General features: G+C 38.9%; 54 protein-coding genes, 7 tRNA genes, 4 pseudogenes and 1 riboswitch (1 of these 66 cut by a window edge). Of the genes and pseudogenes, 28 read left to right on the forward strand and 37 right to left on the reverse strand.

The window, feature by feature from the left end; translation table 11 throughout:
* From ACT3S9_RS09205 to ACT3S9_RS09215, 3 genes are all read left to right on the forward strand, one after another.
* Nucleotides 1-1,006, forward strand: partial view of a TonB-dependent receptor gene (locus tag ACT3S9_RS09205; protein WP_441836237.1) — the 3' end only. It extends 1,964 nt beyond the left edge of the window; the window shows 1,006 of its 2,970 coding nt (coding positions 1,965-2,970); its start codon lies off the left edge, out of view; it ends in the stop codon at nt 1,004-1,006.
* A 93-nt stretch (nt 1,007-1,099) separates the two neighbouring features.
* Nucleotides 1,100-2,635, forward strand: coding sequence for a tryptophan halogenase family protein (locus tag ACT3S9_RS09210; protein WP_441836238.1), 1,536 nt, complete (start codon nt 1,100-1,102; stop codon nt 2,633-2,635).
* A 7-nt stretch (nt 2,636-2,642) separates the two neighbouring features.
* Nucleotides 2,643-4,136: a tryptophan halogenase family protein gene (locus ACT3S9_RS09215; RefSeq protein WP_441836239.1), complete on the forward strand. Its 1,494-nt coding sequence runs from the start codon at nt 2,643-2,645 to the stop codon at nt 4,134-4,136.
* A 198-nt stretch (nt 4,137-4,334) separates the two neighbouring features.
* Here ACT3S9_RS09215 and ACT3S9_RS09220 read toward each other — a convergent pair whose 3' ends face one another.
* Nucleotides 4,335-4,466, reverse strand: a complete 132-nt coding sequence (locus ACT3S9_RS09220; protein WP_441836240.1) for a putative glycoside hydrolase — start codon at nt 4,464-4,466, stop codon at nt 4,335-4,337.
* Nucleotides 4,414-4,632 (reverse strand): hypothetical protein, encoded by a 219-nt coding sequence (locus ACT3S9_RS09225; protein ID WP_441836242.1) that lies wholly within the window; start codon nt 4,630-4,632, stop codon nt 4,414-4,416. The genes ACT3S9_RS09220 and ACT3S9_RS09225 overlap by 53 nt, the downstream gene beginning before the upstream one ends.
* 310 nt (nt 4,633-4,942) lie before the next feature.
* Here ACT3S9_RS09225 and ACT3S9_RS09230 point away from each other — a divergent pair, with 310 nt between their 5' ends.
* From ACT3S9_RS09230 to ACT3S9_RS09240, 3 genes are all read left to right on the forward strand, one after another.
* A complete protein-coding gene (locus tag ACT3S9_RS09230; protein ID WP_441992941.1) occupies nt 4,943-6,271 on the forward strand; it encodes a GH1 family beta-glucosidase in 1,329 nt (442 codons plus the stop codon).
* Between the two features lie 69 nt (nt 6,272-6,340).
* Nucleotides 6,341-7,867, forward strand: coding sequence for an MFS transporter (locus ACT3S9_RS09235; RefSeq protein ID WP_441834899.1), 1,527 nt, complete (start codon nt 6,341-6,343; stop codon nt 7,865-7,867).
* A gap of 39 nt (nt 7,868-7,906) precedes the next feature.
* The gene (locus ACT3S9_RS09240) at nt 7,907-8,908 is read left to right on the forward strand and encodes a LacI family DNA-binding transcriptional regulator (RefSeq protein ID WP_441834900.1); all 1,002 of its coding nucleotides are present in this window, start codon (nt 7,907-7,909) and stop codon (nt 8,906-8,908) included.
* A gap of 164 nt (nt 8,909-9,072) precedes the next feature.
* Here ACT3S9_RS09240 and ACT3S9_RS09245 read toward each other — a convergent pair whose 3' ends face one another.
* Nucleotides 9,073-11,301: a TonB-dependent receptor domain-containing protein gene (locus tag ACT3S9_RS09245; protein WP_441834901.1), complete on the reverse strand. Its 2,229-nt coding sequence runs from the start codon at nt 11,299-11,301 to the stop codon at nt 9,073-9,075.
* Nucleotides 11,302-11,470: 169 nt separating this feature from the next.
* On the opposite strand from ACT3S9_RS09245, the gene ACT3S9_RS09250 reads away from it, so the two are divergent.
* The 4 genes and pseudogenes from ACT3S9_RS09250 to ACT3S9_RS09265 all read left to right on the forward strand — a co-directional run.
* The gene (locus tag ACT3S9_RS09250) at nt 11,471-11,932 is read left to right on the forward strand and encodes a DUF4920 domain-containing protein (protein ID WP_441834902.1); all 462 of its coding nucleotides are present in this window, start codon (nt 11,471-11,473) and stop codon (nt 11,930-11,932) included.
* Nucleotides 11,925-12,497: a PepSY-associated TM helix domain-containing protein gene (locus tag ACT3S9_RS09255; RefSeq protein ID WP_441834903.1), complete on the forward strand. Its 573-nt coding sequence runs from the start codon at nt 11,925-11,927 to the stop codon at nt 12,495-12,497. The genes ACT3S9_RS09250 and ACT3S9_RS09255 overlap by 8 nt, the downstream gene beginning before the upstream one ends.
* Nucleotides 12,498-12,745: 248 nt before the next feature.
* A pseudogene (locus tag ACT3S9_RS09260) lies at nt 12,746-13,091 on the forward strand (IS3 family transposase); the annotation flags it as partial.
* A 41-nt stretch (nt 13,092-13,132) separates the two neighbouring features.
* Nucleotides 13,133-13,246 (forward strand): annotated as a pseudogene (locus tag ACT3S9_RS09265) (IS3 family transposase); the annotation flags it as partial.
* Between the two features lie 168 nt (nt 13,247-13,414).
* Here the strand turns inward: ACT3S9_RS09265 and ACT3S9_RS09270 are convergent.
* On the reverse strand, nt 13,415-13,822 hold the full coding sequence (locus ACT3S9_RS09270) for a hypothetical protein (RefSeq protein WP_441834904.1): 408 nt from the start codon (nt 13,820-13,822) through the stop codon (nt 13,415-13,417).
* 528 nt (nt 13,823-14,350) lie between these two features.
* Here ACT3S9_RS09270 and ACT3S9_RS09275 point away from each other — a divergent pair.
* Nucleotides 14,351-15,220, forward strand: coding sequence for a hypothetical protein (locus ACT3S9_RS09275; protein ID WP_444750897.1), 870 nt, complete (start codon nt 14,351-14,353; stop codon nt 15,218-15,220).
* A 150-nt stretch (nt 15,221-15,370) separates the two neighbouring features.
* Here the strand turns inward: ACT3S9_RS09275 and ACT3S9_RS09280 are convergent, their stop codons facing one another.
* From ACT3S9_RS09280 to ACT3S9_RS09295, 4 genes are all read right to left on the reverse strand, one after another.
* Nucleotides 15,371-16,153: a hypothetical protein gene (locus ACT3S9_RS09280; protein ID WP_444750898.1), complete on the reverse strand. Its 783-nt coding sequence runs from the start codon at nt 16,151-16,153 to the stop codon at nt 15,371-15,373.
* Nucleotides 16,154-16,157: 4 nt separating this feature from the next.
* A protein-coding gene (locus ACT3S9_RS09285; RefSeq protein WP_086957897.1) for an IS3 family transposase occupies nt 16,158-17,308 on the reverse strand; the annotation gives its coding sequence in 2 pieces (ribosomal slippage) (nt 16,158-17,053 and nt 17,053-17,308; 1,152 coding nt in all).
* A 47-nt stretch (nt 17,309-17,355) separates the two neighbouring features.
* Nucleotides 17,356-17,604, reverse strand: a complete 249-nt coding sequence (locus tag ACT3S9_RS09290; RefSeq protein ID WP_444750899.1) for a hypothetical protein — start codon at nt 17,602-17,604, stop codon at nt 17,356-17,358.
* 38 nt (nt 17,605-17,642) lie between these two features.
* Nucleotides 17,643-18,050: a hypothetical protein gene (locus tag ACT3S9_RS09295; protein WP_444750900.1), complete on the reverse strand. Its 408-nt coding sequence runs from the start codon at nt 18,048-18,050 to the stop codon at nt 17,643-17,645.
* Nucleotides 18,051-18,621: 571 nt separating this feature from the next.
* Here ACT3S9_RS09295 and ACT3S9_RS09300 point away from each other — a divergent pair.
* Entirely contained in the window at nt 18,622-19,095 is a 474-nt protein-coding gene (locus tag ACT3S9_RS09300) for a hypothetical protein (protein WP_444750901.1), read from the forward strand.
* Nucleotides 19,096-19,158: 63 nt separating this feature from the next.
* Here the strand turns inward: ACT3S9_RS09300 and ACT3S9_RS09305 are convergent, their stop codons facing one another.
* Nucleotides 19,159-19,788 (reverse strand): recombinase family protein, encoded by a 630-nt coding sequence (locus tag ACT3S9_RS09305; RefSeq protein ID WP_444750902.1) that lies wholly within the window; start codon nt 19,786-19,788, stop codon nt 19,159-19,161.
* A 322-nt stretch (nt 19,789-20,110) separates the two neighbouring features.
* Here ACT3S9_RS09305 and ACT3S9_RS09310 point away from each other — a divergent pair, with 322 nt between their 5' ends.
* Nucleotides 20,111-20,296, forward strand: coding sequence for a helix-turn-helix transcriptional regulator (locus ACT3S9_RS09310; RefSeq protein WP_444750903.1), 186 nt, complete (start codon nt 20,111-20,113; stop codon nt 20,294-20,296).
* An 85-nt stretch (nt 20,297-20,381) separates the two neighbouring features.
* Here the strand turns inward: ACT3S9_RS09310 and ACT3S9_RS09315 are convergent, their stop codons facing one another.
* Nucleotides 20,382-21,407, reverse strand: coding sequence for a hypothetical protein (locus ACT3S9_RS09315; protein WP_444750904.1), 1,026 nt, complete (start codon nt 21,405-21,407; stop codon nt 20,382-20,384).
* A gap of 54 nt (nt 21,408-21,461) precedes the next feature.
* Nucleotides 21,462-22,628: a tyrosine-type recombinase/integrase gene (locus tag ACT3S9_RS09320; protein WP_444750905.1), complete on the reverse strand. Its 1,167-nt coding sequence runs from the start codon at nt 22,626-22,628 to the stop codon at nt 21,462-21,464.
* Between the two features lie 151 nt (nt 22,629-22,779).
* Between ACT3S9_RS09320 and sbcB the strand changes: the two genes are divergently transcribed.
* Nucleotides 22,780-24,219 carry an exodeoxyribonuclease I gene (gene sbcB, locus ACT3S9_RS09325; RefSeq protein WP_444750906.1) on the forward strand — a complete coding sequence of 480 codons (1,440 nt, stop codon included), beginning with the start codon at nt 22,780-22,782 and terminating at the stop codon, nt 24,217-24,219.
* A 75-nt stretch (nt 24,220-24,294) separates the two neighbouring features.
* On the opposite strand, the gene ACT3S9_RS09330 is transcribed toward sbcB, so the two are convergent.
* Nucleotides 24,295-25,176, reverse strand: coding sequence for an NAD(P)-dependent oxidoreductase (locus tag ACT3S9_RS09330; protein ID WP_441834906.1), 882 nt, complete (start codon nt 25,174-25,176; stop codon nt 24,295-24,297).
* A gap of 122 nt (nt 25,177-25,298) precedes the next feature.
* On the opposite strand from ACT3S9_RS09330, the gene ACT3S9_RS09335 reads away from it, so the two are divergent.
* On the forward strand, nt 25,299-25,820 hold the full coding sequence (locus ACT3S9_RS09335; RefSeq protein WP_441834907.1) for a glutathione peroxidase: 522 nt from the start codon (nt 25,299-25,301) through the stop codon (nt 25,818-25,820).
* The gene (locus ACT3S9_RS09340; RefSeq protein ID WP_441834908.1) at nt 25,777-26,766 is read left to right on the forward strand and encodes a 2-hydroxyacid dehydrogenase; all 990 of its coding nucleotides are present in this window, start codon (nt 25,777-25,779) and stop codon (nt 26,764-26,766) included. The genes ACT3S9_RS09335 and ACT3S9_RS09340 overlap by 44 nt, the downstream gene beginning before the upstream one ends.
* A gap of 228 nt (nt 26,767-26,994) precedes the next feature.
* On the opposite strand, the gene ACT3S9_RS09345 is transcribed toward ACT3S9_RS09340, so the two are convergent.
* The 5 genes from ACT3S9_RS09345 to ACT3S9_RS09365 form a co-directional block, all read right to left on the reverse strand.
* On the reverse strand, nt 26,995-27,963 hold the full coding sequence (locus tag ACT3S9_RS09345; RefSeq protein WP_086959932.1) for an IS30 family transposase: 969 nt from the start codon (nt 27,961-27,963) through the stop codon (nt 26,995-26,997).
* A 352-nt stretch (nt 27,964-28,315) separates the two neighbouring features.
* Entirely contained in the window at nt 28,316-29,290 is a 975-nt protein-coding gene (locus ACT3S9_RS09350; protein WP_441834909.1) for a transposase, read from the reverse strand.
* Between the two features lie 187 nt (nt 29,291-29,477).
* The gene (locus tag ACT3S9_RS09355) at nt 29,478-29,858 is read right to left on the reverse strand and encodes a SpoIIAA family protein (RefSeq protein ID WP_024032784.1); all 381 of its coding nucleotides are present in this window, start codon (nt 29,856-29,858) and stop codon (nt 29,478-29,480) included.
* A gap of 206 nt (nt 29,859-30,064) precedes the next feature.
* Complete coding sequence (locus ACT3S9_RS09360; protein ID WP_441834910.1) at nt 30,065-30,757, reverse strand: cupin domain-containing protein; 693 nt, start codon at nt 30,755-30,757, stop codon at nt 30,065-30,067.
* Nucleotides 30,758-30,782: 25 nt separating this feature from the next.
* Nucleotides 30,783-31,403 carry a glutathione S-transferase family protein gene (locus tag ACT3S9_RS09365; protein WP_441834911.1) on the reverse strand — a complete coding sequence of 207 codons (621 nt, stop codon included), beginning with the start codon at nt 31,401-31,403 and terminating at the stop codon, nt 30,783-30,785.
* A gap of 227 nt (nt 31,404-31,630) precedes the next feature.
* On the opposite strand from ACT3S9_RS09365, the gene ACT3S9_RS09370 reads away from it, so the two are divergent.
* The gene (locus ACT3S9_RS09370; protein ID WP_441834912.1) at nt 31,631-32,155 is read left to right on the forward strand and encodes a TetR/AcrR family transcriptional regulator; all 525 of its coding nucleotides are present in this window, start codon (nt 31,631-31,633) and stop codon (nt 32,153-32,155) included.
* A gap of 281 nt (nt 32,156-32,436) precedes the next feature.
* Here ACT3S9_RS09370 and ACT3S9_RS09375 read toward each other — a convergent pair whose 3' ends face one another.
* The gene (locus tag ACT3S9_RS09375; protein ID WP_441834913.1) at nt 32,437-33,759 is read right to left on the reverse strand and encodes a sodium-dependent transporter; all 1,323 of its coding nucleotides are present in this window, start codon (nt 33,757-33,759) and stop codon (nt 32,437-32,439) included.
* 130 nt (nt 33,760-33,889) lie between these two features.
* Here ACT3S9_RS09375 and ACT3S9_RS09380 point away from each other — a divergent pair, with 130 nt between their 5' ends.
* Nucleotides 33,890-34,624, forward strand: coding sequence for a 4'-phosphopantetheinyl transferase family protein (locus ACT3S9_RS09380; RefSeq protein ID WP_441834914.1), 735 nt, complete (start codon nt 33,890-33,892; stop codon nt 34,622-34,624).
* Between the two features lie 113 nt (nt 34,625-34,737).
* On the opposite strand, the gene lysC is transcribed toward ACT3S9_RS09380, so the two are convergent.
* A complete protein-coding gene (lysC, locus tag ACT3S9_RS09385) occupies nt 34,738-36,141 on the reverse strand; it encodes a lysine-sensitive aspartokinase 3 (protein WP_441834915.1) in 1,404 nt (467 codons plus the stop codon).
* 77 nt (nt 36,142-36,218) lie between these two features.
* A riboswitch (Lysine riboswitch) is annotated at nt 36,219-36,391 on the reverse strand.
* Nucleotides 36,392-36,680: 289 nt separating this feature from the next.
* A pseudogene (locus ACT3S9_RS09390) lies at nt 36,681-37,054 on the reverse strand (sodium:proton antiporter); the annotation flags it as partial.
* A gap of 186 nt (nt 37,055-37,240) precedes the next feature.
* Between ACT3S9_RS09390 and ACT3S9_RS09395 the strand changes: the two are divergent.
* The 4 genes from ACT3S9_RS09395 to ACT3S9_RS09410 all read left to right on the forward strand — a co-directional run bounded on the left by ACT3S9_RS09395 (nt 37,241) and on the right by ACT3S9_RS09410 (nt 42,606).
* Complete coding sequence (locus ACT3S9_RS09395; protein ID WP_441834916.1) at nt 37,241-38,536, forward strand: hypothetical protein; 1,296 nt, start codon at nt 37,241-37,243, stop codon at nt 38,534-38,536.
* 5 nt (nt 38,537-38,541) lie between these two features.
* A complete protein-coding gene (locus tag ACT3S9_RS09400; protein WP_441834917.1) occupies nt 38,542-39,087 on the forward strand; it encodes a condensin complex protein MksE in 546 nt (181 codons plus the stop codon).
* A complete protein-coding gene (locus tag ACT3S9_RS09405; protein WP_441834918.1) occupies nt 39,087-41,882 on the forward strand; it encodes an ATPase in 2,796 nt (931 codons plus the stop codon). Before ACT3S9_RS09400 ends, ACT3S9_RS09405 begins: the two co-directional genes overlap by 1 nt.
* Nucleotides 41,883-42,060: 178 nt before the next feature.
* Nucleotides 42,061-42,606, forward strand: coding sequence for a DUF4136 domain-containing protein (locus tag ACT3S9_RS09410; protein WP_441834919.1), 546 nt, complete (start codon nt 42,061-42,063; stop codon nt 42,604-42,606).
* Between the two features lie 144 nt (nt 42,607-42,750).
* On the opposite strand, the gene ACT3S9_RS09415 is transcribed toward ACT3S9_RS09410, so the two are convergent.
* Nucleotides 42,751-43,260 carry a peptide-methionine (S)-S-oxide reductase gene (locus ACT3S9_RS09415; protein ID WP_441834920.1) on the reverse strand — a complete coding sequence of 170 codons (510 nt, stop codon included), beginning with the start codon at nt 43,258-43,260 and terminating at the stop codon, nt 42,751-42,753.
* A gap of 344 nt (nt 43,261-43,604) precedes the next feature.
* On the opposite strand from ACT3S9_RS09415, the gene ACT3S9_RS09420 reads away from it, so the two are divergent.
* Nucleotides 43,605-45,473 (forward strand): TonB-dependent receptor plug domain-containing protein, encoded by a 1,869-nt coding sequence (locus ACT3S9_RS09420; protein WP_441836636.1) that lies wholly within the window; start codon nt 43,605-43,607, stop codon nt 45,471-45,473.
* A 59-nt stretch (nt 45,474-45,532) separates the two neighbouring features.
* Here the strand turns inward: ACT3S9_RS09420 and ACT3S9_RS09425 are convergent, their stop codons facing one another.
* The 11 genes from ACT3S9_RS09425 to dnaQ all read right to left on the reverse strand — a co-directional run bounded on the left by ACT3S9_RS09425 (nt 45,533) and on the right by dnaQ (nt 48,462).
* Nucleotides 45,533-45,796, reverse strand: coding sequence for a YkgJ family cysteine cluster protein (locus tag ACT3S9_RS09425; RefSeq protein WP_441836637.1), 264 nt, complete (start codon nt 45,794-45,796; stop codon nt 45,533-45,535).
* 509 nt (nt 45,797-46,305) lie between these two features.
* Nucleotides 46,306-46,382 (reverse strand) — tRNA-Asp (locus tag ACT3S9_RS09430).
* A gap of 53 nt (nt 46,383-46,435) precedes the next feature.
* Nucleotides 46,436-46,512 (reverse strand) — tRNA-Asp (locus ACT3S9_RS09435).
* Between the two features lie 37 nt (nt 46,513-46,549).
* A tRNA-Asp gene (locus tag ACT3S9_RS09440) sits at nt 46,550-46,626 on the reverse strand.
* 38 nt (nt 46,627-46,664) lie between these two features.
* Nucleotides 46,665-46,741: transfer RNA gene (locus ACT3S9_RS09445), tRNA-Asp, on the reverse strand.
* Nucleotides 46,742-46,770: 29 nt separating this feature from the next.
* A tRNA-Asp gene (locus ACT3S9_RS09450) sits at nt 46,771-46,847 on the reverse strand.
* A gap of 41 nt (nt 46,848-46,888) precedes the next feature.
* A tRNA-Asp gene (locus ACT3S9_RS09455) sits at nt 46,889-46,965 on the reverse strand.
* Between the two features lie 27 nt (nt 46,966-46,992).
* A tRNA-Asp gene (locus ACT3S9_RS09460) sits at nt 46,993-47,069 on the reverse strand.
* 97 nt (nt 47,070-47,166) lie between these two features.
* The gene (locus ACT3S9_RS09465; protein WP_441996390.1) at nt 47,167-47,289 is read right to left on the reverse strand and encodes a hypothetical protein; all 123 of its coding nucleotides are present in this window, start codon (nt 47,287-47,289) and stop codon (nt 47,167-47,169) included.
* 26 nt (nt 47,290-47,315) lie between these two features.
* Nucleotides 47,316-47,489: a hypothetical protein gene (locus ACT3S9_RS09470; protein WP_441836609.1), complete on the reverse strand. Its 174-nt coding sequence runs from the start codon at nt 47,487-47,489 to the stop codon at nt 47,316-47,318.
* Nucleotides 47,490-47,751: 262 nt separating this feature from the next.
* A complete protein-coding gene (gene dnaQ, locus ACT3S9_RS09475) occupies nt 47,752-48,462 on the reverse strand; it encodes a DNA polymerase III subunit epsilon (RefSeq protein WP_441836610.1) in 711 nt (236 codons plus the stop codon).
* 68 nt (nt 48,463-48,530) lie between these two features.
* Between dnaQ and rnhA the strand changes: the two genes are divergently transcribed.
* Nucleotides 48,531-48,998 carry a ribonuclease HI gene (gene rnhA / locus ACT3S9_RS09480; RefSeq protein ID WP_441836611.1) on the forward strand — a complete coding sequence of 156 codons (468 nt, stop codon included), beginning with the start codon at nt 48,531-48,533 and terminating at the stop codon, nt 48,996-48,998.
* Between the two features lie 141 nt (nt 48,999-49,139).
* On the opposite strand, the gene ACT3S9_RS09485 is transcribed toward rnhA, so the two are convergent.
* Entirely contained in the window at nt 49,140-49,898 is a 759-nt protein-coding gene (locus ACT3S9_RS09485; RefSeq protein ID WP_441836612.1) for a class I SAM-dependent methyltransferase, read from the reverse strand.
* 53 nt (nt 49,899-49,951) lie between these two features.
* Here ACT3S9_RS09485 and gloB point away from each other — a divergent pair, with 53 nt between their 5' ends.
* Together gloB and ACT3S9_RS09495 are read left to right on the forward strand one after the other, a co-directional pair.
* Entirely contained in the window at nt 49,952-50,737 is a 786-nt protein-coding gene (gene gloB, locus ACT3S9_RS09490) for a hydroxyacylglutathione hydrolase (RefSeq protein ID WP_441836613.1), read from the forward strand.
* Nucleotides 50,738-50,870: 133 nt separating this feature from the next.
* Nucleotides 50,871-52,454, forward strand: a pseudogene (locus ACT3S9_RS09495) (LysM peptidoglycan-binding domain-containing protein).
* Between the two features lie 72 nt (nt 52,455-52,526).
* Here ACT3S9_RS09495 and ACT3S9_RS09500 read toward each other — a convergent pair.
* From ACT3S9_RS09500 to ACT3S9_RS09510, 3 genes are read right to left on the reverse strand one after another with little or no spacing between them, the layout of a single operon-like run.
* Nucleotides 52,527-52,976, reverse strand: coding sequence for a flavodoxin (locus ACT3S9_RS09500; protein ID WP_441836274.1), 450 nt, complete (start codon nt 52,974-52,976; stop codon nt 52,527-52,529).
* Nucleotides 52,976-53,740: a tRNA pseudouridine(65) synthase TruC gene (gene truC, locus ACT3S9_RS09505; protein ID WP_441836273.1), complete on the reverse strand. Its 765-nt coding sequence runs from the start codon at nt 53,738-53,740 to the stop codon at nt 52,976-52,978. The genes ACT3S9_RS09500 and truC overlap by 1 nt, the downstream gene beginning before the upstream one ends.
* A complete protein-coding gene (locus ACT3S9_RS09510) occupies nt 53,733-54,053 on the reverse strand; it encodes a YqcC family protein (protein WP_444750907.1) in 321 nt (106 codons plus the stop codon). Before ACT3S9_RS09510 ends, truC begins: the two co-directional genes overlap by 8 nt.
* Before the next feature lie 368 nt (nt 54,054-54,421).
* Here ACT3S9_RS09510 and ACT3S9_RS09515 point away from each other — a divergent pair, with 368 nt between their 5' ends.
* Together ACT3S9_RS09515 and ACT3S9_RS09520 are read left to right on the forward strand one after the other, a co-directional pair.
* A complete protein-coding gene (locus ACT3S9_RS09515; RefSeq protein WP_444750908.1) occupies nt 54,422-55,450 on the forward strand; it encodes a DUF3549 family protein in 1,029 nt (342 codons plus the stop codon).
* A complete protein-coding gene (locus ACT3S9_RS09520) occupies nt 55,451-55,750 on the forward strand; it encodes a DUF3301 domain-containing protein (protein ID WP_444750909.1) in 300 nt (99 codons plus the stop codon). It abuts the gene before it with no gap.
* Nucleotides 55,751-56,387: 637 nt separating this feature from the next.
* Here ACT3S9_RS09520 and ACT3S9_RS09525 read toward each other — a convergent pair.
* A complete protein-coding gene (locus tag ACT3S9_RS09525; RefSeq protein WP_444750910.1) occupies nt 56,388-57,044 on the reverse strand; it encodes a GNAT family N-acetyltransferase in 657 nt (218 codons plus the stop codon).
* Nucleotides 57,045-57,083: the final 39 nt, after the last annotated feature.

Genomic DNA, 57,083 nt, shown 5'->3' on the forward strand with positions numbered 1-57,083 from the left:
AAGTATCGACTTTGATATTAATGTAATTGACGAGGTAACTTTACGTGCTTCATATAGTACGACGATTGCTCGCCCGACTTACGATAATTTAAGCTCAGCGGCCACAGTAGGTGTACCAACAGGTCCAGCCCTAATACCTGGAACTACCAATGCACCGGCATCGACAGGTAACCCTAGTTTAGTCCCCCTAGAATCAGATAATATTGATTTATCTGCTGAGTGGTATTATTCAGATGTAAGTTATGTTTCAGTAGGTTACTACAATAAAACGGTCGATAACTTTATTGGTTTATCACCAATGACCGAAAATTATTATGATCTGCGTGATGCATCTGCAGGCCCTCGCGCTGAAGCTGCTCGTGCTGAGCTTGCGGCACAAGGTCTTGCATTAACAGTTGCAAACTTATTCCAAATGGTTGCTGCAACAGAAAATAATGTTGCCTTTGATTCAATGTCTTATGAAGAGTTTGAAGCCGCATACGATATACTACCAAATAGTGATGATCCACTAATGGAGTTCACAGCTCAAGTACCGACTAACAATAAAGATGCCGTTATAGATGGTTACGAGATTGCACTGCAACACTTCTTTGGTGACTCAGGCTTTGGTATTCAAGCTAACTACACAATTGTAAATGGTGATATTGATTTTGATGTAGCCGCGGACCCAACTACAACCCAGTTTGCCTTGGTAGGTCTAAGTGATACGGCTAACTTTATTGCAATGTACGAAAATGATAAATTCCAAGCACGTATTGCCTACAACTGGCGTGATAAATTCTTAAATAGTGCCGCTCGTTATGTCAACGAACCAAGCTTTACTGAGGAATATTACCAAATTGATTTTAACGTTGCATATAACTACAGTGAGCAAATGTCATTTTTTGTTGAGGGGATAAATATTACCGAACAAAACCTAAGACAGCATGGCCGTTATGAAGCACAATTATGGAATCTTGAACAAAACGGTGCGCGCTATAATATTGGTATGCGCTATAACTTTTAACTCATGGTGACTGCCAACTCAGTCAGACTGTGAGTATTATTAAGCCGCTACCTGTTAGCGGCTTTTTACGTTATAAAAATGAAAGAGCATACAATGAGCAATGAAATGCAACATATTATAGTATTAGGAGGTGGCGCCGCAGGATGGCTAAGCGCAGGTTTATTAGCTGCTGAGCATCCAAGTAAACACATCACCTTAATTGAGTCTTCAAATATTGCCATATCAGGCGTAGGAGAAGGCACTTGGCCGTCAATGCGTAACACCCTCAAACGTATTGGGATTAAAGAGCGTGATTTTTTACGCTATTGTGACGCTTCATTTAAACAAGGTTCTAAGTTTATTAACTGGCGTAATTTAGACAGCGGCGAAAACTACTACCACCCATTTATGACCCCTGATGGCTACCTAGAAACAAATTTACATGCTTACTGGCAAAAAAATGCATCAGCACAAAAGTACGCCGATGCAGTTAATATGCAAAGCTTTGTTTGCCAAGCGGCTCTTGCGCCTAAACAGTTACACACACCAGAATACGCCGCTGTTACTAATTATGGCTATCACCTTGATGCAGGAAAGTTCGCTACATTTTTAAAAGAGCACTGCGTAGAAAAACTGGGCGTTAAGCATATTATTGATGATGTACTTGATGTAAAAAATGACAGTGATGATTATATTCAGTCACTCAGTACTACCACTCACGGTGAAATACACGGTGACTTATTTATTGATTGCTCTGGAGCGAGAGCACGTCTAATAGGCGAGCATTATAAGGCTGAGTTTCTTACTCAAGATCACATCCTATTTAATAACAGCGCAATTGCCGCACATGTCCCCTACGCGAACGATCAACAAGAAATTGCATCGGCCACGTTATCAACCGCGCAAACTAACGGTTGGATTTGGGATATTGGTCTACCGAGCCGTCGCGGTATTGGTTATACCTATTGCGATAAATACTGTGACGAGCAAACAGCTATAAACGTCTTAAAACGTTATGCTGTGCAATCTATTGGAAAACAAACCGCCAAGCAACTACAAACTCGTAAGCTTAGCTTTAACCCCGGTTACCGAAAACAATTTTGGCTTAAAAACTGCCTTGCCGTCGGAATGTCACAAGGTTTTATAGAGCCACTCGAAGCATCAGCTCTTGCTATGGTCGAACTGTCAATCAGTATGTTGAGCGAGCAACTGCCACAAAACCGTATTCATATGGACATGTTAGCGACTCGATTTAATAAACGCTTTCGTTATCGTTGGCAACGCGTAATCGACTTTTTAAAGTTACATTATATTTTAAGTGAACGTGATGATAGCCAATACTGGCGCGATATAAAAAGCCCCGCAAGTATCCCAAGTAACTTAGCAGAGCTAATGACTATTTGGCAGTATCAGCCACCTAGCAGATTTGATCTCGTTCAAAATGAAGAAATATTTCCCTCAGCAAGTTATCAATACGTGCTATATGGTATGGGCTTTAATACACAAAATACGGAAGTAGAAAGCACTTTTAACAACCCAAAGGCCGGGCATTATTTTTACCAACAAAATCGTGAAAAAATTGCCAAGTACCTAAAAGGACTACCAAGCAATCGCACGTTATTAAATCAACTCTTAAACAATAAGGTTTAACCAGACAATGGCACACACTAAACAAATAAAAAATGTGGTGATCGCTGGCGGCGGAACAGCAGGCTGGATGGCAGCAGCAGCGTTGACTAAGCTCGTTGGTAATAATATCAACATAACCTTGATTGAGTCTGACGAAATAGCAACGGTTGGTGTAGGTGAAGCCACTATCCCACCTATTCGCACTTTTCATAAATTACTTGGCATAAACGAACAAGCCTTTATGAAGGCCACGCAAGCAAGCTTTAAGCTAGGAATTAGCTTCGAAAATTGGGGTCAAAAAAACACCGACTATATTCACTCATTTGGCATGACAGGGAAAGAGTGCTGGGCTGGCGAGTTTCACCACTTTTGGCTACAGAGTTTATCCTTAGGATTAGAATCTGAGTTTGGCGAATACTGTTATGAGCTACAAGCCGCTAAGCAAGGTAAATTTGCCTTTAATCAACAAAACCCTATCAACTATGCGTTTCATATGGATGCAAGCCGCTATGCGTTATTCTTACGTGAATTTTCAGAAAACTTAGGGGTGAAACGCCTTGAAGGAAAAATCACCCGCGTAAACAAATGTACCGAGTCAGGTTATATACAAAGCCTAACTCTTGGCGATAACAGCACTATTGACGGGGATTTTTTTATTGATTGTACTGGTTTTCGAGGCCTACTTATTGAGCAAGCCTTACATACAGGTTACGAAGATTGGTCACACTTACTACCGTGCGATAGCGCAATTGCAGTACAAACTAAAGCTGTAAATGACAACATCACACCCTATACCCGTGCAATTGCGCATGAAGCCGGTTGGCAATGGCAAATTCCGCTGCAGCAACGTGTAGGCAACGGCTTAGTGTATTGTAGCCGCTATTTAGCTGACGAAGACGCTAAGCAATTACTTCTTGAGAACATTCAAGGTAAAACCTTAACTGAGCCTAAAGTCATAAAATTTAAAACAGGTCGGCGCCGTAAAGGCTGGAATAAAAACTGTTTAGCACTGGGCCTTGCCAGTGGCTTTGTAGAGCCGCTTGAATCGACTAGTATCCACTTAATTATGTCCGGGGTCATTCGTTTTATGCGACTATTTCCGTTTAATGGCATTACTGAGCAAGCGATCAGTGAATACAATAAGCAACTAAAAAGTGAGATCGAAAATATCCGTGACTTTATCGTGCTGCATTACAAAGTCACTGAACGCTCTGACAGCGAATTTTGGCGTCACTGTAAAAGCATGGAAGTACCAGAGACGCTAGCCCATAAAATTAGCTTGTTTAAAGAAACCGGCCGGGTATTTTTAGATGACGGCGATATATTTCGAGTCGACTCATGGGTGCAAGTAATGCTAGGCCAAGGTATCAAACCTAAGCAACACCATTTAATTGCCAGCCTAATGAGTGATGATGAACTAAGCCGCTTTTTAAGCAGTATTAAACAACAAATTACTCAGCGTGTGGCACAACTACCAATGCATAAAACCTTCTTACAACAATATTGCCCTGCAAACGAGTGATCATAAAAAAAGCCCTTTAAACACTTAAAGGGCTTTGAAAAACCCAACAAAAAACTACACACATCACTGTGTTTACTTAACTACTGAACAAATCAATCATCTGGACAGATAATCGTTGATTGTTTCTTCCCCTCTGAAACAAAATTGATATTCGTCACTAACACAGAAATTTTAGCAGCGTTTTATATAAAAAATAGGCTAACAACTCTGGCAAAGCAAGTCTATGTTTAGAGCTTGCCATGTATTAAACGCAACTCTTTTAAGTTCAGCGCTAATATCAACACGCCCACCACAATCTTGCATACAAGTCGTTGCAACATATTGCAACATTAAGTACTGAGCTTGGCATGCCATTTACTTTATAATCAAAACTTAGGGCCGAGTTTGCTTCAATGTAAGCCACTTTATCTTCACTTCGATACTCAATACCTGCAAACTCCACACGATTACTGGCTACTTGTAACTGTTGATCGCTTAACTTTAAAACCGTCACCATGGGTTAGTCAGTACACCATTAAATTTACGCAGCTCTTCAACGGTTATATCGCGGATTTCTGGCTGAATCATTTGCGCCACGTTTTTATTTTTGATATTCAAAGCAAGTATTTATTCTAATCTTAATTTAACTATTGACCTGCTAAGAAATAGCCACTAACCTGAATATGGAAGCGCTTCCTTAAAAGCATTAAATACCATAGCTGAGCATTAATAAAATCAAACATGGAAGCGCTTCCAAAAGCATGCACTTTTAAAGCTAGAATTAATACCAAATTTACTGACAATAAAAAAGCAGAGGCTTTCTATTAATGAAAAAATTATCATTACCCGCTAACTCGCCACTTCTTAGCAAAGACTTCACTTTTGGTGTTGCCACAGCATCTTTTCAAATTGAAGGTGGCGCAAATGATCGCCTACCCTGTATATGGGACACCTTTTGCTCAACGCCTGGCAAAATAGCCGATAACTCAGATGGATTAGTTGCCTGCGACCATTACACACGGTGGCCACAAGATATTGAATTAATAGACTCCTTAGGTGTTGATGCGTACCGCTTATCGATTTCTTGGCCTCGAGTAATGAAGCAAGATGGTACTTTAAATCCGATAGGTGTTAAGTTTTATACCGATATTTTAGATGAGTTAAAACGTCGAAACATCAAAGCCTTTGTCACGCTTTATCACTGGGATTTACCACAATACTTAGAAGATGAAGGTGGCTGGCTTAATCGAAACACAGCCTATGAATATGCAAAGTATGCGGACTTAATTAGCCAAGCATTTGGTGAGCGAGTTCACTCTTACGCAACATTAAACGAACCATTTTGCAGCGCTTATTTAGGTTACGAAATTGGTGTGCATGCCCCTGGTATTGTTGGTCGTGAATTTGGTCGAAAAGCGGCTCATCACTTATTACTAGGCCATGGCCTCGCGATGCAAGCACTCGCTAAAAATAGCCCAGATACATTAAACGGTATTGTACTTAACTTTACACCTTGCTACCCAGTAACCCAAAGTGAAGCAGACTTAAAAGCCACAGCTTTTGCTGATGATTATATTAACCAGTGGTATATGCGCCCAGTAATGGAAGGTAAATACCCTGATATAATCGACCAGTTACCACCTGAGCAACGCCCTGATATTCACCCTGGGGATATGGAAATTATTGCTCAACCTTTAGATTACTTAGGCGTTAATTTTTATACGCGCTTGCATTATCAAGCAAGCGATGATGACTTTTACGATGAACGTCCTCACCAAGGTCCATTAACAGATATTGGCTGGGAAATTTACCCACAAGCCTTAACTGATTTATTAGTATCGTTAAATAAAAAATATACTTTACCACCTGTTTATATCACTGAAAATGGTGCGGCCATAGCCGATACGATTAATAACGGCGAAGTAAACGATTTAGACCGTATTAGCTATTATCAACAACATTTAAACGCAGTTCACAATGCCACCGAGCAAGGTGTAATCGTACATGGTTATTTTGCTTGGAGCTTAATGGATAATTTTGAATGGGCTGAAGGCTATTTAAAACGTTTTGGCATTGTATATGTTGATTATCAAACTCAACAACGTACAGTTAAAGCCAGTGGCCATGCGTATAGCAATTTAATTACTAATCGGTAATTATTAAACGATAATTACTAGTCGACAACCTCGACTAGTAAACTTTAAAACAACAATAAGAAACACACAGTGAATAAAATTCCTTTATACGAAAAAATAGGCTATGCCATGGGCGATGCCGGTGCCAACCTAGTTTGGCGCGGCGCACTTGCCTACTTAGCTGTATTTTATACCGATACTTTTGGTATCTCAGCAGCGGCCGCTGCCATGTTATTTCTAGTAGTGAGATTATCTGACGGTGTAACCGATATAATAATGGGTATGATTGCAGATAGAACCAACACCCGCTTTGGTAAGTTTAGACCTTGGATACTTTGGTCTGCGCCATTTTTAGGGTTGTTCATGGTGCTGTGTTTTACCACTCCTAACTTTAGTGAAACCAATAAGTTAATATACGCCTATGTCACTTATATTGGTTTAACCTTAGCATACACCGTAAGTAATGTGCCCTACTCTGCCTTAATGGGCGTAATGACCCCTGATGACACTGAACGGACTAAACTCTCTAGCTTTCGTTTTGCCGGCGCATTTGCAGGTGGCCTCCTAGTAATGGGGTTTTTACCTGAGTTAGTTGCCTACTTTGGCGGTGGTGACAATGCTAAAGGCTATCAATTAACTATGTATTTATTTGCCGCATTACTGATTGCGCTTATGGCCATTACTTTTATAACAACCAAAGAACGTGTAGCACCACAAGTAACCAATGAAGGCTGCCTAAAATCGGAGCTAAAAGACTTAACTAAAAACTTACCTTTCATTATTTTACCCCTGCTTGCTACCACTCTATTTTTTTACTATCGCGATATATACAGTGGATTGTTCTTTGCGCTAATTATGGTAGCCATGACCTTTGTTATAAAAAAATTACTCAATAAAGATCACCAAAAGCTAACTGGTTCGCAGCGTGATATGGTTGACTTGCTAACCAATAAGCCTTGGTTAATTTTACTCGGCATTGGCTTTTTAACCATGATGTTTAATGGCATAAAATATGGCGTAATTGCTTATTACTTTAAATATCATGTTGCTAACGAACTCATGGCCGGACAATATTTTGTCGCGTTATTAATTGTGTCAATTTTTGGCGCACTGGCCACAGGCAAGCTTGCAGAAATTATGGGGAAACGTAATTTATTTATTGTATCCCTAGTATTGAGCGGTTTACTAACAACTGCCTTTTACTGGGTACCGAGCGATAATATTATTGCTGTATTTACCTTTGGCTGCGCCGCGGAATTTTTTGCAGCCATGATGCCAACATTATTTTTTAGTATGCTAGGTGATTCTGCAGATTACTCTGAATGGAAAAATAAACGCCGCGCTACGGGCTTAATTTACTCAGCTGGCACTTTTGTACAAAAAACAGGTGGCGGATTTGCTGGGGCATTAGTGTTGGTTGTATTAGCAGGCTATGGCTATAACGGTATGGATGAAACGACTATATCGCAATCATTACCTGGTATGCAGCTATTAATGAGTTGGATCCCGGCTGCATTTGCATTTTTAGGTGCAGCTTTAATGCTAATTTACCCACTTACGCCAAAAATGTTGCACAAAATTACAGAAGACTTGGCAATTAGACGCAGTAATGTGTAAATTACAATAGTTAAAACAATAAGCTAGTGCAGGAAATTAATGGCGACTATATATCAAGTATCAGAACTTGCAGGCGTTTCTTTATCAACCGTTTCACGGGTAATGAACGACAACGACTACGTAAGTAAAAAGACCAAAAAAAAGGTACTTGATGCAATGGCAGAGCTTGGCTATCAACCAAGCTCTATTGCCCGCTCTTTAGCATCTAACTGTACTAACAGTGTCGGGATTTTAGTGTCTGAGCTTGACGGGCCATTTTTTGGCCAAATGATGTCAGCTATTGAAGAACAACTTCGTGCAGCGGGAAAGCATGTAATAATTACGCCCGGCCACAGTGATGAAAACAAAGAAAGAAACGGTTTTGAGTTTTTAATTAGCCGCAATTGCGATGCAATTATCGCCCACGTTGAAGCTGTATCAAACGACTATTTAATAGAGCTTAGTAAAGGTAAAGTGCCTATTTACTTAATGAGCCGTTATGTAGAAGAAATTAAAGATAACTGCATAAGCTTAGATAATATTATGGGCGGTTACTTAGCAACTAAGCATATGATCAACAAAGGTCATAAAAATATTGCCTACATAGCAGGCCCGCAATTTAAAGTCGATGCTTCAGACCGACTCACTGGGCATAAAAAAGCCTTAGCTGAGTTTAATATTCCATTTAACGAGCAACTATTTTTTATAGGTGATTTTAAAGAAACAGGAGGCCAAGATGGGCTAAAGCACTTTATGAATGCTAAAACAAAGTTTTCAGCGCTAGTATGTGCAAATGACGAAATGGCATCAGGCGCTATGAAATGTGCTCGTGAACATGGTTATAATATTCCCAAAGATCTCGCCGTAATGGGCTACGATAACGTTATATTTGCCAACTATTTATATCCTACACTAACAACTATCGATAACCCGGTGCCAGAGATGGGTAAAATGGCTGCTAATCTAGTTTTAAAAGACATTTATAAACACGCTAGTATTACAATCAACCGCATTTTCCAGCCAACACTCATCGCTAGGGACTCAACTCCTGATATTAATTAACTAGCTTTTACCATATACAAACAATTATTGACCTCCATAACTTCTGGATAATCTGCGAATTTAAACCCTAACTTTTTATAAGCTTGGATTGCCTGTTGGTTGTCAGCCATGACAAAAATAACAGACTCATATTTTATGAACCTGTTATGTCAATACTATAAAAATTAAAACTGATAACTTAACGAGACTTTATAATTGCGGCCAAGCTCCGCTGGATCGCTTGCTTCTGTTGCTGGCGCTCTTAGGTAGCGCTTATCTGTTAGATTATCGACACCCAACCTCACTATGAAACCGTCTAAACTGCCAGTGGCTTGGTATTTAGCATTCAAGTTATAAACAGTGTATGTACTTGTGCCGTAACCGTATTCTAAGTACGTATCGCTTAAACGTCTTTGCTCGCGGTAATGCAACATTTGCAGGCCTAGGTTAAATTGCTCTGTGAACTGGTAGTTAGTATTCCAAGTTATTTTATCCGCAGGTGCTTCCGCATAAGGTTGTTGCGTGTAATCAATGGTTCCTAAGAAAAAGTTAGGCATACCTTCAACATCCATGTTAATCGTTGAATATCCTAAATACATATCCAGTGATTGGAAAGTATACTGCGCTTCTATTTCAATACCATGACTTAATAACTTACCAATATTCTTAGCACTATAATCGCGGTGAGTGGCAACTGGTATACCATTGGCAGGTTTTGGCCCTGGTGAACCAAGTTGTTTCTCGCCGTCAGCATCGAGATAATACATAAATGGTACGTTATCAATGTAATTATTGATTTCGTTATTAAAGTAAATCGCTTTGAGGCTCAAGCTATCTGCATAAGGCAGGTTTTGCCAACTTAAACCAAAGCCCATTTCAAGGTTATCTGAGTCTTCTGCTTTAAGATCTGGCTGTGGTTCGCTATAGCAAATTTTGCCGCCGATATGACAGCGCCATTCATCTTGCTTATAAAGTTCTTGCAGCGACGGTGCCCGAAATGCTTCAGCACTTTTTATATATAAATTAAAATAGTCAGTTACTTTAAACGTAAGACCAAGCTCGCTTGATAACTCGTTATCACTATTGCTATCAAACTGATCAAAGTACTCACTTTCCCGATCATACGCATCAAATCTAAGCCCGGCGGTGATGAGTAAACGCTCATCAAAGAACTTACTTTGATCAATCAAGGATAATGACCAGTTTTGTGCATCGCTATTGCCGTAGTATGTTGATTGTTGCTGATCTTGCCACTGAGTTTGATTAAAACTCTCAGCATCATATTGAAGTTCTACAGCAAGTTTATGTTTGATAGCACCTTCAAAGGCCGATAAGTTTGCGAACCGGACACCCTTGCGCGAACTTTCTCCTTCACTATTACTGTCATAAATAATTTTATTAGTACCTTGCTCAATGTAGCCTTTGCTGATCTTATCGTACGTTTTTTTAGAATAAAAAGCTTGTACATCTAAATCAACGTAATCGCTTTCTCCCTGATAGGTGTATTTAAGCATGCCTTCGAGATAGTCATTTTTGTAATCTTCAGCCAGTGTGGGATATGCAATTGCTAAATCAAGTCGCTGACCATAAGGTTGATCAACCGATTCAGTTTTACTGTAATCTAGCTTAGTTTTAAGACTATGATGCGGGTTAAAATACCAGGTATTTTTTAGGGTCGCATTTTGTCGTTTTGATTTATTCTGTATTTTGCTAACTTGCTGAATTTTTTCGTCTTCAGTCGTGCCTTCCTTAGCAACAACATCAATATCATCATATTCAACTTGCCCGAGTGAAAACACAGTATCGCTCACATCATTTAAATAGAATAAATCAGCATTAAAGTCATTCGAGTCTGAAACAGATTGATGTGTCACTGAGAATCGAGTGCCAAAACCTTGTTCATCTCCTAAATAATCACTCGCATCCTTGGTCACTAAGCGAATACTCCCACCAATAGCGCCAGAGCCTACCGTTAATGAATCAGCTCCTCGCAATACTTGAATTTGCTTTAATTGATCTGGGTTTACGCCTAATGAATTAATTTGCGCTATGTTTTGACTGCCATCTGAATCAATTTTACGCTTTACATCATCTACTGATATATAAATACGTTCGCCATATAAGCCTCGAATAGAGGGTTGTCCTGATAACGGTGTTACACCACCAAATAACTCAACCCCAGGTAGAGTTTTAAGTATCTGGTTAAGGTCAGCTGCTTGCTGTCTTTCTATTTGTTCTTTTGATAATACCGATACTGAACCTGCTACATCTTGATTTAACGCTGATAATTTGTGACCTAAAACCTCAATTTTTTCTATTGTTTGGTCTTCTTTGTTTAACTCAATGGTGCTTGCGAAGGTAGAAAAATTAGAAAGTGCTGCACCAACACATAGAAAAGCATACGTAAATTTCATATCATCAATCCTTAATAAAAATCATTACCATTTAGGTTTGAGTGGTGATTTTAGGTTTTAATATTTGGAATTGCAATAACTAAATACTTACGCTTATACTAAAAACAGATTATTTGCCTGTAACTTATTTTTAATTTAATTGATCTTACTTAATATAAAGGAATATGAGATGAATTCTTACAAACTCTTAATTTTAGTTCTTGCAACAATAGGATTATCTTCAGCCAAGGCAGAGCAATTTGGCGAACCTGTTAATAACGTTAATCTACTAAAAATTTCTACTTTAATGGCAACACCTGATAATTACCTTGACCAAAAAATAACGATTGAAGGCACTGTGGTAGGTGTATGTGAAAAGCGTGGTTGCTGGATGACGATAGCCTCAGATAAACGCTTTGAAAACCTGCAGATAAAAGTGAACGATGGCGATATGGTATTCCCGATGACAGCCAAAGGCAGTGAAGCAATAGCGACTGGAAAACTCAATAAAATCCAGCTTAACTTGACCCGCACTAAAGCTTTGTTAGCACACAGGGCGCAACAAGCTGGTAACGAATTTGATGAAAACACAGTGACTGAGCCAATGGCAATCTATCAACTTATACCTACAGGTGTAGAGATTTTTGAGTAACACAAAAAGAAAAATTTACTGGCATAAACTAAACCGAAGCTTGCATCGTGATGTGGGTTACTTTTGTGTTGGCTTAGTGATTATATTTGCGGTATCTGGCATTGCTGTGAATCACAAGAATGATTGGAACCCTAATTACCATGTTGAACAAAAAGTAATTCCTGTACCAACTCAAAACTGGACACTTAACAACGATGAACAGCTTATAAGTCAAGTGCTTACAACAAGCCAATTGGATGAAAAAGTTAAAGCATCATATTGGGCATCACCAACACAATTTAAAGTGTTTTTTAATAATGGGAGTAACCTGTCATTTAATCTAAAAGAGCAGCAAATAATTTATGAGCATATTGCTCCACGACATGTGTTTCAGGCATTTAATCGCTTGCACCTAAACGAAACAAAAACGTCTTGGGTGATTTTTTCAGATACCTTTGCTGCATTACTTATTTTTTTGGCGCTGAGTGGGTTGTTTATGATTAAAGGGAAACACAGTCCTTGGGGTATAAAGTCACTATTGGTAATCATTGGTATTACTCTACCCGCACTCTACATATACATATAATACTTAATACAGAATTTAATATCTGAAAATGGTTAAGAGTGCTTTACATCACAACAAAAAAGTAAGAGTGATTGTCATTATAAATTAATTAGATTCAAATAATGCTTTTGTTTAGGGGCTGTTGATCTTTGTAGTACATATATTAATCAGCCCATGTTGGTAGCCAAATTACAGTAAATGCTAAAGCGAGCACTGAGTGATAATTTCGCTCACACTTTGAAGATAAGCAATCAGGAGCGATTTTAGCTGATGATGAGCGTAGTGAGTTAATGAAACTTCGTAAAGAAAATAAAAACTTCGTATGGAAAAAGAAATATTAAAAAAGGCCAGTGCCTTCTTCGCAAGAGAAATGAAGTAAAGTTTAACTTTATTAAACAGAACGAAGGCATTTTTCCTGTAAAAAAGCAGTGCGAAGTCATGAATGTTAGTCGAAGTGGTTATTATGCTTGGCGCAATCGTCCAGCGAAAGTTATCAGTGAGTCTGAGCTAATGTTATATCGACGCACGAAAGCTTTATTTAAAGAAAGTCGTCAAAGTTTAGGATCTCGCCAGCTAATGAAAAAGCTGAGTAAAGAAGGCTTTGAAGTTGGTCGTGACAAAGTAACTTGATTGATGGGTAAGCTCAATTTAAAGGTGATGTAGAAGCTTATATCAGATATTACAATCAGATCAGGCTGCATACATCAAATGGTGACTGCTCTCCAATTGAGTTCGAACAGTCCACAATAAATGTGTCTTATGCGGCTTAACCAGGACACAACAAAGCTGACCATCGCAATAGACAACTGATTCATTTCCTTCATTTTCACCTAATCCAAACATCAATATACCAACTTTAAAGTACTAAAACGCAAACAGCCCACGTTAAGTGACTTAACGTGGGCTGTTTTTAAACTAGTGCTACTTTATAAAAACACTTATAAAGAAAGGTTTTCCTTGGCGCGTGTAAGGTTATGCGATACAAATGTATTGTCTGAAATCTGTGATGCTTCATATAAATCAGCAATGCCACCAGCGTCATTTTTAGCCATCAAGCGAGATACGCCTCGGTTGCTCAGTGCAAATGATGTAAGCTCACGGACGTTTAGTTTACGCCATTTACTTGTCTTTAATAATCCAATCGCTTGGCTGCAAATCTCTTCTGCTTGCGCATAATTTTTTGATTTAACATTCAATGCGCAACTTTTGAATGACTGCTCCAGAGGCTGTGGCGCTGTCGCTGTTTCTATAACCATTAACTTGTAATCACTTTGATCAGCCATAACAGCCGCTGAGCAAGTTAAAAGAGAGCTAAGTGCAATGGTTTTGATAAGTGTACTAGTCATGATTAAATTCCTATTTGGTTAGTCGTATTTGTTGCCGACAACTAAACTTTAGAGAATTAACCCAACTTCGACAAACGATAAAAACAAACCTGATAGATGAATAAAATTAACCTATAGACTTTAGTCTAATAACTATTTCTACTCGCGACTCTTTAGCAAGTTAACTCATAGGCCGAGTTAACTTGAAAACTGACGACCCTAGATTACCGTCATTAAGCTAAATCCTGAGTAAGGTTTTTAAATACGAATGAGCCCTCATAATTTGCAAATTCACACCTATAAACTCCTCCACCTGTGTGCCATAATCTTAATAATTCATAAATTTAGTAACTTGGCGGTATATAGGCCGCTTCAAGCTAACTTAAAGGTTTTTTAAATGGCTTATCAAGAGCAAAATCAAGCAACTATCTACTGGCACGATTAGACTACCCATCTATTTAATAAGGGACACAGCAGAAAAAACAACTTTATGCACACACTTATGTACACATAGCTAAAGTTGTATGGTAATTACAAGGAGTAAATGAAATGATACTAAATAATGCGAATAATGATGATCCTTATGAAGAGTTTGAATGTGATGATGAATCACCTTTACAAGGGCAGAAAATAAGTAAACCTCACCAATATAAATCTAAGCACTCCTATATAAAGGGGTTTGAAAAGGCAATAACTGAAGCTGAGACACACTTTAAAAGATGTTACCCAGATAAGACTGTTGCTGAGTATGAAAGCTATGTTAAAGAAGTAAGAAATAAGTTTGCCTTAGAAAATACTTTTAAAAAGGTAATTAACGATGAGTACTTTAATGAACACGATCTATTACTGCTATCTAAGCTAGCAATTTTACACGGTAAAAAGACTGACCAGCTCAAAGAGTGCTTCCTCAATCAACCTGATATAACAATGACAGCTGAAAATATTGATAAGGCATATAAGCATACTAACTATAACTTTGACAATGTACTAAAAATGATTAAAGAAGATAAATCATTATCTTCATATTTTGAATGTAAAAGCTCGTCTTTAGTATTCAAACTCTTAAGTGCCAACATTAAGCTTAATGGAACTCAAACTAAAGTTAATGAGTTTATCAATAAATTAATTCAGTATAGAAACTTCGCAATAAGACAAAGTGATTTTGAAAAGTTAGAGTTAGAATTTAAGCAACTTCACGAAAATTTAATTGTGAGTGAGTATAATAAAACCCCTTTTCCAGAAGGGGCTAAACATGCATGGCATTCCGTTGCTTTAGGCTTATCATCTAATGGGTATAAGCCAAGGGAGATTTTTGATATTGTAAACAGACAAAAATTCATGATTGATAAAAGTATTACAAGTGATCAATTGAGAAGCTTCTTATCTCGTTACAACAGAAAAATGACACAAAAAAAGTGAAATTATCACTATATAATAATACTGGGAATCATACTTTATTGTGCCATCAATCTATTTAAATATTGAGCTGGTGGTTTTGATTTAACTCAACTTGCTATAGGAGCAGCTATAGCATTACTGATTAAGTGAGTATGGATTATAGTTCTCCCACTATTTGCAGAAATTTTCTAGCTTTACCCATAGTCTAGTCAGATCCCTTAGAGGTATCTCTCTTTGTGCTTGCCTGCCAATAGTCAGCTTATTACCATTTTTAATTTCATTAATAAATTCTGTGGTTTCTTCTGGAGATAGTATAATTTCATTATCCTCAATATCATCTTTTGTAACTAAATAACTATCTATACTTTGTTTTAATACAACAGCATCTGCTTTATCAACTCGATAAAGTAGTCGTTGTGGCATTTCATATTTATCAGAGAGAGCTTTGTTAAATCTGATAATGGGAGGTGTGCCAACTAAACAAGTAGCTTTAATATCAGAGTAAATCGTTCCTATCATCATTGAATACATTTCTGGAATTTCAATATTGTCCGTCATTTTATCTTTTAGTGCTGCATGCTTTAAAAGGTTAATATTGCCAGTATAACTTTGATCAATTAGCTTACCTCTCGAAATTACATTGATAGAGTCAAAGTTAAAAGGCTTTAATTCTCCTGCAGCAATAAGTAAATCTCTACCCATGTCCATTATACAATTATTTTCTGTAATACCTTTTATGTAATGGCATGAGTACATTGTCTCTTTACTATTACCGTAATAAACAGCAGCAATATTATTATAATAATTCGTATGGTCGGTTAGTATCCTAGGTATCTCAAAGTTTTTAGATCCCTCCACGTTAGTAAAAGATAAATCGCATTGAAAATTTTTCCTAGCATTTTGTCTAGTATGTTTATTACAAATAAACTGATCTGAACCATCATTAGTGGACACTTCGTTAAGCGACATTTAGTTGTTCAAATTTCTCGGGGCTTAAATAGCCTAACGCACTATGCCTTCTCTTTTTGTTGTAATCAATTTCTATATATTCAAATACATGCTGCCTCATGGTTTCTCGGTTCATAATAGGCTCATATTGGATGGCTTCGACCTTGAGTGAATGGAAGAAGCTTTCCACACACGCATTATCCCAGCAGTTGCCTTTACGACTCATACTTTGCATTAAATGATGTTCGCTTAATAAATCACGATAAGCATGGGAAGCATATTGGCTGCCTCTATCACTATGTACAATGACATCTTTAGGTCTACCTCGGCGCCAGATAGCCATTTGCAGGGCGTCACACACCAAAGATGATGTCATGCGTGTACTCATTGACCAACCAATCACTGAGCGCGAGTACAGGTCGATAATCACAGCGAGGTAAAGCCATCCTTCGCTGGTCATTAGATACGTGATATCACCTGCCCATTTTTGGTTGGGCTTATCGGCGGTAAAGTTCTGCTCAAGTAAATTAGGGGCCACAGGTAAATTGTGTTTACTGTCGGTGGTCGACTTGAATTTACGAGCTGCTTTAGCTACTAAACCCTGACGTCCCATGCTTCTGTTGATGGTTTTTACATCATGTTTATTCCCTTGCTCCGCCAGCTCGACTTGGATACGTCTCGCACCGTCTCGCTCTTTACTGTCAACAAATACGGCTTTGACCTGAGTATCTAACATTTGCTGTTGTTGTTTGCGCTTACACACGTGCTCACATGATTTTATCCATGCATAAAACCCACTTGGCGATACACAAAGTACCTTAGCCATTCTGATAACGCTGAATGTGCTTCGGTAGCTTTGCATAAATTCAAATCGTGTTATTTTTGATTTTTCGCGAAGTAGGTGGCGGCTTTTTTTAATATGTCTAGCTCCTCTGCTTGCACCGCTAGTTGGCGTTTCAAACGAGCATTCTCGGTAGCTAACGTACTTTCTCTATCTGATGTAGATGCCTTTTTCAGAGCAGCAGTTCGCCAATAGTAAAGCTGGGACTCTGCGACACTTAATTCTCTGGCAGCTTGAGCAAAACCTACTTTACTCGCCAGCTTTAGTGCTTCTTCTTTGAATTCTTCTGAATAGGATTTACGTTTGGTCTTAGTTGTCATGTTTCACCTCTATGAGTTAGTTTACTCACTTAATGAGGTGTCCAAAACTATTGGTTCAGATCAAACTCACCTAAACCATCATAGCTACGAATGTCTCTCAGTTGATTATCTTCAAGAATTACCTTCATCTCCGTAAGATATTTAGACGGTTTTAGAGTAGCTGCAATTTCATACTTGGTTGGATGTGACTTAGTTAACCGTACTTTTTGAATCCCTTCCCCTTCAGATGACTTGTAGCAAGCCGCAAGAGAAAAACAAACGATAGTAATTGCAAAGCTTTTAACAGTGTTATTCATATAACATCCCTATTATTTAAATTTTAAAAATATGTGTCTTACTCGATTGATTTAATTGTTGCTTTGCAGGAAGCATTATATATGGTTGCAATTGCACTGCTGACTGTCATGCCGCCAAACCCATTTTTAGCGCGATATTTCATGACCAATTGATGCGTACCACCTTCGGTCACAGGTGTAATTCGCGTTTCTATATGCTCAAAACTATCTGGATCACGCATGTTTTTCTTTACATATTTCTTTACAGCTGGGTGAGAGCCGTCCCAGCTACTTAAACAATGGAATCCTTTACGGTTAATCTCTCTCTTTTGTGCGGCTTCCTTTGCTTCTTCATTAGCTTTATCTTCTGGAGTTTTATTAACCCAATCATTATATGGACTGTTAATTGGATTAAAAAGTAGGATAATAAAAAGGATGGGTACTACTGTTAAAAAGAATCTATTCATTTATTTGCCATTAATAAGGTATTAACCAATAACAAAGTAAGTTTTCTACTCACTTTATTTACCAATGTACTTAATTTTTAATTATAATACTACTCTAAAAGAACCCTACTATTTTCATCTCAAAAATAAGTGTGGTACAAGGTTAATATGTGGTGTTCGTATTAACGCTTTGAGCGGGCTTTAAATCAATTTAAATTCATACCCTTTGGGGTAGCACTGCAGTGTGCTTTATGCAAGCTTACAGTCTAGCTAGCGCCCTTATATCCTAACTAAAAAGCGGAACCTTTGAGTTAATTAGTAAACAACTGCATAATTACTGTAAATACTTAAGCTGATCATACTAGCACTTTTCAAGTTTACACTTCCCTTTAAGTTTCCCCAAAACCCACCAGCTTTCTTTAAGTCATAAGATTTAATTGAAATTGTACTATCATGGAAATGCTAGTTATAAACTATTGAGTGAAACGAGATAGGTTATGACGTATTGAACATGATAGTTCACGGAGTGATATAGACCCCACTTAAGATAATACTTACTATTACCACGTACTCATCATTATTAATATTAGGTTTGTTTAATAGTTCTATGCGAGGTAATCTTAAAGATGATTATTTCGAAGAAGGAATAAGGGAAAACGTCAGGGTTGAAATTGCGAACCAAATGATCAACGAATACAAAAAACAATACCCCAAAACTCAGTACAGAACACTTCAAGGTTTAAAATATTTACTATGTACTCTAATTCGGGATCGTGAATCAATCGCACTAACCAGTACTTCTTATTTTACAGTTAAAACAATCAAAAAGATGACTGACCAATTAGCTTTAATTTACCCTTATTTAATTGAAACTCGAGCAGGGTTTAGTAGAAAAAAACAGGGATTTCCAAGCTTTAAAGCTTCACCCGTTATACAGCTTACTGATGAAGCTATTAAGCATTTATACGAACACTGGCTAAAATGTAAATGGTTAAATAATGGAAAAGAATTACAGCTGTTAGTTTATAAACCTAACGAGTACAACCCTGAGAAATTTAGGGGGTAGCCTAAAAAAAGAGGGGTCTATTAGGGGGGTATCCAAATAGTGAATTTTAGAACTTTAGTTCAATTAACTGGCATTAATCTCTTTAATTGTTCTGTAAACAGTAGCTAAACCACAGTCACATTGATTTGCTATTTCTTTGGCTTTAAACCCTCTTTCCATATAGCCTTTTACCTTGGTTCTTAATTCTATATTCTTAGGTCTACCGCCTTTATTTAATTCAATACCTTTAGATAATGCTAGTTGCTTAGCTTTTTCCTGCCCTTGTTTAATCCTTTCAACCCTCTTTTCTTGATCTAGCCTTGCCATTGTAGCCATTAGGTCTACTAGCATGTTATTGATGCAATCTAGCACCTGCCCAGCTATAGAACCGTCATTACTTTGATAAGTTGTAGGTAAATCAGCAACTATCAATTTAAGCCCTTTTTCCTTTAGCTTCGTCTTTAGAGTATCAAAATCAGCTTGTGATAAACGCGATAAGCGATCAACTGATTCAACTAGTATTACATCATCCTGCTTTGATTCGTCTAACAATTTATTTAACTCAGGCCTATTGAGCTTTGTACCGCTTACATTTTCAATATAGTAAGTAATACCTATAAGACCTAAATCCGCAGCCTTGGCTGTTAGCAGCTCTTTTGCACGTTCTGCATTTTGCTCTTTTGTTGAAGCTCTTAGATAGATTCTGGTAGCCATGTTTTTAAACCTTAATTATCATTTAGACTTAAAATATACATATCTTTTGATAATTAATCAAAACCTATTTAATAAATTAGTTTTGATAATGTCTTAACGTGGGGATTTATCTTTTTATGATTCTTATAAAGTTTATAGTGTTTTGAGAAAGCAGGCTTGGGATATTTATATTAGCTTTACAAAAACGTTGACTTTAATTTTAATTCGTATACTGTTATTAGAGTAATTTATTTACAAACTAACAGGCTGAGCGCCCCTTTCTTTAATTTTAGATTGATGAGCGCCTCCATTTCAAACTAACAAGTTTAAAAGGGGGGCAATTATGTCTAAAAATTATCTATCAATAAACCTCATTTTAGAGCGTTATGGCTTTAGCCGAACTACATTTTTTAAAATAAGAAAAAGTGGTAGTTTTCCAAATCCCGTTACGCCTAAAAATTGTAGCCCACGCTGGTCAGTAAGTGACTTGATAAATTGGGAAGCAAAGAATTCAGACAGTGGATATTAGTAAATAAAAAGAATATAACAGTAGGTAGTAAGAGATATTTATATGCTAATAGATTTATACCTACTAGCATATAGATGATAAAAATCTACAATTTAAAAGCCTCATATAGATTGTACACTTCTTTGATATTATTTTTTTGTACTGAGTTCAAGATCAAATCATACTTACCTTTATCTCCAAGAATTCTTATTGTTGATTTATCAGCATTAGCAAGTTTTTGAGACAGCATGATTATATTTCTATCCTCTGTCATTACTGCGAACTCCCAAACTTTTCCGCCTTTATTTTCACGAGTGAACGCAACATTCTCCGATTCCCACCTGTAATCATCCGCGGCAATTTTATAATTGTTAGCAAACAACCAACTCCGTCCTGTGTAAATTATAGCAGCAGTTAAATCAAGACTACCTTTACTATCAATTTCTAAAGTTAGACTATAATTATTTGCAGCAAAACCTATCTCTTTACTAGCTTTAATTGTATAAGTATTTTCAAACTCATCTTTATCAACTCTCATATCAATTAAACTTTCAATCAGCTCTGGTTTTGCATTAAATTTACTGTTGATTTCATTTAATATATCAACTTTTTTTTGTGATAACTCCTTACCTGTATTTGTTTTGTACCATCTCACTCCATGACTATTCTTAAAAGAAACAAGCATAGTTTCAGAGTTTGGCACCAACGGTATTGCTTTAAAATTTTGAGATGCTTGATACTCTTTTAATGGTATAACGCCAGAGATACTAATATACTTTTCTTTATAAGCCATGTAAAAGTACTCTTCACCATTTTCTAAAACAACAGGCCAGTATAACCAGTTCCCCTCGACAACTGGCTCTTCAACTTTAAAATAACCTCTCATTCCTTTATATTTTTCGAAATTTAAAGTTCTTGAACAAATGCGTTCTTTCTTGCAGAAGTTTCTAAAATTCTGATTCCCATTATTTTCGTTAAACACGAACTCTTCTCTACCTTTTGGGGAATAAACAAATTGTGAGGTAGTTTTCATTTTATCTTGTTGTAATTTACTTTTGTCAGATGTGGTTCCACATCCAGATAAAATAGTGGTGGCTGATATTGAAATAGTGAATACTAATAATTTATACATAAAATCCCTTCAATTTAATTTTTAGAAAACCAACATACACATAAAAATGTAACTTTACAATATCAGTTTTTCCCATTTAGTATAAGCTGAAAGCTGTTCAGTAATAAAGTTACTTTTATTGTAAATCGAAAAGACACTACCCAGACTATGCCCTAATAACTTTTCTGCGATATAAGGTTCAACCCCCTTATCGACCAAGATAGTTGATATGGAACGCCTGAAATCGTGTACAGTCCATGACTCTAAATTCATTCTATCCCTAACAGCTCTACAGAATTTATTTATAGTTTGTGAGCTAATTGCATTTTGGTAAGTAGCAGAAGGAAAAACAAACCTCGAAAATTCAGAAAACAATTCAACCTGCTCTTTTAGTATGGTTATTGCTTGAGGCGCTAGGGGCCTTATTATTTTTATATTCGTTTTGCTTTTATCAGCTGGCAGTGTCCAAAGCTTATTTTCAAAATCAACATCAGACAATTCCATTTTTCTTACCTCACCGCATCTGGCACCAGTCAATACAATAAACTTAACTGTATTTTTAGTTGATACTAAGCATTGAGACCTTTCTATTTCTCTAAGTATTTGCTTTATTTCAACTATGCTTGGAGTACGGTCTTTTATACCGGAGGTATGACCAACAGACTTAGTAGCTATATCATTCAAGGAATGTTTATTAATAAACCCCCTATCAGAACAAAACCTCAAGCAAGTTTTGAGTTGCTTAACCAACGTTTGAGCAACATAGCCCGTTGAATTCTTTTCGACTTCATCAAAAAAACGATACCACTCAGGCTTTGTGACATCTTCTACAGGCGCTTTAACCTTTCCTTTAGCGTGTCTACCCAAACTGTAATTATAAACGCTTTGAGTGCTGGCTCTGAGCTTACAAACATACTTATCCATAAATAGATCAATACACTCATCTAATGATGGTTTTGTGTTTTCTATTGCATCTTTTGAATAATATTCTTTTATATCACACCCACTAGAAACTATATCCCTAAGCGTTGGCACAAGCTTTCTAGCATCGCTCAAAGACAATGCAGGATAAACACCCATATCATAACGCCTCTGTTTACCTTCAAACCTATACCTGTACTGAAAGACAATCTTACCTTTAGGTGATACCCTTACACTCATAGAATCACGATCTTTAAATACCCTAATGCTATCAAAGGGTTTATTTAAAAGACTTCTGAGTTTTGTATCTGACAATGCCATAATGTACACACCTATAGAATATATACACATTAGTGTACACATTGTTAGTTGAACAAGGAAATATAAAGCTGAATAAATATGAACGAAAGTGAACAAATACCACCTCAACTACCTGTTTTAAAAGAATTTAAAATAACAAAGGTGGTTATACATGAACTATAACGAACAACCAACAATCTACTGGCACGATTACGAAACCTGGGGAGCGAGCCCGCAAAAAGATAAGCCGAGCCAGTTTGCGGGTATTCGTACCGATCTTGATTTAAATATTATTGGTGACCCGCTAATTGAATACTGTAAACCGGTGGCTGATTATTTACCTCATCCAGAGGCCTGTTTGATCACCGGCATTACCCCCCAAGTAGCGATGAAAAAAGGTCTAGTAGAAGCTGAGTTTATTGCCAAAATCCATGCAGAATTTAGTGTACCAAACACCTGTGTAGCAGGTTATAACAGCATCCGTTTTGATGACGAGGTAAGCCGTTATAGCTTTTACCGTAACTTTTATGACCCGTACGAGCGCGAATATAAAAACAATAATAGCCGCTGGGATATTATCGATTTAGTACGTGCTTGTTACGCGCTGCGCCCCGAAGGTATGGAGTGGCCATTAAAAGAAGACGGCAGCCCAAGCTTTAAGCTAGAACATTTAACTGTTGCCAATGGTATTGAGCATGCTGCGGCGCATGATGCGTTGAGCGATGTAACCGCAACCATTGCCCTTGCAAAGCTCATAAAAGAAAAGCAGCCAAAGCTGTATAAGTTCTTTTTTAGCTTACGCGGTAAAAAAGCACTAGCAGAACTAATTGATGTATTTAACATGACACCACTTGTGCATACGTCGTCACGTATTCCAGCAGTACAGGGTTGTACTAGCTGGATTGCGCCAATGAGCTTTCATCCCATAAATAAAAATGCAGTGATATGTTTTAATTTAACTGAAAACCCGCAAGTATTGCTTGATTTAACCGTAGAGGAATTACGAACACGCCTTTACACAAAACACAGTGAATTAGGCGAAGATGAGTTACCAGTGGGTTTAAAACTCGTGCATTTAAATAAGTGCCCTATTTTAGCCCCAGCTAAAACACTACTCCCCGAAAACGCAGCACGCTTGGGTATTGGCCGTGAACAATGCTTAAAAAATCTCGCGATTTTAAAAGCGAACCCTGCACTTCGCGATAAAGTCACTGAAGTATTTAACGACAAACCTGATTACGGCAAAACCACCAATACCGATTACATGCTTTATGACGGCTTTACCAGCAACGCTGATAAAGCTAAGTTTGCCATTATTCGTGATGCCGACCCGGAACAATTAGCAACTCTTAAACTTGATTTTGAAGATAAAAAGTTCGATAGCTTATTGTTTAAATACAGAGCTCGTAATTGGCCGCAACACCTTAGCCAAGACGAATTAGCAACATGGCGTGAGTATTGTCAAAATAAATTGATGCATGGTGAAGATCAGCCTTCGATCAGCGCACAGGACTTTATGATCACGCTTGAAAATCTGGCTCATGAACATGACGATAGCGAAAAGGATTTAACCATTCTTAAAGCATTGTATAACTACGCGCAGAGTATGTAGTTTGCAGAACAGGTGATAAGCAAGAGTTCAAGCCGCAAGTAAAGTTAATTGCGGCTTTTTGCTAAAGAGTAAACACTATTTTTTATGAAGGGCTTCGATACGCGCTAGCAAACTTGATGTATCGTAGCGTCCGCCACCAAGTGCCTGCACGTCAGCGTAGTATTGATCAACCGTAGCGGTGATTGGTAGCGTAGCACCGTTATTCTTCGCTTCATCTAGAGCGATACCTAAGTCTTTACGCATCCAATCAACGGCAAAACCAAAATCGTAATCACCGGCCCACATAGTTTTGTAACGGTTTTCCATTTGCCATGAACCAGCTGCACCTTTAGAGATAGTCTCAATGACTTGTTCACCATCAAGGCCTGCTTGTTTAGCAAAGTGTAAGCCTTCAGCTAATCCCTGTACCACGCCCGCAATACAAATTTGATTCACCATTTTACATAACTGACCAGAGCCGACTTCACCGAGTAGTTGGCTAAAACGGCTAAATGTAGCCATGACAGGTTGTACTTTGGCAAAGGCTGCTTCATCTCCACCAACCATTACCGTAAGCACGCCATTCTCAGCCCCTGCCTGACCACCAGATACTGGCGCGTCAATAAACGCAACCCCTAGCTCAGCGGCTTTTGCTGATACTTCACGCGCAACTTCGGCAGATGTGGTAGTGTGATCAACTAAAATGGTGCCCTCATCCATACCAGCAAGTACACCGTCTCCGCCATACACCACTGAGCGTAAGTCATCATCGTTACCTACACACATAAATACAATTTCAGCGTTTTCAGCAGCACTGGCTGGAGTGGTGGCCACACTGCCATTATACTTCTCTGCCCATTTTTTCGCCTTAGCTGTAGTGCGGTTATATACACAAACTTGATAGCCTGCAGTAGCTAAATGCCCCGCCATTGGGTAGCCCATGACCCCTAACCCGATAAACGCAACTTTGATTGACATAAAAATGACCTATTTCAGTGGTAACTTAAAAAGATATATTGATTATCTCAACCAAATAGACAAAAAGCGAATGAAAAAGTCTTCATTAAATTTCCTCATGGACGACACAAATAAGGTAACTTATGGATAGCATATATCAATTTAACGCCGCACTTTATAACGGCGAAGACTTTGCCTTTAGCCAACTAAAAGGTAAAACAACTTTAATTGTAAATACAGCCAGTAAATGCAATTTTTCAGCGCAGCTCGGCGCTCTTGAAAAGCTATATCAGCAATATAAATCACAAGGCTTTATGGTACTTGCGTTTCCTTGTAATCAATTTGATTATAATGAGCCTGGTAGAAACCTTGATATTAAAGGCTTTTACCAACAGCAGTTTAATGTTAGTTTCCCTGTGTTTAGTAAAGTAATGGTTAATGGCCCTGAGGCTCATCCGTTATTTAATTATTTAAAAGCTCATACCCGAGGAATAGCACAAAATCGTGCCATAAAATGGAATTTTACCAAGTTTCTAATAAACTCTGAGGGACAGTTGTCAGTGCGCTATGCACCGCGTACTAAACCCGAAACCTTAAAACAGGTAATAGAGAGTACAATTAATGACGCAACTAACAGTAGCACTTTTCAGTTCGCAAAAGTATGAACAGGCTCCTTTTAATGCCTGTTTAAATAACCAAAGAAATATTTTACTCAGTCATTTTGAGCAAACACTCAATGAGCAAAGCACCACGCTGTGCAAAGGCTTTGATGCCGTATGTGTGTTTGTAAATGATGTGGTGAACAGTGCCGTTATAAGCCAACTTGCAGATAACGGTATAAAACTTATTTTACTACGCTGTGCAGGCTTTAATAACGTTGATTTAAAAGCTGCAAAAGCACATAACATTACAGTGTGCCGCGTGCCGGCATACAGCCCAGAAGCTGTTGCAGAGCACTGTGTTGCTTTAATGCTTACCTTAAATCGTAAAACTCATAAAGCTTATAACCGCATTCGCGAAGACAACTTTGACTTAAACGGTTTACTGGGGTTTAACCTCTTCAAAAAAACCATTGGTATTATTGGCTGTGGGGAAATAGGCCAAGCACTAGTGAAAATTATTAACGGCTTTGGTGCAAATTTATTGGTATGTGATCCTTATGCAGCTGAGGGTAATTACACACTTTGCGATATTGACACTTTACTTAACAAAAGTGATGTTATTTCACTAAACTGTCCGCTTAACGAACAGACTCACCATTTAATTAATGAGGACGCTTTTAGCAAAATGAAAAAAGGCGTCATGCTGATAAATACCTCGCGCGGCGCATTAGTAGATAGTAAAGCCTGTATTAACGCACTCAAAAGCAAAAAGCTTGGTTATTTAGGCCTTGATGTTTATGAGCAAGAATCAGAGTTGTTTTTTAAAAATCGTAGCGATGAAATAATGCAAGATGACGTATTTTCACGTTTAGTGAGTTTTCCAAATGTACTTGTTACTGGGCATCAAGGTTTTTTTACTCAAGAGGCGCTCAGCGAAATAGCCCAAACCACCATAAATAATGCGCTTGAGTTTGCAAATAACCAACCGCTGAGTAACGAAGTGAAATAAGGAGCTGATTTAAGTGCTAAGTCAAAGTTAAAAATCAACCAAGTTAACTTTTCTTATGCCTGTCAGTTGCATAAGTTGAAGTAACTCATATCTGTTCTAACGCTATTTAGAGTTTAGCTGACACGCTGTTATGAGCGAGAAGCAGACGGTCGATAAACTCGTTTTTGAACAAAATTGAACTAGACAGCCACTTTAATTATACTTGAATTCAAGTATTAAGTGCAATCATTATGCAGCCACCAGAACTTCTGATTGCCCCGTAAATAATTCATGAGGGGTTTTATACCCTCTTGTTTTTCTTGGCCGATGGTTGAGCTTATCAACTGCCGCCTGTATCTCTGCTTCACTTAGCGCCATAAAGTCAGTTCCCTTGGGGAAGAAGCGTCTAAGTAAGCCGTTGGTATTCTCATTTATGCCCCGCTCCCATGATGAATAGGGATGAGCAAAATACACATCAGCTTCTAATTTTTGTGCAACATGCTCATGGTGAGCAAACTCTTTTCCATTATCTAACGTCACGGTAATAACCTTACCTTTATATGGTGTCATACACGTGATCAGCGCATCGGCTGTTATTTTCGCATGCTTGCTTTCAATTCTGTGAACGACTGTATATAACGTTTTACGTTCAACCATTGTGACAAGCGCATTTTTACGCCCTTTACCTATCACTGTATCGCCCTCCCAATCACCAATCCTAGACTTTGAATCCACAATACTTGGGCGTTCATCAATGCTGACTCGATTAACTATCTGTCCACGTTTATCATAGCTTCCATAGCGTTTTTTATACTTTTTACATGCACGAGTGAGTGTCTTATGTAGCTTGCCACCACGAGCCTTGTCTCTGTAAATATATTGATAAATTGTTTCATGATGTAAAACGACCTGTTTCTCTAAAGCTAAGCGGCCTGCCACTTGCTCAGGGGAAAGTCCGTCATGCAACAATTTATTAATCCAGTGAGTGACGTCCTCTGTTAACTTACTTGCTTTGAAAGATGACTTACGTCTTTGTTCAGCAAAGTTATTGGCTTGGTTAGGCCGATAGCCTTTAAGTCCTTTATTGCGTTTTAGCTCTCTAGAAATAGATGACGGTGAACGAGTTAGTTCTTCAGCTATCTGCTTTTGGTTATTTCCTGCTTTTATTAACGCGTAAATCTGGTATCTTTCTTCTTGTGTCAGCTGTTTATATTTCATTAAAGCAATTTCCTTTGGCGAGAAAATGGCCGAATTATAACAGCTGGCCATCTAATCTGAGAAATTGCACTTATTATCCGAATTTAGGTCATTAAAGCAATTTCCTTTGGCGAGAAAATGGCCGAATTATAACAGCTGGCCATCTAATCTGAGAAATTGCACTTATTATCCGAATTTAGGATACAAACCAAACTATGTCATAAAATTTATTTTTAGGTTAATAATTTCTCTTCTATTGCAGAGTTATTTTCATTTCATCCATTTAATGAGCGATTGTCGCTGTTAAACCTAAATTACACACATAAAAATGACTGCATGATGCAGTTATGATTTATTACTGAATGTTTTAAGGTTATGCCAGTAGCTTTTCGCAGTTGCTGATATTTGCCCGACGCTTTCTGTTTAAATTTTCACAGTAACTTATTTGTGAACTAGGTCTGCCTACTGCGCCATGGAATACGCGTGTAAACTGTGTGGTGAGTTTTAACCAATTTTCTGGGGATATGTTAAGCCTTACGAGTAAAGGAAGGGTCACATTGTCAATATGTCCGCATTTATCCTCTCGCATTATTCGCCCTGTTAGCTCAACAAGTTCAAGGTACGATTTAAGTTCAAACGGCAGTCCTTTTGCCATAACTTGACGTGGGATGCCTGCAAAGCGAAGTAGTTGTTTTGGTTGTCTCCCTTCTTTTGCCTGTGTTATGCGTTGTTTGATGCTGGTATGGTCTGACTCTTCGGGCATTTCTGCCACTTTTGCTCTAATGGGGTTTAAATCAACATAGGCCATACAGGCTGCAAGTGCTGCCTCATCTAATAATGCTTGAGATGTGAATCTGCCTTCCCAGAATCGTCCCGTGCAGTTGTCTTCTTTATTTGCTCTGCGGGCAATGTCTTCATTTAATAACCGCATAAACCAGCTAATATTTGATAAGCGCTCGCGGTATTGTTTTACTGTTTGATTAAAAAAGATAAGTTCAGCTTTGCTTAGCTGTTCACCCTGTATGTATTTTTGCGTAAGTACAGTTCCTTTACAGAGTTTATGCCAGCGAATAACAATCGCTTTATCATTTAGCCTGTTTGCTTTTTTATCATCAACATACAGTACTAAATGGGTATGGTTACTCATTACGGCATAAGCACATACATCAATACAAAACACCTTGGCTAACTCAAGTAGTTTATCTTCAACCCACCCACGTCGATGCTCGTAAGATTGACCTGTAAAACGGTCTTCGCCACATAAAAATGCACGACGAACACAGCGTGAAATACAGTGATAATACTTTGTATCAACTAAACTTACTTGACGCTTTCTTGCAATAGCCATAAGACACCCTGCTTATTTTTTGCACTGATAAAAGCCTAGTACTTAGTTCACTAAACTGCAAAAAATAAAATGGGTGTCACTGTTATTTTGTTAACAATTGAAATAAAGCAAATTCAAATACTTAACAACACTTCTATATATAAAAAGCACTCTAAAAGAGTGCTTTAACTTAAGTTTTTCAATCACGTTATTCATCTAGCCAATCGATGGCGGCGGTGGCGTTTTCGTAGTATTGTACCTCGCCTGAGATAAACCAATTACCTATTTTAGCCATGCGGGCTTGCCATTCTTGATTGCCATAAATAGCAATTTTATTAAATTCTTTTGAGTGTCTTACGCCAAGTTTTAAATCATCCCATGCGGCGCGAAGCTCCCAGCCTTCTAGCTCGCTGGCATCTATGAGTACATTTGCTATAGGGTGTTTAACCTCGCCGAGGGCTGAGTCGATCATGGGGGTAATTACTTTATAGTCTTCATGGGTGAGTGTACCCACTGCTTTTAATTTTAAAAAGAATTCTCTGCCTGCGCGTTCAATACCAATAGATAACCCATGTGTTGTATGTACCATGCTGCTCTCCTTAACTGGGTGCGCTTAAAATATTTACAGCCTGTTGTTTGGATTAATTAAAGCCTAGGGCTTAAATTGTTCTATTTAAGTTAGTAGTAACTACATACAAATGCCAAACATTGACTGAGTTAAGCTATAAAAGTACACCCTATTAAGTTAATTAGTACTGAACTAAATCAACTATTTAATGGTACAAGTAAAAATAGTTAAGCGCCTTGCACACGCGCTATTTGCTTATTTACATCGGTTAAATGGCCTAATTTAAGCCACACTTTTGCACCTTGCTTACCTGCGGTTATATTAAGATCACTATTAATGGGTAGCCTTAGCCAGCTGTGTTTTACTAATATGTCTGATTGCTCACATACATCGCCTTCAAGCACCAGTAACTCAGCCCCACCAATTGCGCTAACTTGCATGTTAGCACCGGCTTCAAAGTGTAATATGCTCACGTCTTCATAGTCATCTTTATAAAGCGGCGTTATGGCAAGCCCTTTAAATGTTGCGTGCTGCACGCTGCCCATGTGCTGTGTTTGTAGGCGTACGTGAGTTCTATCTTCGGGTTGAAACTGCCAAAGCTTTACAAATATTATGCAGCCATTTTGTGAGCCTGGTTTATGCTTTGATTGTGGCGGATTACGAATATAGGAGCCTTGTGGAAAATCGCCATGTTCATCTTGAAATACCCCTTCAAGCACCACAAACTCTTCACCACCGGTATGTATATGAGGGGAGAATTCGCTGCCCGGAGCATAACGTACAATGCTTGTAGCACGGGCTACTTCTACGCCTACTCTATCAAGTGGGCGCCTATCTACACCTGCCATTGGCGAAGGGATCCAATCAAGTTGTTCACTATGAACAACGACACGTTGAGTAAAATCGGCGGCTATTTTCACTTAAAGCTCCTATGTATATGCGTATTTAAGCAGCAACACTTTCTCGTTGTGCTACATTTTCTTGCCACGCTTTTAAATGTGTAAGTTCACTTGGAATCGCAATTTGTGCAAATCCAGCAAACACAAGCCCAGCATACAATGTAATATCAGCAATACTAAACTGCTCACCGCCAACAAATGTCGATTGTGCTAGTACATCGTTGAAATAGCTAAACCCTTGATCTGCCTTTTCGCCTTGCTTTTCACCCCAGGCTACGTTTTGATACGTTTCAAGCTCTGGACCTAAGCCATCTGTCGCATGATGAAAATAAGTAGCCACTGCGTCAAGCACCATAGACTCAGCGCGCTTTTGCATCATGTTAATCACTGCACGCTCTTTTGCGGTTTTCCCCATTAATGATGGCCCTTCAAAAGCAGTATCAATATATTCTGTAATAGCAGTGCTTTCAGATATAAATGTACCATCATCAAGCTCAAGTACAGGTACACCTGCTAGTGGGTTTTTTGCTAAAAAAGCGTCTGTTCTATGCTCGCCATTAAGTAAATCTACCGGAACAAACTCAACATGTTCAGTTGCATTTTTTTCAGCTAATGCTATACGAACACGTAATGGATTAGGGAAGTTTTCTACATCATAAATTTTCATAAATCACCTATTATTAAATTAGTTGGATATCGAAGGATCTTCAAAACCTACCTATCGATAGGTACTTTATATAGTTAAAGTAATTCTATGTCAAATTAAAAATTTACTATTTATTCGAACTTTTATTGATGGGCTATTGGCTGATGCTATTTATTTAAGAATAAATGACTTGAAAGAAACTACCTACTGGTCGATAATTTCGTCACTAAAAGCAAGGTATAATTAAAATGAGCAAAAAAGAAGCGTTACTAGAAGCAGCAGAAAACAAAGTACGCCTTGGTGGCTACAGTAACTTTAGCTTTAGAGAGCTGGCAAGCGAAATAGGTATTAAAAGCGCCAGTGTTCATTACCACTTCCCTACTAAAGCTGATTTAGGCGCTGAGCTTGCTCATCAATATACTAATGCGTTTTTAAATGCGTTAGGCACGCCAAGCGAACTTAAAGCTAATGGTAAAAATCCTATTGATGTGTACACTCAGCTTTTTAGAAGTGCATTAGTAACTGACCGAAAAATGTGTTTATGTGGTTTACTAGGGGCCGAAAGCGATAGCCTTCCGGATAAAGTACGCCTTGAAGTTAAACGTTTTTTTAATCAAAATTTAGAGTGGCTTACTGAGGCGCACCGTGCCAATGGTGAGCAGCAACCTAAACACGCTGCTATTCATACCGTAAGTCTGCTTGAAGGCGCGATGATGATTAGCAAAACGCTTGATGATAATAGCTACTTTGAGCTTGCCACACAGCCAGCTTAGTAACTAAAATCTCTATGGGATAAAATCTTGACTTCAGACATCAAAACACCTGCAATTGGCACACTTCTGATTATCAGATTTGGTTAAGTCCTATTAAGCGAACCTGACAAACAAGCTAATACGTATTCGCCTTTTAAATACTGATACTCGATTAACGTTTAGTTTATTTATCTTATTGATAACATCTAAATAAAACCATTGCTATGCGAAGAATTTAAGCTCTTTGTTTCTTCATGCGTTCTATGTTCATTTATGAACAAGTTCGCATGAAGACTAAGTTATTACCCAAATGCGACATTGGCAAACACAGCCGTCATTAATATTGGGCATACAAAACGAATGTATTGTGCAAACCAATACCGTACTCCACTTGCAGCTTCGTGTAATTGATTACCACGGCGCCATAACCACCCTACCGTAATAAAGTAAAATAAGCCCATTAATGGTAGTTGATACTGAGTAAGCACCATGATTACTAAGCCAAATAACCAATCAAAATTAAAAATGATTAATGAAGAGGCTGATAGTACAGTGAGGCTTACCATAAAGGTCGCTGTTTTACGTTCTACGTGATGATTTTCAACTAAAAACGCAACCGGAATTTCAGTTGATGAAATAGTTGAAGTCAGTGATGCTATCGACATCAATACAAAAAACAATAAACCTACCACTAAACCAATTTCACCCATGGTATTAAATAGCTCTGGTAAAATAGCAAAAATAAGCTGACCTTCGCCAATCAACTTACCATCACTAAATACTTGCACGCCATTGTGTTGCGCCACATAAATAGCAGGAATAATTAACAACCCAGCTAAAAAGGCCACACCGGTGTCAAGTAATGCTACGGATGCCGTTAAACGCGGCAAATTAGCGTCAGGCCGTAAATATGAGCCATAAATCATCATACAACCTACACCGAGCGACAATGAAAAGAATGCCTGTCCCATGGCGGCTATTATTAAATTTGGATCGAATACTTGACTAAAATCCGGCACTAAATAGGCGGCAAACCCTTCATTGGCACCTTCTAGAGTTGCTATGTAAGCAATAAGGCCCACCAATAAAACCAGTAGCAAGGGCATAAGTCGGCGCGACCAGGCTTCAATTCCTGACTTAACCCCTTTTAAGATAATGCTGGCAGTTAAAATAAGCATCAGCGGCGTAAATACAAAGTTACGCGCCATAGAGTCAGTTTGTAAAAAGTGACTAATGTTTGTAAAGCCAAAAAATGTGGTAATTGGTTCAAGTGCATAAGCAAGCATCCATCCTGCTACAATGGAATAAAAGCTTAACATCACGATAGCACCACCAAGACCAAAATAGCCTGCCGCCGCACCTACTTTGGGCGCTTGATCTTGCCACGCGTTTTTAAGCGCCTTTACGGGATTGGCTTGTGCTTGGTGACCCAAATACAGCTCAGTGTATAAAGCTGGAACAGCCAATAAAAATATTACGATGAAATAAACCAGTAAAAACGCACCGCCACCATGATTCGCCGCTTGCGTGGGAAAGCCCCAAATATTACCTAACCCTACCGCAGCACCTGAAGCTGCTAAAACAAAGCCAAGGCGGCTTTGGAAACCATCGCGCAATTGTGCCATACATCTACTATCTGTTATTATTTCTCACTGATGTGAATTAAACCATATTTAGCACCCAACCAGTAAACTATTTGCGCTGTGCTGTACGGGAAGTAAATCAACTGATTTAAAAGTAACCAATCGAGCTTTTATGCCATCGTCTTTTTTTACAAAACAACTTACGATCGCTCCATTTGAGCAAATAAACACGCAAAATTATATTTTATTATTGGATGCCCGCTCTCTTAATATTAGTCAATTTGATTTACCTATCCTATTAAGTGAATTTGAACTAAGCGTGATCAACCGCCGTAGAAGCATTAAAGCTAAGCAAGAATATTTAGCCACTCGGTTACTTCTAAAATATTTAGTTAAACAACACGCAACTGAATTTAAAAATACCCCAGCCAATCATATTAGCTCTGAATTTGACGAAAAAAGCAGTAAATTACTTATACATATTATGGGTAGTGAAACCGTGTTTAGCAGCTGTTTATCTCACTCTAATGGTTTTGTAGGTGCAGCGTTAAACCCTGAGCGCATTGCGTTTGGGTTTGATATAGAAAAAATAACTTTAAAACGCCCTTTTGAAAAGCTCGCAAAGCATTTTTATCATGCAGATGAAGTCAATTTAATAACTGCAAATAAGCAACATTCAGCTGAACGTTTTTTTAGAATTTGGACTTTGAAGGAAGCCTTAGCGAAAGCCACCAGCCAGCCCATCGCTAAACTACTCAGCCCAAATATATTTGATGAACTTCAAAAGGCGAGTTTAACGGCTGTGAGCGCTAGATATAACAATTTTGATATTAGCGTAGTCAGCAAAAGTACTAACTGGCAGTGCTATTATATTGAAGACATTAATACTTTATTAACCCCAAACTAAGTAATGTCATGTGGTGAAAAAGAGTATTTTGTACTAGTTAGAGCCTAGTAAGCGCTGAATAAATCAGCGCTTAAGGTTCAATACTTACAGCCAGGCACCTACATGTAAGCTAATTACGCGGCGGTTTCAACTTCTAATAACCGGCGGTGGATTGCTTGAACAACAAGATCTGATTCACCTTGCTCAACTAAAAAGCATAAGTTGTGCTTACTCGCACCATGGCATATTAAGCGAATATTAAAATCACTTAATACCTGCATTAAATTAATTTCATGTTGGCGAAGTTGAATTTCAGAACCAATCAAGGCCACCAGCGTTAAGTTGTTTTCAACCGATACATGACAAAACTTGGCCAATTTATCTAAGCAGTCCTGATCAAGTTCTGGGCGCGAGGCATTAGGCGCGTTATCAAGTGTAATGGCTACACTTATCTCGGAGGTAGTAACTAAATCAACCGAAATACTAAACTCGCTTAAAATTGTAAATACTCGCGCTAAAAAGCCACTGGCTAATAACATTTCAGGGCTTTTAAGAGTTAGTAATATTTGGTTTTTACGCTGGGTAACAGCGCGAATACCCGGTATGTTAGATTTCTCTTTTTCAATCCAGGTGCCGCCTAACTGCGGTTCGCGGCTTGAGCCAACAAATACACCAATATGGCTTCTACTTGCTGGTAAAATAGTCGCAGGATGCAATACTTTTGCGCCAAAGGTTGCCATTTCAGCGGCTTCGTCAAAACTTAGCCGTGGAATAGGCGTAGCGTTTACACATAAACGCGGATCAGTACTAAATATACCCACTACGTCTGTCCAAATATGTACGCTTTTAGCATTTACGGCTTCAGCGAGTAATGCAGCGCTGTAATCAGAGCCACCGCGACCAAGCGTGGTTGTTTTACCATCCTCATCAGAGCCAATAAATCCCTGTGTAACAACCACCTGCTCTTCTAATAGCGGTATTAAATACTCTTTTGCCGCTGCGGCTGTTGCAGCAACATCTGGTGTCGCTTTGGAAAACTGACTATCGGTTTTTAATACTTTTCGTACATCAAAACGTCGTGCATTTAAGCCATTTAAACGCAGTACTTGGGTAAATAAATACGACGACAACCGTTCGCCAAAGCTTAATAGCTCATCGTGTGATTGTTTTGTTTTTAAAGGCTCACCGGCAAGTACTTGAAACGCTTTAATGGTTTCGTCATAGCCATGGGCTAAATCGGCATCCAGTGATAGCTCACTTAAAATAGACTCTTGAATAGCCAGCACGCCTGCAATATTACTGCACCGCTCATCTGTTGATAAATCTTTATTGCATAGCGCTACTAAATGATTAGTCACACCGGCACTGGCACTCACTGCCACTACACGCACTTTGCTATCGGCTACAATAATCTCACTACAACGACTCATCGCATCAAAATTAGCTACGCTGGTGCCACCAAATTTAGCGACCACATAGTCTGACTTTACTATATGAGTAGGCTGCTGTGCGTTATTTGTAGCTACTTGGGTATTCATGTCGTCTCCTTTTGTGGCATTCATACCACGATAATACAAGAAGAACTTGGCAAGGGGGTGCTTGATAAGAAAAGTCCACTGCCAGAAGCTCTCCACCTAATTTGGTGACAGTTTTGAGGATTCAGCCCCATAAACCGAAAAACCACCGCGACGCTCAGTTGTTTTTCTCGGCGAGTACTTCCCTCGTTAATGGTCACAGGCTTACGTCGCCTCACATTAAGTACCTAAGTATCGCACCTCTTCTGAATGTTATATTAACCGTTTAAGTAAACGCCTAAAATAACAAAGCCCACTGTAAAAGTGGGCTTTTGGAATTTATCGTTTAGACGTCTAGCTGTCAAGTTGTTTTAAAATTATTATACCCAAACTACCTGCAATATAAGAGCCCATATAACCTAACTTATAAGTAATTAATAAATACACTGACATAGGTAAAACTCATAAAAGTCAGTGTATTTACTTAACTTATCGCAACAATACCGGCCGCATAGCCAATAATAAGGTACACTTAATATTAAGGTCGTTTTAGTGCTCGAAAGCAATATCACCACAAGAGATATAAGCACGGCAGTAATATGGACAGAAAACGATGAAAATAAGAACGAAAAACCACCAATCAAAAACATCAGCTTGCGTTTGCTAATCGCGCTTGGCATTATTCTATTCACCGTATTTTGGATAAAACCTTACGAGTTTAAATAAACAACAGCGCTCATTGCAGCCATTAAAAACAGCTAGAGTGCGGCAACCTCTAAATATTGTGGCCGAATTAATGTTGTATGTTTTCGGGCCTTTGCCCATTAAGCTCCGAGATAAATAAGATAATTCAGCATTAACTGCCAAAGAAAAGCGTAGTTTTGCCCTTGTTTACATGGATAATACCCTCTATAGCGATGAGCACAAATGCAAGCATTATCAGGGTTAAAATAATTGCAGTTACCGTGGTGTTTGAATAACCTTTATAGAAATATAAAATTGCATATTCATTGCAAACAGCGACACGACGAGCACTCTAGTATCAAAGGCTGTGTAAAACTATTGCTGATTTACAACTCTGCGACTAATCGCTGTTAAAGCAAAAACTAGGATTTTGGAGCTTATGATCCCAGCTAAAAAGTTACTAAATACCATTACTGAGCATTGGGGCATGTTAGAACTGTTATTTAAACGTTTTAAGATGGCTGATTTCAGTTTAAAAGACGTACAAAATGCCATAAGACAAAAGCAACCATCATGGTCAAATGAGCGTATTTACAAAGAAACAAACCGGCTATTAAGCCAAGATATAATAATTCCCTTGGCGAAATCGTCACAGCTTGAAATTAACCGAGCAATCGCCGACTTTGCCACTTTTTTATTGCAAGAAGAGCATTTAGGCCTAGCCCAAGAAATTAGCGTACTAGTTGATGACTTATCACGCCTTGGTAACCGCCTAGCTAATGCCGGTGAAATTGACGATTTTGACGAATTACGCCGTTTTAGCCGCATTATGGATGATCGTGTACGTAAAATAATGAAGTTATTTACGCACAATGAAAATGCAATCTTAAATATAGTAGAACAAGCTAAAGCCAATAACGCGGTACAATCGCTACAAAAACGTTATAAAGCGGTGATTGAAGCATTTGATGAATACATCGAACCGATGCTTGAAATGGTTGATATTCGTGGTGACTTTCATGCTTGCTTAACGACCATTGAAGCACAAATAAGTGCCCAAATAGCGCACATTGAACGCTCTGGTAAGGCATACCAAGACAAGCGTATGCTTGAGCAACTACGTACTCGTATTTTAGAAATGCATTTAATCGGCCGTGAAAGCCTACGCAAAAGTGCGGATATGCTGATGCCACTGCGTGAAGAACTACGTCGTAATAACTTAATCACCCGCCAAGCCGCCAAAGTGCTTGGTTTAATGCGTAAAAATGGTGTAGATAATATGCTAAGTGCCGTGCAACCTCATTTTGTATCTGACGCGCAGCGCTTTTCATTAGGCCAGCAGCGCCATATTATCGCTTACATGGCCGGGCTGGTTGAGTTTGAGCACAGTGAATACGAACTACCCGACCAACACGATGTGCCAGCCTACGTAACTCCTAACATTCCAGATTATAATAATGTGAAAGCCAATTTTAAAAAGCGCTTTAATACAAACCGTAAAAAGCCACAGCCACTATTGACCTTTTTAGGTGATAGTTATCCTGATCTTGAAGCCGACGAAATGCTGTTTTTATATCAAAAGTTAGTCAGTGATACTGACATTGAAATAAGCCAAAGCGATGAAAAAATGCGAGTTAAAATCGCCGGTCAACACTTTTCGCTATTCCCATTTAATACAGAGCCTTTCAATACAAAACCTATTGACTCAAAACAATCTCAAACAGGGTGTGAGTAATTACTATGACCCAAATTAATTTGAATGAACTAAGCCACCTACAAGCTATAAATAAAAAACTCGTTACAGGTTATCATATTAGCGAACAAGACACCTTAATGTGGCAAGAGCTTGACCAATACATTGAACAATATAGCGTACTTTTTACCGCTCTTGGCCACGAATTACAACACGATAGCCGCGGTTTTTATTACTTTGCTAGCGACGAAAGCACACCAAACATGGGGAAAATTTCCCGCGCGATAGCCTTAACGATTTATATTCTAATTGAGCATTATGCCAATACCGGTAAAGACCCGCTGCGTGCTTTGTTTGATGAAGTGAACGATTTGGAGCTAATGCAAACTTTAGTGCAACTAAACAAGCACCTGTTTGATCAACTAGAGATATTTTCAGGCTCTGATCTACGAAAAGATGTATACCTTCGCATGATCCGCCTAGGGCTTTGTCGTGAAGTAGAAGCCGGCTTTATGTTACAACCCCCTGTTTATCGTTATATAGATGCATTAATGGAAGTAAGCGAAGAAACCTACCTAGGAGAGGACGAATAATGCAAAACCTTTACGGCCTCAGCAAACTGGCACTTTTGAACACCGCGGGCTATGCCAAATGCATTATTCCGCTGGATAAAAGTAGTTCTATTTGTGCGCCTAATAACACCGGTAAAAGTTCGGTAATAAATGCCCTGCAATTTCCACTTATAAATGATTTACGACTTACTGAATGGGACGGCCACGATTTAGACGAAACCCGTAAGTTTTACTTTTCATCTGACCAATCATACATTTTACTCGAAGCTGACTTGCCACAAGGCCCTGTAGTTATAGGCGTTGCGGGCCTTGGTAAAATTGCCGGTTACGCGCATCAATTTTTTTGCTACCAAGGCAAGCTAAATCTCGAACAGTATACCCAGGGCAAAACCATTATTAAGTTCACCAAGCTTTTTAGTCACTTAAAAGAGCAAGGTTTTAACCCTATTGAACTTAAAGCCCAAGAATTAAATGCATTATTAATGGGCGGCGCTACTGCGTATGATGGTGATATAAATTTAAAAATGATCCCGCTTAATAATGTGCAAGACTCAGCTATATACAAAGAGATATTTCGCCGCATATTAAACTTGCATAAATTGGGCGCAAGCGATGTTAAACGCTTTATGCTGCGAGTGTTTGAGCGACACATGTCCAACTCCAAAGTTGATTTTTATGAAGTCTGGCGTCGCTCGTTTGATAAAGTAAACCGATCTAAACGGGAATTAAAAGCGCTTGAGTCAATGCAAGAGCCCATTTCTGCGCTTGAATCGATGCTTGAAAACCAAACAGTTCTTAAAGGTAAACTGGCAGCTTATGCGCCAAAAGTAGACCAAGCCTTAATTGATTTTGATACCTATCAAGAAGCACAATTAAGCGAACTTAACATTGCCCTTGAAGACATCGATCACGAAAAACATGAGTTTGAACAAAAACAGCAGCTTTACGTACAGCAATCGCGTGATATTGAACGTAAACAAACCCAAATAGAGCAATGGTTTTTAGACTTTAATGCCTTAAAATCTGAGTTTGAATTGGTTAATATGGCTACGCTAAAAACCAGTATTAACCAATTAAGGCAAGGTTACGAGTCACTTTCGCACTCAATTAATAGCGCACAAGGGCAAAGCTTACACACCCTTGATTACCGTATAAGTGAAACGCAAAAACAAATAAAAAGCTTAAAGCTCCAGCTTAAGAACCTTGAGTTTAATTTGTTTACTCGTATGCGTGAGGATTTATCGTTAAAAGAAGTCGAAGAGATTTCACGCATTTTAAACCCCGACATCCTTTCCTTTGCTACCACCAGCAGTGGCGATATTGATATTACTGACGAAGATGCTTTTGGTGCATTTTTACAACAGTTATCAGATAGCGTGAAAGGCAGCGTACTTACCCTGCCCGGTGCAACTATTAAGCTAAAAAAGCTCTCAACCGTGCAAATGCAAAGTGGCGAAAACAAAGAGCAATTAACCGCCCAATTAAACGCTCTTGAAAATTCTCTAAAAGAATTTAAACAACAGCGTGAGGTTGCAGCTAATGTAGCGGACAAGCAAAATGAAAAAGAGTCACTTTACGAAGAGCTAATGAGTGCTGAGAGCGCACTTAAACGCTTTGAGCAGTTTGAGATTATGCTGCAATCAATTGACGCTCAAGCCATGCTAAAGGAACAATTACTCGCTGAGCGCGAACAAGTTGACGACTACTTACAGGATATTCAAAAAAACAGCGGCTCGATTGCTGATAGACGCTCAATTATCAAGTCGAAGAAAGAATTTATATCACGCCAAAGTGAGCGTTTACAACAAGTTAAGTCTGAACGTATTGATCATACGCTTGATTTATACAGCGGAAAAGTAACGCCTTACATGATTGACGTGCAAATCGACTTTGATAACTTAAGTGATTTAGTACATCACTTTAATAAAGACTGCCAAGAGCTACGCAATTTTGATATTAATGTACGTAATACATATTTGCATATTTATAATGCCGGCATTACTAAGTTTGATAACGAAAACGACGAGTTCATTAAATATCAAAAGTTAATTAGTGCTTTTCATAATATTGATAACGAACGCGATGCCGTTGAGCGCCAAGCTCGTGTTGCATTAACCGAAGTAGCAGCAACAATTAAAGGCTTGCGCGAAGACTTAGATCGCCTGCGCCGTGAAATGAACAGCTTTAATAAAGGTATTAGTCAGCACCGAATATCAAACTTACAAGCATTTAAAATTAACGTTATACCGCGAAAAATGTTAGTTGATAGTATTGACACCATTATCAGTACCTCAAACCAATTTGAGCAAGGTGATACTCTCGACTTACTTAGCCAAGAGCCAACTAGCGAAAGCGCGGTAAATGAAGCGAAAGATCATTTAATTAAGCTCGCTTCAGATAAAGCGGGATTAACCCTTACCGACTTATTTGATATTCGTTTTGAAATAGTTAATCGGGCAGGTGAAACCGAACACTTTGAGAAAATTGACTCAGCGGGCTCTAACGGCACACGTATTACCATTAAATTATTATGCGGTATGTTGTTTATTCGCTACTTATTAAGTGATCAAGAACAAAACCTTTACCGTATACCTATATATATTGATGAAGCAGCTGATATTGATCCGCAAAATCAAAAGGCAATTATCGAAACGGCACTTAGCTTTGGCTTTGTGCCTATTTTTGCTTCAGTAAAACCGCAGATTAGTTGTGATTATATTGTGCCGATTCGTTCGGTTAAGGACGGAGCCCAAAACTGGGTAGATGAAAAAGATTGGATTGAAGTTGATCATCCAAATAATGATTCTATTGATTAACGACCATTGATTAAAAATGTAACCGAGTTAATTTATCATTCAGTAAATAGCAACTACAATCAAACTTAGTTGCTATTATTTGTGAAATATCGATAGAATACATTCAGCTGAATTATTTTTATGTTATGTTATGTTATAAAAAAAATAGCTATACATATTTTGCCAAGGAGCAAATACTATGAAAAACCTACTCATTGCTGCAGCTGTACTTATGCTAGCCGCGTGTGCAAAAACCCCTGATGTTGATTACGACAGAACTGTCGATTTTACTAATTACAAAACGTTTGCTTGGCTTCCACAAGCAACCTTAGCAAATACAGATAACTATCAAATCAGTCCATTGATGGAGCAACGTGTTCGTGACGCTGTTAATACGCAATTACAAGCGCAAGGTATAACACTCACTGATACTAACACCGCTGATGTATTACTAAACTACCATGCATCAGTTGATACTAAAATTGACGCTGATACTTTTAACGCAGGCTACGGTGCCCGTTGGAATCACTGGGGTATGAGTTATAACACTCAAACAACCACTCGCGAATACGATGTAGGTACATTAATACTTGATGTTATTGACCGCTCTTCGAACCAGCTAGTATGGCGTGGCGCACATGAAGGCCGTCTAAAGAAGAAACAATCTCCTGAACAGCGTAACGAAGCGGTAAGTAAAGCAGTAGCGACTATTTTATCTGGTTTTCCACCAGAAAAAGTAAAATAAAATTTAAAAAGATTAAAAAGCTCACTTTTTAGTGAGCTTTTTTTGTCTAATATAAGTGCTCTTTATGGAAACTATACCTAATAAAGGTGCACTGACAGCCCACCTAAATAAAAAGTAAATAAACAAATTCATTCAGCTTTGTACTTATGCCTTGTATTTATGAAGTAACGCTTTAGGTATATGGCAGTAGTCATCAGGAAAACGAGTTAACCTTTGTTGATGTTCGTCCTCGCTTTTTACAAAGTTAGTCAATGGTAATACTTCAACCACTATTTTATCCGCATCATCTCGCTTGTTTATATAATCACGGGCAATTTTTAAATGGCTTTGCTGTTTACTGTAAATAGCCGTACGATACTTAAGACCTACATCTTCGCCCTGCTTATTAATACTGTAAGGGTCGATAATCTCAAAAAAATAACCAATAAGCATATTGAGCGTTACTTTAGTTGTATCAAATACCACGCTTACGCATTCGGCGTAGCCATCGTAATCACTTTTTGTAGTATGGCTGGCACCATTGGCACGCCCAGCCTCAGTAGAGAGCACACCGGGTAAATGTTTCATAAACTCCTGCACACCCCACAAGCAGCCGCCTGCAAAGTAAATGCTTTCTTGGTGTACGTTCTGATTTTGATCTTTTTGTGCATTCATTTATTAATGATCCAAATAAAGTTAATACTCCACTTTTAGAAACGTCTAAAAAACTAAAAAACATGCCATAACCATTGTAGTTTTATTTCTTTGCACCCTCTTCTTCTTTATAGTGATATTATTTTTTACCAGCGATAGCTCTAAGAAGCTGCACGCTAAAAATAAATTAAATTACGGAAAATTCAAATTCTGCCACTTTACAGATTATTATCAAATGCAATTTTTAATGTACAATAGCGCCCAAAATCACAACTGATTAGTTTAGCCATTTTATCACGGTATAAAACGGCTGTTTAGAACTTAGTTATTATCACAATTGCACACAAAAATAATGAGAAAATAACATGAATCGTGCTCCGCACTTTATAATTCCTGTATTACTTTGCAGCGTTACACCCTTTACCTATGCTACAAACGAAACTAACACCATAACTAACGCCGCAACTGAAATTGAGCAAATCACTATCGAGGCATCACCAACCGCCAATAAAGAACCCGTAGGCACATTTGATGCGCCAGTGTCTAATTTAGAATACGATCCCCGGGTTGATTTGCAGTCGCGTAATATGGCTGAAGCACAAGCTGATGTAACTATTCGCGGTGGCATATTTGAAAATACCGGCTTTCGAGTCGGCAGTGCGACTTTATTTGATCCACAATCTGGGCATTACTTTGCCGAAATCCCCATTGCCCCACAAATGTTAAGCAGCCCAGCTATATACACAGGTGTAGATAATGCACTATACGGTATGAATAGCTCAGTGGGTACTGTCTCTTTTGGCTGGACACCAATCAATACTGGTGGCAGTGTATCGCTTGGTACAGGCACCAATGACTTTAATTTACAAAGCGTCAATGCAGGCTTTAGTATGCCACTTGAAGGCACGCAAGATTGGCAACTAGGTTTTGAAGGGGAATATTCTCACTCACAAAGCGATGGCACCGTTGAAAACGGCGATCATGATTTTACCCGCGCATCTGGGCGTATTCAATTAACGGGTTCACAATCACAAACTGATTTCTTTTATGGATCTCAAAAGAAGTTTTTTGGTTGGCCTAATTTATACACACCCTTTGGTGTGAATGAAACTGAAGATCTTGAAACCCAATTATTGATGCTTAACCATAAACAAGACTATGCAAATGACAGCTCTTTTGAAGCATCAGCCTATTACCGAAAAAATAACGACCATTATATTTACTCCCGTGAAAATCCTTCTGGATTTGCTGCTTTTCATGAAACTGAGGTTAAATCACTCGCATTTTCAGGGCGTCATGGGCAAAGTGAGTCATTCGCGATAAATTATTCGGCGCAGTTTATTAGTGACTCGATTGAATCTACCACACTTGAGAATAACTTTACCTCACGTAATTATTATAAAATAAGCGTACTGCCTGAATACCAAATGGCACTACAAGATAACCAATTGCTTACTATGCGTTTAGGTGTAGCATTTGACGACACCAATAGAGATGACTCACAACTATCACTACTAGGGAATGCTTCATGGAATACCGTAAACACTGACGGCACTGAGCGCACACTTTATTTATCGTATGCACAGGCAAGCCAAGTCCCTGGTTACACAGCCATTGGGGGCAGTGATTCTAGCGGTTTATTTAGAAGTAACTACGCACTTGAGCGTGAAACCACCCAAAATCTAGAGCTTGGTTTATTACTTGAAGAGCAAAGCTGGCGTCTTGATTCAGCTATTTTTTATCGCCAAGACGATAATCTAACTGATTGGACGTATAGTTATGACTCAGTATTTGCCCGCGCTGCCAATCCGGTCGATATAAATACCTCAGGTATTGAGTTTTTAGCTACTAAGCATTTTGATACCACTGAAATTATTGCCAGTTATACTTTTTTAAATAAATCAGAAAATTATGGTGCCGCGGATATTGATGCCAGCTTTTATGCATTAAATTATCCGGATCACCGGATAACACTCGGCGTCATTTGGCAACCTGCAGATATGTTAACGTTTCGTGTTGATAACGAATGGCGTAAGCAACACGAAAACCGCCTACGAAATGGTAATGACGAAGCGTTATTTACACACCTTACGTTAAAAATAACTCCACCACAGTTTGATAATTTATTTATCACTTTAGCGGCAGATAACCTGTGGGGAGAGTCGTTTGAAGAAATACCGGGCACACCTGGACGCGATGATCAATATACGCTAAGCGCAACCTATAACTGGTAAAACAACATCCAAACCACATAAAGCCTTTATAATAGAGGCTTTATAATTTATGAAAGTTGTTAGGTCATTTGCTCAAGTTCAGTAATGAAAAACAAGGCTTGTTCATCATTGCTGCCACATACATCGATGGTTGCACTAAAATCACTGCACACTTTAGGACGTGACTCATCGCCAAATAATTTACATAAGTTATTGTCATCTAGCTGAATACAACGCTCACCCGCTTTTTTACCCTGAGGCATACCAGGTATAGGCGAACTAATACTCGGTGCAATACAACACGCACCGCAGCCTAATCTGCATGTCATTGATTGAATGTTCATAACGCCCCCTTAAACATTTACACACTCTAAAATTATGACATGTAATGCTTTTTCACACATTTATACCGACTTAACTTATCACCACGTCTTTCACTTGAAAGAATCTCATGGCTAAAAAATTACTTTACCTATTACCATGCTAGTTACCGTTATCTGCGCCGCCCTTGAAGCAAACTTTACTGCCATGAGGATCATACACAATGATATTGCCGCTGCCTACCTTCGCATTCATTCTACCCAATTAACTTTAGTGCTCTGCTCGGTATGACCAACATGCTTTTGTAATTTACTAAAGGAGAGACTTAAACGTAACTATTCACCGCATGCACTGGGCTGACCTTCACATTAGGGCTTATCTAGCCTTCGAAAGTGCAACGATCTATTACGATATAAAATCGCTGCTATAAAATGAGATTATGTGTTGCAACCTAAAATCATTAACCGATAGTCAAAATGTGTTTATATATTTAATAAAGGATTTTTAAGCTTGCTATTGAGGAAATAACAAGTGGCGGAGTGGACGGGACTCGAACCCGCGACCCCCGGCGTGACAGGCCGGTATTCTAACCAACTGAACTACCACTCCGCAGTGGCATGTGCATGGGGTAATGCACTTACTAATTTTTTACTGATATCAAATGGCGGAGTGGACGGGACTCGAACCCGCGACCCCCGGCGTGACAGGCCGGTATTCTAACCAACTGAACTACCACTCCGCAGAGATATCACATTACTTGTTATTACTTAATTTGTTGGCGGAGTGGACGGGACTCGAACCCGCGACCCCCGGCGTGACAGGCCGGTATTCTAACCAACTGAACTACCACTCCAGTATACAAATCTTGTAATATAACAGGGTTTAAATACTTGGCGGAGTGGACGGGACTCGAACCCGCGACCCCCGGCGTGACAGGCCGGTATTCTAACCAACTGAACTACCACTCCAGCATATATTTAATCTGTTATTTTCTTATTGGCGGAGTGGACGGGACTCGAACCCGCGACCCCCGGCGTGACAGGCCGGTATTCTAACCAACTGAACTACCACTCCATAATAAGAATATGTTTTACAACCAAACGTTGTGTAAGTGTTGGCGGAGTGGACGGGACTCGAACCCGCGACCCCCGGCGTGACAGGCCGGTATTCTAACCAACTGAACTACCACTCCAGCTTTTACTTACAAATTGTCGAAAATTGGCGGAGTGGACGGGACTCGAACCCGCGACCCCCGGCGTGACAGGCCGGTATTCTAACCAACTGAACTACCACTCCACATTTTCGTACTGAAAGAGTCTCCCCTAACAGCGGCGTGAATAATACGAACCAGCCCCTATTTCGTCAAGGGCTTTTTCGTTTTTTTATAGGTTTTTTAGTCATCTGACATCGAAAGGTTTAAAATTTCACCTAATCTGTCATTTTTTGAACCTTTTTTACTAACTTCATTTTTTTTAGAATTCTCAGCGTCGTTACTATTCGCTTGTTTTTTAGCCATGAAGGGCAATTTGATTTTTGGTATTACTAATTTATTTGTACTAATTCCCTAATTGCCAACCAACCTAGCAACAAAACAGTAATATTACCACCAACGATTAGGCTAGCAAACGTAGCCGTTGAGGTTGTCTCAGCTTCAGCAGCTCGAGCTTGCTCTTTTAGTTCTTCAGTGGAGGGCTCAGGCACTATAACTTCAGGCACAGCCTCTATAGGCCTTTCGATTTAAAACTTATAGGTAGGTAACGTAGCCATAAACTCTCGTCCATTTACATTAGTGCCGAAAACGGACATTTCAACATTATAGCGCCCCGAGTCATAGTTTTTGATCAATAATTCGCGACTGAGGCAGGTTATGGCATCAATACTAAACATTTGCTCCTGATTGTTTGGATAGAAGATTTACCTTGCACTAAGACGCTGTCAGAGACAACGACGGTATCATCAAGGGTAACATCATAGCTTATTACGTACGCCAAATAGGTTGGCTACCCTCTTTTTCGACTAAGTCTAGCCGCTCTTCATGGGCTTGTTGCTCGTGAACTGTTGCTTGTAATACCACTAAAGGAGCTCGTTCTGAGCTTAACCGTTGAATGCCACCTTGGCGGCCTTTATCACCGCTTTCTTTATTTTGATTCAGATTCAGCTTTGTTTGACCCCCCGTCATCGCGAGGTAAACATCCGCTAGAATTTCAGAATCCAGTAACGCGCCGTGTAAGGTTCTTTTTGTATTATCTACATCATAACGGCGGCAAAGTGCATCAAGATTGTTCTTTTGTCCGGGGTGCAAATCACGCGCCATTTTAAGAGTATCGAGAACTTGGCAGTAATCGTGGGTATTTGGATAGCCCTGATTAAGTAACGCAAATTCGTTATCCATATGGCCAACATCGAACGGGGCATTATGAATAACCAGTTCCGCTCCTTCAATATAGTCGAAAAACTCTTGGGCAACTTGATGAAATAACGGTTTACCACGTAAAAATTCATTGGTGATCCCGTGAACATCAATAGCTTCTTCCTCAATTTTACGCTGAGGATTAATATAAACATGAAAATTATTGCCGGTAAGGCGGCGATTCATTAGTTCAACACACCCGATTTCAATAATACGATGCCCTTGTTTTGGGTCGATGCCGGTGGTTTCTGTATCTAAAACAATTTGTCTACGTGCCATATCGAATTCTGCCTGACTCTGGTATCTTCCTATAATCACTTTATTGTACATAAGATCAAGGGAAAACAGTGCAAAAAACCGTAGAGATTTACACTGATGGTTCATGTTTAGGTAATCCAGGCCCCGGCGGCTATGGTATTTTTATGTTTTATAACGACCATGAAAAGCAATTAAGCCAAGGGTATACCCACACAACAAATAACCGTATGGAGATGCTTGCAGCCATTGTTGCCCTAGAAAGTTTAAACCGTGCTTGTGTTATTAATCTCACCACAGATAGCCAATACGTCAAGCAAGGTATTGAGTCGTGGCTTGCGAATTGGAAAAAGCGCGGCTGGAAAACTGCAGCAAAAAAACCGGTTAAAAATGTCGACTTATGGCAACGCCTTGATAAAGCATGCGTTAGGCACACTGTTAATTGGAAGTGGGTAAAAGGCCACAGCGGCAATAAATATAACGAAATAGTTGATGATTTAGCCCGAGATGCCGCTAGTAGCAAAGACTTATTAGTGGATGAAGGTTACAAACCAGAATAAGTTAATCTAAATTATTTTATTCAAAAAAACTCGCTTAACAATTTCGCTATATGGTACAACACTTGGAAATACACTATATCGGAGTTCCAACCTATCTGGCTAGGTTAAACCTTTTTTCGTCTGCAATATGCACCGTGTTATTTACAAATTCCGCTTACGATGCTGCTTTGACGTTTGACGAAGTCCCCCACCTTTTACAGGCGAGAAGTGTGGCCTTGAATGCCATTTAGGTTTTATGGGTGTTAGTGGTGCTACTCGCTTACGCGCAACTAACATATAGACACTGCCCATTGGTTTTAAATATTGCTTGGTAAAACGTCGCCAAAGTGCAAAACGCGAAAGTCTGCTTCCGCGCGCAAGAGATGAGTATATAAAGCGCTCGTCATGGATCAGTTCAAAGCCTAGTAAATTGAGCCAATCTTTTACACGTGCTGGAGTGAAAAAACGACCCGTCCAAGGTAATTTCTGACCACTAAAAGGTAACAGCTGCGCCAGACCACATAAACTAAAAGGATTAAAGCCGGTGATCACTACATAGCCGCCAGGCAATAGAGTTCGGTGTGCTTCGCGTAAAATATGATGAGGATCTGAGTGATACTCTAAGCAATGGCTTAAAATACAGGCATCAACGCTGTGTTCATAAAACGGCAGTTCGTCTATATCAGCCACTACGCCAGTATATCGCCCAGCTTCTGCCACGCATACTTGATGCTTTATAGGACTTTCGCTGGTATTAAGTTCACCGCTTAAATTACCCAGTTTTAGCATATGGTAACCAAACATACGTGGCAGCCATGGCGCCATTTTACGCTCAATGTCACTGCGTAAATAATCCCCATGAGGGAACTGTTGCCACGATAGTGGTTTCGGTCCTTCTTGAAAACTAAGGGCTGGTTTCATTCGCTGAGCTCGTTATACTATGTATTAATGATCACTTTATAGAGCAATTCACTATGGTGCAAGTTAAAGCAATTAAAGCCTTTTCTGATAATTATATTTGGTGCATAACTAAGCAAGATAACAATCAAGCGTGGGTGGTCGACCCAGGCCAATCAGCCCCCGTTTTAGAATATTTAAACCAAGCGGGCTTAGTATTAGCAGGGATTTTAATTACTCATCATCATTATGACCATACTGATGGCGTTGCCGATTTATTAGAATGCTTTAACGATATTCCTGTTTATGGCCCCAAAAACAGCCCCTTTAAAGGTATAACGAAGCCGTTAATTGAAGATGATGTGGTCGAAGTACTTGATACGCAATTTAAAGTAATTACTTCAGCGGGCCATACTCTTGATCATATTTGCTACTTACATAATGATTTAGCTTTTACTGGTGACACCTTATTCAGTGGTGGCTGCGGGCGCTTGTTTGAAGGAACACCAGCGCAAATGTATCATTCACTTAATAAACTAAAACAGCTGCCTAGCGATTGTAAAATATATTGCACTCACGAATACACTCAAGCAAACCTGAAATTTGCCTTAGCGATTGAACCAAATAACTCAGCCCTAATAGAATATAATGAATGGGTTACAGCAAGGCGCCAACAAAATGAAATTACTTTGCCCACCAGCATCTCTCAAGAAATAAAAGTTAACCCTTTTATGCGTAGTGATTTATCAAAAATTACAGAAAACATACCAGCGAAGTACAACCAACATACAGAAAGTTCATTGCAAAAAAGTGAACCTTGGCATAACTTTGCGAGTCTTAGAAGCTACAAAGATCATTTTTAGTGCATAAAGCCTAAATAGTTCAACTGATTAGCTAACTATTCACGGCGGTATGTTTTACAAATGTTTGTAAAGTGGCAATATTGACTTAGAACAAGTATTATTCGCCGAGTTTTTACCTGATGTATTGGTACTTATGAATAAATCCCCTGTTATTTTACTCTTGGCGCTTTCGCTAAGTGGCTGTCAAATGTTGACGTCAACACCGTCAAAATCAGTTACAGAAAATCAAACAGAGCAACCACTTAATGGCGCTACACCAAATGATATCAGTGAGGCATTAACTATTAACGCCCATTATAAGCAGGTCAATGAGCAAAAGCAGCAAGCGCCAGTGTTTGACGATGTATGGGAGCGGATTCGCTACCAGCTCTCTATTGAAGTACCACAAAACCGTCCCGTAGTTACCGAACGAAATTATTATGGGAAACATCAGGCCTACTTAGATCGTATATCTAAACGTGCAGCTCCCTATTTGCATTATATTGTAGAAGAGATTGAAAAACGCGAAATGCCTGTCGAAATTGCTTTATTACCTATTGTAGAAAGTGCCTTTGATCCGTTTGGCTATTCACATCGCAGCGCATCAGGTATTTGGCAGTTTATGCCACAAACCGGTGAACGTTTCGATTTAAAACAAAATTGGTGGTATGACGGTCGCCGCGATATTGTGCAATCTACCCGTGCTGCACTTGATTACTTATCATACTTACATAAAATACTTGAAGGTGATTGGCTAAATGCCATTGCCGCTTATAATTCAGGCGAAGGCCGATTATTGCGCGCAATTAAGAAAAACCGCAAAAAGCACTTACCCACTGACTTTTGGTCACTTGATTTACCTAAAGAAACCACATCTTACGTGCCTAAGTTATTAGCGCTTTCGGACTTATTAAAACGCCAAGATGAGTTTGGCTTAAAATGGCAGCCAATAATTAATGCTCAAGTTGTTGAAGCGGTGGATGTTGGCTCGCAAATAGATTTAGCCTTTGCCGCTGAAATGGCCGATATCAGCCTCACCGAGTTATACCGGTTAAATCCAGGCTTTAATCGCTGGGCAACCGATCCTAATGGGCCTTACTTTTTATTGTTACCCACTGAAAGCGTCGATAACTTTAAGCAACAGCTAGCTAAAACAGAGCTTAAAGATCGCCTAAGGTGGCAGCAGTATCAAGTTGCCCGCGGCGATAGTTTATCGGTCATTGCTAATAAATTTGCAACCACCACAGGTGCAATTAAATCTCTAAACAAACTTAAATCAAACACCATTCGCCTTGGACAAAAATTACTAGTACCACTGAGTGATGGCGCGATTAACAGCGAGCATCTCCCCCAAAAAGTACGCATGGCGGTAAATAAAAATAGTTAGAAAAAACTCAGCCATAAAGTTAAAAGTGGCGACACCCTTTGGGATATTAGTCGTGAATACGATGTCACTATGAGCGAATTGGCGAAATGGAATAAACTTGAGAAAAATGCAGTATTGCGCTTGGGCCAAAAGTTAACCGTTTATAAAAATACTCCAGCACCAAAAACAGCACTTGTAAGCACGAACCGTTCAATTACTTATAAGGTCCGCCGTGGTGACTCTTTAGCGCGTATCGCCTCAAAGTTTAACTTAACTGTTAATGAGATTATTAAATGGAATAATTTAAAAGGGCAAAAGTATCTACAACCGGGTCAAAAACTTAAGCTTAAGGTTGATGTAAAAAGTACATAACTTTGTGTATATATAAAGCAAATCTAAAAAAGAGCGCACGCGCTCTTTTTTAGATTTTGTAAACGACTCGTTTTACTCTGGCAACTTTACTAGCCACTCTTTTAACCAAGGCTCTGTAACAGGCCACGGTTCAAAATCCTCACAGGCATCAATTTCTAAACGATGACCAATAGGCTTTGCTTCTAAGTCACGAAATAGCTCATCAAAACTGCGCCCTGCTCCACAAAAAGTCTCACCATAGCTTCTATCACCCATTGCTACAATGCCATAAGGCTTGGCTGTTAACATAGGGAATTGGTTATTAAGCTCGTTATATAAACACGCCAGATTATCCGGGATTTCACCGTCGCCGGTCGTTGAAGTGACCACCAAAATATGGCTAGCAGCTTTAACATCATCAACAGTTGGGTCGTTGATAAGTTTAACTTGATGAGACGATTGCTCAATAAACTCTTCAACTTCATCAGCTAAACGCTCAGCACCGCCATAAACACTGCCCACAAAAATACTGATAGTAGCCATTAATAATCCTTTTCTTGATGTGGCCAACCAAGTTGCTGACAAATGCTAAGCATTGCATCCCCTAGTGGCGCTTTAATTAAAACTTGTTGCTGTGTATAAGGGTGCACAAAGTTCAGCTCAGTTGCAAATAACATTAATCGGCGAAGCTTAAAATGTTCTCTAAAAAAATGATTATGTTGATTATCCCCATGATTCACATCACCAATAATCGGTAACGATAAATGATTTAAATGACGACGTATTTGATGCTTTCGACCTGTTTTTGGTAAACACTCAACTAACGAATACCGAACTGTTGGATATTTACCAATTGGGATTGGTAATGTCGCCTGATGTAGACAATGAAACTGCGTTTGCGCTTTTTGTGGAGCTTTATCTTTTGCGGCAAATTTATCCGCTATTTTATCAAGCTCTTCTTTTAATGGCTTATCAACAAAAACTGATTCATTTAAAAAACCGCGCACCAAAGCCAGGTAACGCTTTGTTATAGTGCCATCAATAAACTGCTGATTAATATCAGCCGCGGCTCCAGAGCTTAAAGCAAATAATAATACACCCGATGTCGGCCTATCTAAGCGATGTACAGGAAATACATGTTGGCCAAGTTGGTCACGAAGCATTTGCATTGCAAACTGGGTTTCGTGCTTATCTAAAAGCGAACGATGTACTAATAAACCAGATGGCTTGTTAATCGCTACATAGTTTTCGTCTTGATACAAAATTTCAAGTTCGACAACTTCAGTTGGAACTAGGTGATCAGTCATTATTCATGCCTAGTAAGTTATCAAACGCTTTGAGTTGTGCTGTAATTTTTTGCCCGCCATTTTTTTGTGCAAGCATTAGCTCACCCATCGGAGCTATAGCAAGACTTGTAGGTAGAGGTTGTTTTGTATCAATAAGATTCTGCATTTTTTCTATAAACACAAACTGCAACCACTGCTCAAAAGCCATTGTATCATGGCAAAATGGTACTTTTGATTGCAAAGCAGTTTCCGCTATTGGCTCATCTTGCCATAACTGATGCTGCTTTAATAAAACACTAAGCTGATTTAAATAAAGTTGGGTTTGCTGGTACATAATCCCCCTTATTGGTATTGATAACATATCTAAACTTAATTATACCTAAGTCAACTCAAGATGCCCGTTTGAGTTGGGATTAAAAGCGATTTAGACAAGCCATTGATTGACAATAATAGTGTTCCCCTGATTAAAATCAATAACGCCGTATCAATCGCTTTAAACCAATCATTGAGGCGCACAGAGATTTACCTTAATCTTTGCGACTTTTTAAAATAGGTGCTATTGCTGCATAGTATCGCCTTGATATTAAGTGTCTATGAAACGCTATGTTCTGCACCTTGAGGTGACTTGGCTATATACCCTGTTCCCTCATAAGCGGCTATGCCGTATAATTTAATGAATTTTGCAGTAAAATTGAGAAAAACATGGCCGGACGAATAGCAACTTTAGGGCAATTACTAGATACAGCAGGCACCCAGTGGCGCGCATTTGATATTGGTAGACACATAACCAAATTTGATAAAACGCAGTTTATGGCTATCGAACAAGCACAAATCCCTTACCCTTTCCCACTAGCTGGTCATGCGTGGTTAGCTATTCAGTTTTGGGATAGCAAAGCCAGTAAGGAACCGTATGTATGGTTTTTAAAGTTTCCTATTGATGAGCAAAGTAAATTAGTAAGCGCCAGCCGCGATCATTTTGCCAGCATGGTCATAGAAGCGCTGGGAGAAGACTTAACTAGCGAGCACGCTGAAGGGAAACTAGATAACAACCCCTATGTTTTCACGCCTAATGCAAACAAACTCGCGACTTTCAACGCCCAACTTAAAGTATTGCTTAAACAACCTGCATCACAATATTACGAATACGCACGGCAATACTTTAGCGGTCAAGTGGGTTTTAATAATTGGCAAAACGTTGCGGTACAAGGCATTGCTGATTTTGCGCTACGCCTACACGAGGATAATAATTTAGTTAAGCTGCAAGACGCATGGGGGCAACTGCCTGCTGAGGTTTTACAGCCACTAAGCGCAATGTTGGAACACGTTGATATTCCGGTGAAGTTTTGTGAACAGTTAGCCAAGTACGCACAAACAGCGATAACACAGCACGATACTATTGCCCTATGTTGTGCCCTTCGTGCGATGTCGTCATCATCAGCAAAAGGAGTTATTGCACAACTGGTGGATACTATTTTAGCTTCTGAACTTGCTCACGATTCTGATGTACTATTAACCATAGCTGGACGCTGCTTTAGCTTATTAGAAGATGGCGACCGATTACATATCTTTATGGATAACTGCGCGCATCACCAACAGATTGATGAGTTATTCCCGAGTATTTTTGCTGACTTAGCTGCAATACCGAGTGTAAGGCCACACTTACTAGGCTTACTACGCAAAGAAAATCGTAGCGAAACACTCGCGCGTGCAATTGGAAGGTTATTCTCTTAAATGGCAAGTTTATGGACGTTCATTTTTATTGGTAGTGTAATATATCTATTTTGGCTTAATCGTAAGGTGGCTGAGGCCGCCAATGCCCACGCGAAGCGCCAAGTAGAACAATTACAAGTACAACTAATGAGCGTTGCTTGCATAAAACGCCGTTTTAGTATTTTAAAAAGTGGCAAGCCGGGTATTAAAAGTGAATTTATTTTTGAGTTTTCAAGTGACGGTGAAAGCGTTTATCAAGGTGTGATGTTTTTAGAAAACGAAATGCTCAAAAGTGTCGTCGTACCGCCGCATAGAATTTAGATAAAATGTTAGAAATGATTCTGAGCGGGGATTCTATAAATAAACTAAGGCGCAACATATAGTTACGCCCCAATCTGACATTATCCATAAAAAGGCATCCATACCTATGCCGAAGCAACCTTTTTTATCTATCCCCTGAACGGGTATACATCCTCATACACCCTCACATTGCATCTATGCAATAACCTAACACGTCCTAGTGTATCCTTTCGCTTTCTTACGCTTCCAAGCGTTACCGTAGCTTCCTGCCACATCATCCTAAAGTTTAATCCTTATCATTAGCTCCGCTAATGGCCTGCATCCTAGCAGGATCCTTATATATCCGTACTCTATTGTCCCTGTTGGCATCATGCCTAGCATCATGCTAATTTGCCTAAATCCATTTCCTTGGCAGTAGCTTAATCATTAAGTTTGTGTCATCTTGACAAAGTAAAGTGTAGTGTAATCTGGTAATTCCGATACTGGCAAATAATAATTATTTTCATGTAACAAATTTGAAAAATACACAATACTTATAGTTATCAGTACCTTGATTTATATTTCTATTACTTTAATAAGGCATAAACTGATAAAGCGTACAATATTGTAGGATAAGTCTCACAAGCTATTTCCTATATTAGCTGCTTGCAGGTTAATGCTAAACGCTAATGTGAGCTAGGCTAGGCTTAAAGAGTAATTGACCATCGACGCTATTAAAGCTCAAGGCTTTAAATTTACTAAACCCTTCGCTACTAAAGAACTTAATATGCACATCACGGGTTACAAACACCGCCATGCCAGTCGCATCTATATTGCCATTAATTAAATCATCCAAGCCACGTAATAAATAACGACCAAAACCTTGACCATGAAAGTGAGGATCAACTGCTATAAACGCTAAAAAGTAATAATTTCCTTTCTCCTGCAGCGACTCGCGAATAGTTTTTTCTTTTTCAATTAACTGATTAGTTTGAAGGTAACCTGCACTTAACATTAACTTTAAACGCCAATGCCAATAACGCTCGGCTTGTAGTTGACTACTTGACTCAAACACACACGCAACGGCCTTTAGACGCTTGTCATGATATAAACCAATTAAGGGTTGTTTTTCTTGCCAAAAAGAGCTCAGCTCTTCACGAATTAGCCCTCGTAGTTTTTTTTCATAGCTGAACTTTTGTTGCTCATTATAATTAAGCACTTTTTTGAATACAGGGTCATCATGATAAGCTTGATACATTAAGCTACCTGCAGTGCTGAGATCTTCAGCTTGTAAATACTGCACAATAAAGTTTTCATTTTCTTGAGCAACGGTCATTTGTATTCCTCTTAAAATTATTGTGTAAATAACAATGTA

It is taken from the genome of Pseudoalteromonas sp. AOP31-A2-14, from assembly GCF_052378035.1.
Lineage (GTDB): Bacteria > Pseudomonadota > Gammaproteobacteria > Enterobacterales > Alteromonadaceae > Pseudoalteromonas.

What these genes read in the sequence shown, in the direction of transcription:
- ACT3S9_RS09230 (WP_441992941.1), top strand. Translation starts at nt 4,943, where the DNA reads ATGAAAAAATTATCATTACCCGCTAACTCGCCACTTCTTAGCAAAGAC.
- ACT3S9_RS09425 (WP_441836637.1), bottom strand. Translation starts at nt 45,796, where the DNA reads ATGAACATTCAATCAATGACATGCAGATTAGGCTGCGGTGCGTGTTGT.
- ACT3S9_RS09355 (WP_024032784.1), bottom strand. Translation starts at nt 29,858, where the DNA reads ATGGTACATACAACACATGGGTTATCTATTGGTATTGAACGCGCAGGC.
- ACT3S9_RS09415 (WP_441834920.1), bottom strand. Translation starts at nt 43,260, where the DNA reads ATGAATGCACAAAAAGATCAAAATCAGAACGTACACCAAGAAAGCATT.
- dnaQ (WP_441836610.1), bottom strand. Translation starts at nt 48,462, where the DNA reads ATGGCACGTAGACAAATTGTTTTAGATACAGAAACCACCGGCATCGAC.
- ACT3S9_RS09310 (WP_444750903.1), top strand. Translation starts at nt 20,111, where the DNA reads ATGTCTAAAAATTATCTATCAATAAACCTCATTTTAGAGCGTTATGGC.
- ACT3S9_RS09245 (WP_441834901.1), bottom strand. Translation starts at nt 11,301, where the DNA reads ATGAAATTTACGTATGCTTTTCTATGTGTTGGTGCAGCACTTTCTAAT.
- ACT3S9_RS09395 (WP_441834916.1), top strand. Translation starts at nt 37,241, where the DNA reads ATGATCCCAGCTAAAAAGTTACTAAATACCATTACTGAGCATTGGGGC.
- ACT3S9_RS09520 (WP_444750909.1), top strand. Translation starts at nt 55,451, where the DNA reads ATGGCAAGTTTATGGACGTTCATTTTTATTGGTAGTGTAATATATCTA.
- ACT3S9_RS09420 (WP_441836636.1), top strand. Translation starts at nt 43,605, where the DNA reads ATGAATCGTGCTCCGCACTTTATAATTCCTGTATTACTTTGCAGCGTT.
- ACT3S9_RS09220 (WP_441836240.1), bottom strand. Translation starts at nt 4,466, where the DNA reads ATGTTGCAATATGTTGCAACGACTTGTATGCAAGATTGTGGTGGGCGT.
- ACT3S9_RS09340 (WP_441834908.1), top strand. Translation starts at nt 25,777, where the DNA reads ATGACGCAACTAACAGTAGCACTTTTCAGTTCGCAAAAGTATGAACAG.
- ACT3S9_RS09410 (WP_441834919.1), top strand. Translation starts at nt 42,061, where the DNA reads ATGAAAAACCTACTCATTGCTGCAGCTGTACTTATGCTAGCCGCGTGT.
- ACT3S9_RS09380 (WP_441834914.1), top strand. Translation starts at nt 33,890, where the DNA reads ATGCCATCGTCTTTTTTTACAAAACAACTTACGATCGCTCCATTTGAG.
- ACT3S9_RS09210 (WP_441836238.1), top strand. Translation starts at nt 1,100, where the DNA reads ATGAGCAATGAAATGCAACATATTATAGTATTAGGAGGTGGCGCCGCA.
- ACT3S9_RS09330 (WP_441834906.1), bottom strand. Translation starts at nt 25,176, where the DNA reads ATGTCAATCAAAGTTGCGTTTATCGGGTTAGGGGTCATGGGCTACCCA.
- ACT3S9_RS09400 (WP_441834917.1), top strand. Translation starts at nt 38,542, where the DNA reads ATGACCCAAATTAATTTGAATGAACTAAGCCACCTACAAGCTATAAAT.
- ACT3S9_RS09345 (WP_086959932.1), bottom strand. Translation starts at nt 27,963, where the DNA reads ATGAAATATAAACAGCTGACACAAGAAGAAAGATACCAGATTTACGCG.
- ACT3S9_RS09225 (WP_441836242.1), bottom strand. Translation starts at nt 4,632, where the DNA reads ATGGTGACGGTTTTAAAGTTAAGCGATCAACAGTTACAAGTAGCCAGT.
- ACT3S9_RS09375 (WP_441834913.1), bottom strand. Translation starts at nt 33,759, where the DNA reads ATGGCACAATTGCGCGATGGTTTCCAAAGCCGCCTTGGCTTTGTTTTA.
- ACT3S9_RS09465 (WP_441996390.1), bottom strand. Translation starts at nt 47,289, where the DNA reads ATGGCTAAAAAACAAGCGAATAGTAACGACGCTGAGAATTCTAAAAAA.
- ACT3S9_RS09510 (WP_444750907.1), bottom strand. Translation starts at nt 54,053, where the DNA reads ATGTACCAGCAAACCCAACTTTATTTAAATCAGCTTAGTGTTTTATTA.
- truC (WP_441836273.1), bottom strand. Translation starts at nt 53,740, where the DNA reads ATGACTGATCACCTAGTTCCAACTGAAGTTGTCGAACTTGAAATTTTG.
- ACT3S9_RS09250 (WP_441834902.1), top strand. Translation starts at nt 11,471, where the DNA reads ATGAATTCTTACAAACTCTTAATTTTAGTTCTTGCAACAATAGGATTA.
- ACT3S9_RS09270 (WP_441834904.1), bottom strand. Translation starts at nt 13,822, where the DNA reads ATGACTAGTACACTTATCAAAACCATTGCACTTAGCTCTCTTTTAACT.
- ACT3S9_RS09295 (WP_444750900.1), bottom strand. Translation starts at nt 18,050, where the DNA reads ATGAATAGATTCTTTTTAACAGTAGTACCCATCCTTTTTATTATCCTA.
- ACT3S9_RS09305 (WP_444750902.1), bottom strand. Translation starts at nt 19,788, where the DNA reads ATGGCTACCAGAATCTATCTAAGAGCTTCAACAAAAGAGCAAAATGCA.
- ACT3S9_RS09370 (WP_441834912.1), top strand. Translation starts at nt 31,631, where the DNA reads ATGAGCAAAAAAGAAGCGTTACTAGAAGCAGCAGAAAACAAAGTACGC.
- ACT3S9_RS09485 (WP_441836612.1), bottom strand. Translation starts at nt 49,898, where the DNA reads ATGAAACCAGCCCTTAGTTTTCAAGAAGGACCGAAACCACTATCGTGG.
- ACT3S9_RS09525 (WP_444750910.1), bottom strand. Translation starts at nt 57,044, where the DNA reads ATGACCGTTGCTCAAGAAAATGAAAACTTTATTGTGCAGTATTTACAA.
- ACT3S9_RS09335 (WP_441834907.1), top strand. Translation starts at nt 25,299, where the DNA reads ATGGATAGCATATATCAATTTAACGCCGCACTTTATAACGGCGAAGAC.
- gloB (WP_441836613.1), top strand. Translation starts at nt 49,952, where the DNA reads ATGGTGCAAGTTAAAGCAATTAAAGCCTTTTCTGATAATTATATTTGG.
- ACT3S9_RS09290 (WP_444750899.1), bottom strand. Translation starts at nt 17,604, where the DNA reads ATGAATAACACTGTTAAAAGCTTTGCAATTACTATCGTTTGTTTTTCT.
- ACT3S9_RS09365 (WP_441834911.1), bottom strand. Translation starts at nt 31,403, where the DNA reads ATGAAAATTTATGATGTAGAAAACTTCCCTAATCCATTACGTGTTCGT.
- ACT3S9_RS09275 (WP_444750897.1), top strand. Translation starts at nt 14,351, where the DNA reads ATGATACTAAATAATGCGAATAATGATGATCCTTATGAAGAGTTTGAA.
- ACT3S9_RS09240 (WP_441834900.1), top strand. Translation starts at nt 7,907, where the DNA reads ATGGCGACTATATATCAAGTATCAGAACTTGCAGGCGTTTCTTTATCA.
- sbcB (WP_444750906.1), top strand. Translation starts at nt 22,780, where the DNA reads ATGAACTATAACGAACAACCAACAATCTACTGGCACGATTACGAAACC.
- ACT3S9_RS09320 (WP_444750905.1), bottom strand. Translation starts at nt 22,628, where the DNA reads ATGGCATTGTCAGATACAAAACTCAGAAGTCTTTTAAATAAACCCTTT.
- ACT3S9_RS09500 (WP_441836274.1), bottom strand. Translation starts at nt 52,976, where the DNA reads ATGGCTACTATCAGTATTTTTGTGGGCAGTGTTTATGGCGGTGCTGAG.
- ACT3S9_RS09405 (WP_441834918.1), top strand. Translation starts at nt 39,087, where the DNA reads ATGCAAAACCTTTACGGCCTCAGCAAACTGGCACTTTTGAACACCGCG.
- ACT3S9_RS09315 (WP_444750904.1), bottom strand. Translation starts at nt 21,407, where the DNA reads ATGTATAAATTATTAGTATTCACTATTTCAATATCAGCCACCACTATT.
- ACT3S9_RS09350 (WP_441834909.1), bottom strand. Translation starts at nt 29,290, where the DNA reads ATGGCTATTGCAAGAAAGCGTCAAGTAAGTTTAGTTGATACAAAGTAT.
- lysC (WP_441834915.1), bottom strand. Translation starts at nt 36,141, where the DNA reads ATGAATACCCAAGTAGCTACAAATAACGCACAGCAGCCTACTCATATA.
- ACT3S9_RS09515 (WP_444750908.1), top strand. Translation starts at nt 54,422, where the DNA reads ATGGCCGGACGAATAGCAACTTTAGGGCAATTACTAGATACAGCAGGC.
- ACT3S9_RS09215 (WP_441836239.1), top strand. Translation starts at nt 2,643, where the DNA reads ATGGCACACACTAAACAAATAAAAAATGTGGTGATCGCTGGCGGCGGA.